We start from the raw sequence: 55,094 nt of genomic DNA, 5'->3' as shown, positions 1-55,094 counted from the left end.
ATCCGGCCCGGGCGCCGACCCGGAGGGGTGTTTCATGAATCAGTCCGTGATGGGTTCGGGATAGTCGACGCTGAGGATTTCCAGCTCGTCCGTGCCTTGCGGCGTCTGCAGGGTCACGACCTCGCCCTCGCGCGCCTTGGTGAGCGCGCGCGCCACCGGCGAGACCCAGCTGATCCGGCCCTTCAGCGGATCGAGCTCGTCGATGCCGACGATGGTGACGGTGTGCTCCTCGCCCGCCTTGTTCAGATAGCAGACGGTGGCGCCGAAGAAGACCTGGTCGTTGCCGTGGTGGACCGAGGGGTCGACCACGAAGGCCGAGTCGAGGCGCTTGGTGAGGAAGCGGATGCGGCGGTCGATCTCGCGCAGGCGCCGCTTGCCGTAGATGTAGTCGCCGTTCTCGGAACGGTCGCCGTTCGAGGCGGCCCAGTGCACCACGCGCACGACTTCCGGCCGGTCGACGTCGATCAGCTGCAGCAGCTCGTCCTTGATGGCCTTGTGCCCGGCCGGGGTGATGTAGTTCTTGGAGCCGGCCGGGATCTGCTGGGCCAGCGCCAGGGCTTCGTCATCGTCGTCGTTGTCGGACTCTTTTACAAATGCCTTGTTCATGCGTCTTATTGTAGCCGCAAGCGCACGAATGCGATGTGCGCGCGGCACGGCCATGACGGCGGGCACCGCCATTTACCGTATCATTCGGACATGATACGAGCCACGACGAATGCGCGTACCCGGCTGTTCGCACCGCTGGTGTACCTGGCCGCCCTCCTCCTGCTGTTCGAGGAATGGTGCTGGGACGCCGGCGCGCGGCTGGCCGCCGGCCTGGCGCGCTGGCCGCTGCTGGCGGCGCTCGAAGCGCGCGTGCGCCTGCTGCCGCCCTGGGGCGCGCTGTGCCTGTTCGTGCTGCCCGGCCTGCTGCTGCTGCCGGTCAAGCTGCTTGCCGTGGTGGCGATCGCGCACGGCCATGCGGTGTCCGGCATCGCCACCATCGTGCTCGCCAAGCTGGGCGGCGCGGCGGTGGTGGCGCGGCTGTACGCGCTGACCCTGCCGACCCTGCTCGCGGTCGGCTGGTTCGCGCGCTGCCACGGCTGGTTCATGACGCTGAAAAACCACTGGGTCGGCCGGCTGCGCGCCAGCCGCGCCTTCGTGCAGGCCGGACGRCTGCTGCGGCTCATGCGGCGCGCGCTGCGCCGCTGGCGCAACCGGGGCGGCGCCCGCTTCGGCAGCCGCCACGCGAGCCGCGCCTCGCGGGTGCTGCGGCGCTTCGTCGTCCAATGGCGCGCACGGCGCCGCTGATCGAACAACAAGACGAAAACAAGAAGATGAATAACGAGACGAAACTGGCCCCGGCGATGCAGGCCGCCACCACCGAGATCTACCTGATCGATGCCGACACCCTGCTGCTGGTCGACGTCAACCAGGCGGCGCGCCAGAACCTCGGCCACGACCTGGCGCGACTGAACACGATGACGCCGCTCGACCTCGCGCCCGCGCTGGACCGGGACGAGTTCGAAGGACTGCTGGCCTCGCTGGGTCCGGAAGTCGGCGCCCAGGTCAGCCTGGCCACCCGTTTCCTGCGCGCCGACGGCAGCCGCTATCCGATCAAGCTGTGCTTCCTGCGCATCGTGCGCGACGGCCGCTCGCTGTTCCTGGCAACCGGCGACGACCAGTCGCTCGCCCACGCCGCCAGCGCCGCCCTGCAGCAATACCGGGCCCGGTTCAACGCCGTGATCGACCATACGCCGGGCCTGGTCTACCAGTTCGTGCTGCACCCGGACGGCAGCACCGCCTTCCCCTATCTCAGCGAAGGCTGCGGCGCCCTGCTCGGATTGTCGGTGAGCGAACTGCAGCAGGATCCCGGGCGCTTTACGGAACTGATCCTGCCCCAGGACCGCAAGAGCTACCAGGACGCGATGCTGGCCTCGCAGGCGAACGGTAACGCCTGGAACTGGGAAGGCAGGATCCGCATCGAGGATACCTGGAACGACGTCAAGTGGATCAACCTGCGCGCCACCCCGTCCCCGCTCGACGGCGGCGGCATGCAGTGGGACGGCATCATGACCAACATCACGGCCAGCAAGCTGGAGCAGGAAGAGACGCGCCGTTCGCGCGCCCGCCTGGCCGAGCTGACCGAGCACATCGAGCAGGTCAAGGAACAGGAGCGCACCCGCATCGCGCGCGAGATCCACGACGATCTCGGCGGCAACCTCACGGCGATCAAGATGGCGCTGGCCATGCTGGCGGCGCGCCTGCCGCAGGAAAAGGTGCTACAGGAAAAAGCCGACTACCTGGACAGCCTGGTCGACCGCACCATCGAGGCCGTGCACCGGATCTCGCTCGACCTGCGGCCGTCGACGCTGGACCTGGGCATCGTCGCCGCGCTGGAATGGCAGGCGCGCGAGTTCGAGAAGCAGACCGGCATCGCCTGCATCATGCGCACCGACGGCGAGGACATCGAGGGAGAACTCGACCCGGACCGCGCCAGCGCCCTGTTCCGCATCTTCCAGGAAGCGCTGACGAATATCGCCAAGCATGCCCACGCCACCCGGGTCACGCTGAGCCTGCGCCGCCAGCGCCAGCACCTGACCCTCTCCATCTGCGATAATGGCCGCGGCATCACCCCGGCCGACCGCCTCAAGCCGCACTCCTTCGGGCTGCGCGGCATGAGCGAACGGGCCCGTGCGCTGGGCGGCACCCTGAACCTGTCGCCCGCACCCGGCGGCGGCACGATGGTGGTCGTCAAGATCAGGCTGCAATCCGAACTAACCCGAGCATGACAGAAAAAGCCAGCATCCGCGTTTTTATCGCCGACGACCACGCCATCGTGCGTGCCGGCCTGAAACAGATCCTCGCCGAGGAACGCGACATCTCCGTCGTCGGCGAAGCCGAGACCGGCCTGGACGCCGTCAAGCTGTTCCGCAAATCGCGCTGCAACGTGCTGCTGCTCGACATCTCCCTGCCCGACCGCAACGGCATCGAGGTGCTCAAGCAGATCAAGGACGACAAGCCGGAGCTGGCCGTCCTGATGCTGTCGATGCACAGGGAAGACCAGTACGCGATCCGCTCGCTGAAGGCGGGCGCCTCGGGCTACCTGACCAAGCAGAGTGCGCCGCGCGAGCTGGTCAATGCGATCCGCCAGGTGGCCGCCGGCCAGCGCTACGTGAGCGCGCAGCTGGCCCAGGTGCTCGCGGCCCAGCTCGGCGAAGACCACGAGAAACCGGTCCACGACACCCTGTCGGACCGCGAATACCAGACGCTCACGATGATCGCCTCCGGCAAGACGGTCAGCGAGATCGCCAGGGAATTGTCGCTGTCGGTCAAGACGGTCAGCGAATACCGCTCGCGCCTGTTGTCGAAAATGAAGCTCAAGACCAGCGCGGAGCTGACCCATTACGCCATCCGCAACCAGTTGATTGACTAAAAATACAGGAATTGTCGCGCCGTCAATACATTCCGCATAACTGAGCGGTATTCCAGCGTTTTTTCGAGCGATCGAAATCAGGAAACAGGACTACGATGGCGATAATAACTATTCCAAGTAGCAACGTCCTACATGTCCAGCTCTTCCCAGAACCCGGCCGAGATCGCCCGGGAAGCCTTTCGCCGCCTGGCGGCGCGGCGCATTGCGCCCACGCCCGACGCCTACCGCGAGATCTATGACGAGATCGCCGGCCTGGCCGTTCCCCCGCCGCCCGCCGCCGCCGCGCCCGAGCCGGACCCGGGCGCGGAAAACGTGCTGTCCGGCTTCGCCTACCGTCTCGCCGACACGCCCGGCGAGCTGGCCGAGTTCGGCACCCGCCTGAACCGCGCGGTCAAGCAGCGCGACTGGGACGGCTATGCGCGCACCCTGTCGCAGCTGGCCGAGAAGCACCTGCGCCGCCACACCCATCCGGTGATGGCGCTGGGCGTCGAAGACCTTGAGGCGAAGCTGATGCGCGACCTGCTCAGCCGCACCCTGACCTTCGCCGTGGCCGCCCTGCTGCCGGCGGCGTCGCCGCTGGCCGGCGAGGCCGAATCGCTGGGCGCCGCCGTCAGGACCGCGCATGACGAGGCGGCCCTGCACGAAATCGGCGCGCGCCTGAAGGAACTCTGCTACCAGATCGAACTGAAGAGCGGCGACAGCGGCGAACAGCAGGAGCTGCTGTTGCGCCTGTTCAAGCTGCTGCTGGAAAACGTCAGCGGATTGCTGGACGACGACAGCTGGATGCGCGGCCAGATCGCCGCGGTCCAGGACTTGATTGCCGGTCCGCTCGACACGCGCGCGCTGGAAGACGCGACGCGCAGCCTGAAGGACGTCATCTACAAGCAGGGCCAGCTGAAGACCGGCATCGCCGACGTCAAGGCGACCATGAAGAACATGATGATGACCTTCATCGACCGGCTCGGCTCGGTGGCGGCCTCGACCGGCAGTTACCAGGAAAAGATCGGTGGCTTCTCGGAACGCATCCGCGCCGCCGCCAACATCGAGGAACTCAACCTGGTGCTGGAAGAAGTGCTGCGCGAGACCCGCTCGGTGCAGGCCGAGGCGCTGGCCTCGCGCGACCGCATGCTGGCCGCCCACCAGGAGGTACAGGAAGCGGAAGCGCGCATCAAGGACCTGGAAGCGAAGCTGCAGCACATGAGCGAACTGGTGCGCGAAGACCAGCTGACCGGCAGCCTGAACCGTCGCGGCCTGGACGATGTGTTCGAGCGCGAAAGCGCACGCGCCGACCGCCGCGGCACGCCGCTGTGCGTCGCCCTGCTCGACCTCGACAATTTCAAGAAACTCAACGATACCTACGGCCACCTGGCCGGCGACAGGGCCCTGCGCCACCTGGTGAAAGTGGTCAAGGACACCTTGCGCTCGATGGACGTGATCGCCCGCTTCGGCGGCGAGGAGTTCCTGATCCTGCTGCCGGAGACGGATGTGGAAGCCGCCAGCGCGGCGATGGTGCGGGTGCAGCGCGAGCTGACCAGGCACTTCTTCCTGCACGAGAACGAGAAGATGCTGATCACCTTCTCCTGCGGCGTGGCCCTGCGCCACCAGAACGAGGACCAGGCCGCGCTGATGGCGCGCGCCGACAACGCGATGTACAAGGCCAAGACCAGCGGCAAGAACCGCGTGGTGATCGCGGATAGTTAGTACGAGGAAGACAGCGAGGCCAGCTGCGTGGCCAGGTAATTGCTGGTGCTCTTCATATTGGCCATCGAGGTGTCGAGCGCGTTGAACTGCTTGCGGTAGCGTGCTTCGGTCTGCGTCAGGCGGTCCTGGATCGTGCTTTCCTGGTCGCTCATGCGCTTGAGCGTGTCATTGATGCCGTCGGTGCGGGTCTGGATCACCCCTTTCGAGCCCAGCATGTCGGTCGTCAGGGCGGTCAGGCGTGTGCCAACGCCGCTGGTCGACGAGAACAGCTTGCTCAGGTTGTCGAAGTTGGTGTCGATCGCCTTCTGCAGCTTGTCCGGTTTCTCCAGCATCAGCGTGCCGTCGCGCTGGAACACGATGCCGATGTCGGACAGGTTCTTCAGGTCGCCCGCATCCGAGGTCGCCTTGCCCAGTTCGCTGCGCAGCTGGGTCAGGATGCCGCGCGCCGACGAGTCGCCGTTGAGCACGGCGCCGGTCTTGGTCGAAGTGTTGTACGAGGTCAGGTTGTTGACCGTGCTCGCGATCTTGTTGTAGGCGTCGATCAGACCCTGGACATTCTTCTTGATCGTGTCCGAGTCCTTGGCGATCGTCACATTGACCGCGGCGCCGACATTGGTCTTGGCCAGGTTCAGGGTCACGCCCTTGATCGCGTCGGTCACCGTATTCGAAGGCTTGACCACTTTCATGCCGTCGACCGTGAATTCGGCATCGCCGGCCTTCTGCTGCCAGCTCATCGTGGTCGTCTTCGGATCGGTATTGTCGAACTGGGCCACGTCGCCGGTAGCCGCGATCTTCACGGTGTTGGCCGAACCGGTGTCCTTGGCCGCGACCACCAGGTGGTTCATGGTGCCGTCGTTGATGACGGTGGCGGTCACGCCGGCATCGGCGCCATTGATCGCGCTGGCCAGGCCGGACAGGGAGAAATCGTCGAGGGGAATGTTGACGGGTTTGCCGCTGCCGACGGTAATCGTCATCGAGCTGTTCGCCGGGCTGAAGATCTTGGTGGGATCGATGCCGGCCGAACTCAGCTTGTCATTGGTGGCCAGCTTGCTGACTTCGATCGCATAGCTGCCGGCCGTGGCGCCGCCGCCTGCGGGCGTACTGGCCTTCATGATGGTTTCGTCGCTGGAAGCGGCAGTCAGCGCTGCCAGCGAGGTGCCGGTGACCGACTTGACGGCCGTCTGGAACGAGGAAATCGCGCTTTTCAGCGTACCGAAGGCCGACAGCTTCGACTTGTAGCTGCTTTCCTTGGCCTGGAGCTGGGTCAGCGGCGTGCTCTCGGCCTGCATCAGCTGGGTGACCAGCGATTCGATGTTGAGGCCCGATCCGATACCGGTCGAAACGATTGCCATCGTGTGTCCTTATCAAAGAAAAAGGGCGCCAGGCGCCCGTTATGCTTTCTCCCGCAACAGCAGGCCCTGCATCTTGTCGATCGAGTGCGCCAGCGCCAGCGCCTCCGCGCTCGGGAACTGGCGCAGTACTTCCTGGGTCGAGGTGTCGACGATCTTGACCACCGTCTTGCCGCTTTCCTCGTCGATCGAGAAACGCAAGCCCTGGGCGGTGAACTGCGGATTCTCGTTCAGCTTGCCGACCGCGTTTTCTACCGCATCGCGCGCCGGCGACGGTCCCTGGCTGACGGCGTTGACGCCCGGTGCCGGCGCGCCCTTGGATGGCGAATTGGACGCCGGCGCCGCTGCGTTCCCGGGCGCAGCCTGTACGCTACCAGATAAGGGATTCAGCATCACGACACTCCTTTCCAAAACGACGCTGGGCGAGGTGTTTCCGCAACACCCCGCTCAGCTTTGCTATCCGAATTATAACGTTCGATCAGCGCAGCAGGCTCATCACGCCGTTCGGTACCTGGTTCGCCTGGGCCAGCATCGCGGTACCAGCCTGTTGCAGGATCTGGGCGCGGGTCAGCTTGGCGGTTTCAGCAGCGAAGTCGGTATCCATGATGCGGCTCTTGGCGGCCGACTGGTTCTCGATCGAGCTGTTCAGGTTGTTGATCGCGTAGCCCATGCGGTTCTGCGCGGTACCCAGCGAAGCGCGCTCGGTGTTCAGTGCGCTCAGGGCGCTGTCGACCTGGGCCAGGGCGGCCGTCGCGGAAGCGACGTCGCTGATGCCATTGATCGTCATGCCGGCATAATTGGTATCGGAGCCGAAGCTGATCGTGATCTTCTGGCCGGTATCGGCGCCGACCTGGATGTCCTTGGTGGTGGCGGTGCCGCTCAGCACTGCCGCACCGTTGAACTTGGTGTCGGTCGAGATACGGCCGATTTCAGTGTTCAGCGACTGGATTTCGGTGTTGATGTTGCTCCATTCGGCCGTGCCGTTGGTGCCGTTCGAACCCTGCACCGCCAGTTCACGGATACGCTGCAGCGCGTCGGAGATGTTCGACAGTGCGCCGTCAGCGGTCTGGATCAGCGAGATGCCGTCGTTGGCGTTACGCGCTGCCACGGTCATGCCGCGGATCTGCGAATCCATCTTGGTGGCGATCGACAGGCCGGCCGCGTCGTCCTTGGCGCTGTTCACACGCAGACCCGAGGACAGGCGCTGCAGCGAGGTCGACAGGTCGTTGGCGGAGGTGCTGAGGTTGCGTTGTGCGTTCAGCGAGGCCAGGTTGGTGTTAATGACGGGCATGGTAGTTCTCCTGTTATCAGAGTACGGCTTGGTTAGTTCGTTTGTTCGTTCGTCGCTTGTTCAGCGGGGTTGATTTCTTTAACGGAAGGCTTCGAAAAAGCTTGAGGGTTTTTTTAAAAAAAGTTGGGTATGACCAACTTTTCATGATTTCCCTGCTTCGCTCCCCATCATGCAAACCCTTGAAATAAGGGCGCTTTCACGATCACGACGGGCAATGCATCTTCGCTGCCTCTCGCTACAATGCTGGCTGTCAAAACTCGCCCGCGCTGCTGTTGCCGTTTTCGTCAGCGCCGGCGTTTTCTTTAACAGGACATCCCGCGCATGCACACCATCGACCAAGCAGCACCGAGCCAAGCCGACGAATTCTTCGCCCAGGGACTGGACGCGCACCGCCGCGGCGACCTGGGAACGGCCGTCCACTTGTATGAACAGGTACTGCAACGCGAGCCGGATCATTTCGACGCCCTGCACCACATCGGCATCGCGGCCTATCACACGGGCAAGCACGACATCGCCCTGCAGTTCATCGGCGCCGCCATCGAGCGCAACGCCGGGGTGTCGACCGCTTATGGCAACCTGGGCAATGTGTACCAGGCCCTCGGCCAGCACGAGGCGGCGCTGGCCTGCTACGACGAAGCGCTGCGGCTGGACGATGCGAATGCGGATGCCCACTACAACCGCGGCAACGTGCTGCGGCGCCTCGACCGGCTCGAGGACGCACTACAAAGTTACGAGCGCACGCTGGCGCTGCTGCCGGGCGACGTTTCGGCCTGGAACAACCGCGCGGTCGTGTTGCAAGATCTGAAACGCTACGACGCGGCGCTCGCGAGCGTCGACCAAGCCCTGGCCCTGGCGCCCGGCCTGGCCGCTGCCCACAATAACCGCGGCAACATCCTGGTCTACCTGCACCGCCGCGACGAGGCGATGCGCAGTTTCGAGGCCGCCATCGAAATCCAGCCCGATTACGCCGACGGCTGGTCGAACCTCGCTTCCAACCAGGCCGCGCTGGGTCTTTACGAGCAGGCGACGGCAAGCTACGCGCGCTCGCTGGCGCTGGGCCCCGACGTGCCCGAAACCCACAAGCGCAAGGCCGACCTGCTGCGCGCGCGCGGCGACCACGATGGCGCTCTGGCTGCCTACGAACGCGCGGCCACGCTCAGGCCCGCCTATGCCGAGGCCCAGCTGGAGCGCGGAAGGCTACTGATGGAATGCGACCGCCACGACGAGGCGCTGGAATGCCTGCAGGCGGCGATCGCGGCCGATCCCGACAACCGCCTGGCCCACCTCCACCGCGGCCTGCTGCTGCATCGCCGGAAAGCGTATCAGGCGGCGCTGGCCAGCTTCGACAGGGCGATCGCCCTGAAGGAAGACGATGACGCCGATTCCCAGGTCGTGCGCGGTAATACGCTGCGCGAACTGGACCGCTTCGAAGAGGCCGTGGAAGCCTACGAGCGCGCGATCGCGCTCGCGCCGGCGCACTACAACGCGCTGATCGGGCATGGCATCGCCCTGCAAAGGCTGCGCCGCCACGACGCCGCCCGCGCAAGCCTGACCCGCGCGATCGCGCTCGCGCCGAAGGAAATCAGCGGCCACCTCAATCTCGGCAACCTGCTGCAGGACATGGACGACATCGAAGGCGCGCTGGCCAGTTATGACGCCGCAATCGCGCTGAACCCGAACGAGCCGATGATCTACAACAACCGCGGCAACCTGTACGAGGGCATCGGCCAGTTCGATGCGGCGCTGCGCGAATTCGACAAGGCGATCGAGCTCAAGCCCGACTTCGTCGCCGCCCACTGGAACAAATCGCTGGTGTGCATGCGGATGGGCGAATTCGGCGAGGGCCTGAGCGGCTACGAATGGCGCTGGAAAGCCGAGCACCTGGCGGTGTTCCGCGAAAACCGCGACTTCTCCCAGCCGCTGTGGCTCGGCCAGCAGGACCTGGCGGGCAAGACCATCCTGCTGTATGCCGAGCAGGGACTGGGCGACACGCTGCAGTTCTGCCGCTACGTGCCGATGGTGGCGGCGCGCGGCGCGCGCGTCATCGTCGAAGTCCAGCGGCCGCTGGTGAGGCTGATGCAGCCCCTGCCAGGCGCCGCCGAGGTGATCGCCAAGGGCGACGCGCTGCCGGCCTTCGATTTCCATTGCCCGATCCTGAGCCTGCCGCTGGCATTCAAGACCACGCTGGCCACGATTCCGGCCCCGGACGCCTACCTGTCCAGCGACCCAGCACGCGAACGTGACTGGCACGAGCTGCTGGGCCCCGCCCGCGGCCCGCGCGTGGGCCTGGCGTGGAGCGGCAATCCCGCCCACAAGAACGACCACAACCGCAGCATCCCCTTCGAGGAATTCGCTCGGGTGCTCACGCCGGCCTGCGAGTTCGTCTCGCTGCAGAAGGAACATCGCGAAGCCGACCTGCCGCTGCTGGCGGACAGCGCGGTGCGCGACCTCAGCGCACGGCTGCACGACTTCACCGACACCGCCGCCCTGTGCGCCGCCCTGGATGTGGTGGTGGCGGTCGACACCAGCATCGCCCACCTGGCCGGCGCGCTCGGCAGGCCGGTCTGGATCCTGCTGCCGTATGCGGCCGATTGGCGCTGGCTGGTGGAGCGCAGCGACAGTCCGTGGTATCCGAGTGCGCGCCTGTACCGCCAGCAGCACGGCGAGGACTGGGGCGCCGTGCTGGCGCGCGTGCGCGCCGACCTCGACGCCCTGGCGGGAAACCAGCCATGAGCGGCTCGATCGCCCCCCGGGCCGAGCGGCTGTTTGCCGAGGGGCTCGAGTGGCACCGCCAGGGCGCGCTGGGCGAGGCGCTGGCGGCGTACGAACAGGCGCTGCAACTGCGGCCGGGCTATGCCGCGGTGCTGCACCACATCGGCATCCTCGCCCACCAGACCGGCGACTACGCCACCGCGGAACGATTCCAGTACGCCGCCCTCGAGATCGACGGCGGCGCGGTGGCGGTATGGAACGCGCTCGGCAACGTCCTGAAGGCCTCCGGCCGCCATGAGGCGGCGCTGGCCGCCTACGCGCAGGCGCTCGCAATCGCCCCCGAATACACGGACGCCCATTACAACCGCGGCAACGCCCTGCTGGCGCTGGGCCGTCACGAGGAAGCGCTGGCCGGCTACGACAGCGCGCTCGCGCTCGATCCCGGCCTGGTGCAAGCCTGGAACAACCGCGCCGTGGCGCTGCAGAAGCTCGGACTGCTGGCGGAAGCGCTGGCCAGCCTCGACGCCGTGCTCGGGCTGCAGCCGGGACATGCCGAAGCCCACAACAACCGCGGCAACGTGCTGATGCGCCAGCGGCGCAAGGAAGCGGCGCTGGAGAGCTTCGAGCGCGCACTGGCCTGCCGCCCGGACTATGCCGACGCCCATGTCAACCGCGCGCGGGCGCTGAATGACATGGACCGCCTGGACGCCGCCCTGGCGAGTCTGGATGCCGCGCTGAAGCTGCAACCGGAGCACGCCGAAGCCCACAACAACCGCGGCAACCTGCTGCTGCGGCTGCGCCGGCACGAGGCCGCGCTGGACAGCTTCGCGCGCGCGCTGGCCTGCCGCCCGGACTATGCCGACGCCTTGGTCAACCGGGCCAAGCTGTTCAAGGACCTGGGACGCTTCGATGCGGCCCAGGCCGACCTCGAGCACGCCATCGAACTCGACCCGGAACTCGCCGCCGCCCACTGGAACCTCGGCTTGCTGGCGCTGCTGCGCGGACGCCTGGCGCAAGGCTGGCAAGGTTTCGAATGGCGCTGGAAGGTCGACCAGCTGATGCAGGCCGGCGAACTGCAGCGCTTCGAGCAGCCGCCGTGGCTGGGCAAGCAGCCCCTTGCCGGCAAGACCATCCTGCTGTGGGCCGAACAGGGCCTGGGCGACACCATCCAGATGGCCCGCTACGCCGGCCTGCTGGCGGCGCGCGGCGCCAGCGTGATCCTGGAGGTGCAGCCGCCGCTGGCGCGGCTACTGTCCGGCCTCGCACCCCGCGTGGTCGCGCGTGGCGAGGCGCTGCCGGACTTCGACTTCCACTGCCCGATGATGAGCCTGCCGCTGGCGTTCGGCACCGAACTCGCCACCATCCCGGCCGCGCCAGCCTATCTGCGCGCCGCACCGGAGCGGGTCGCGCAATGGCGTACGCTGCTGGGCCCGGCCACCAGGCTGCGCGTCGGCCTGGCCTGGAGCGGCAATCCGGGCCACACGAACGACCATCACCGCAGCATCGCCTTCGCCGAATTCGCGCAGGCACTTACGCCGGCCTGCGAATTCGTCTCGCTGCAGAAGGAAGTCCGCGCGAGCGACGCGGCGGCCCTGGCCGCCGCCGGCGCGGTACGCGACCTCGGCGCACAGCTGCACGACTTCAGCGACACTGCCGCCCTGTGCGCCGCCATGGACGTGGTGGTGACGGTCGACACCAGCATCGCCCACCTGGCAGGCGCCCTCGGCAAACCGGTCTGGATCCTGCTGCCGTATGCGCCGGACTGGCGCTGGCTGCTGGAGCGCAGCGACAGCCCCTGGTATCCGGGCGCGCGCCTGGTCCGCCAGGGATACGGCGAGGACTGGAGCGCCGTGCTGGCCCGGGTGCGCGCCGACCTCGATGCGCTGGCGGGGAGCGCCAGATGAGCGGCTTCATCGATCCTCGGGCCGCGCATCTGTTCGACCAGGGACTCGAACTGCACCGCCAAGGCGCGCTGCGTGAGGCCCTGGCCGCCTATGAACAGGCCCTGCTGCTGCAGCCCGGCCAGTTCGACCTGCTGCACCACGTCGGCATCCTCGCCTGGCAGGCCGGCGACCTCGCCACGGCGGAGCAATTCCTGCTGGCCGCCCGCGAAACCGGCGACGGTGTCTCGGCCCTGCACGGCAACCTGGGCAATGTGTTCAAGGCGGGCGGCCGCCTCGAGGAGGCGCTGGCCAGCTATGCGCGGGCGCTGGACCTGGACCGCGCCAATGTGGACGCCTGGTACAACTATGGTAACACCTGGCAGGCACTGCGCCGCTTCGATGAGGCGCTGGCCTGCTACGACCAGGCGCTGGCGCTGCAGCCGGACGATGGCCAGGCCTGGAACAACCGCGCCGCCGTCCTGCAGGAACTCGGGCGCCACGACGACGCCCTGCACAGCTTCGACGCCGCGCTGCGGCTGCAGCCCGGCAATGCCGAGGCCCACTGGAACCGGGCCCTGCTCCATCTCCGCCACGGCCGCTTCGCCGAAGGCTGGCGCGGCTACGAGTGGCGCTGGCGGGTCGCCCACCTGTCGGTGTCGCGCCAGCGGCGTGAGTTTGGACAGCCGCTGTGGCTGGGGCAACAGGACCTGGCCGGCAAGGCCATCCTCCTGCACGCAGAACAAGGCCTCGGCGACACCCTGCAGTTCTGCCGCTACGCCACGCTGGCGGCGGCGCGCGGCGCCCGCGTCATCCTCGAGGTGCCGCCCACGCTGGTGGGTTTGATGCGCACCCTGGCCGGACCGGCCATGGTCCTGGCGCGCGGCGAGGCACTGCCGCCGTTCGACTACCACTGCCCGCTGATGTCGCTGCCGCTGGCTTTCGGCAGCACCCTCGATACCATCCCCGCACCGCCGGCCTACGTGCGGGCCGATGCCGCCAGGGTCGCCGCCTGGACCGCCCTGCTCGGACCGGCGGACAAACCGCGCGTGGGCCTGGCCTGGCGCGGCAGCCAGGAACACAGGGACGACCAGCGGCGCAGCATCGATTTCGCCACGCTTGCGGGCCTCTTGAGCCCGGCCTGCGATTTCGTCTCGCTGCAGGACCGCCACCGTCCCGAGGATGCCGCCCTGCTCGCCGCCAGCCCGGTGCGCGCCTTCGGCGAGCGCCTGGCCGACTTCGGCGACACGGCGGCGCTGTGCGCGGCGATGGATCTCGTCATCACCGTCGACACCAGCATCGCCCACCTGGCCGGCGCCCTCGGCAAGCCGGTCTGGATCCTGCTGCCGGCCACCACGGACTGGCGCTGGCTGCTGGATCGCAGCGACAGCCCGTGGTATCCGCGCGCCCGCCTGATCCGCCAGCAGCGCGGCGAGCCATGGAGCACGGTCCTGGGGCGGGTGCGCGCCGAGCTTGACACTATGACAAAGCCGGCCAAGCAGTGAAATAGCATGGATTCATTGCTCTTAAGTTCGGATGAATCCGGCCGTTAACTAGGTACATTACAGTCCGTTCAAATCGAAAAGTTTCACACGGAGGTTCAAGATGTTTGGAATGACGCCACGCGGCGTGCAAGCTTACGCCAAGGTAGGGTTGGAGACCTCGGTGGTCGCCGCGTCGCCCCATGAGCTGATCGTCCTGCTGTTCGACGGCGCACTCGCCGCGATCCACTCCGCACGCCTGCATATGAAGGCTGGCAAGATCCAGGAAAAAGGCGCATCGATTTCGCGCGCCATCGAGATCGTCAACGACGGCCTGCGCGCCAGCCTGGACAAGAAGGCCGGCGGCGACATCGCCAACAGCCTGGATGGTCTTTACGGCTACATGACCGACCGCCTGCTGCAGGCCAACCTGAAGAACTCGGTGGACATGCTGGACGAAGTGCAGGTCCTGCTGGTCGACCTGCGCGACGCCTGGGCCTCGATCGGCAAGAAGCCGGCGGCGCCCGCGGCGGCAGTCCCGAGCGCGGCAGCCATCCTGGCGAGCGCATGATGATGACCGGCGACGAAATGCTGTCGACCTACGAGACGCTCGAGCGCATCACCGGCGAAATGCTGAATGCGGCCCGCAGCGCCGAATGGGACCGCCTGGTCGAGCTCGAGCAGTCGTGCACCCTCCACGTGGCGCGCCTGCGCGACAGCGGCGAGGTGGCGCTCGCCCCTGAAGGACGCCAGCGCAAGGTCGAGCTGATCAAGAAGATCCTCGATGCCGACCGCCACATCCGCGACCTCACCATGCCGTGGATGGAAAAGCTGTCGGCAATGATCAACAGCACCACCACCCAGCGCAGGCTGGTCAACGCCTACGGAGGCGTCTGAGGCGGAAATGGCCACGCGCCTCACTTCCACCGGCGCGAATCCGGTCGGCCAGACCGTGCCGGTCGCCGGCATCGAGGCGACCGCCCATACCCGCCAGCAGGCGGGCCAGCCCACGCTGGCCAGCCTGCTGGGCAAATCCTTGCAGGCCCAGGTGCTGGCGCGCCTGGCCGACGGCAGCTTCGTCGTGCGCATGAACGACCTGGCCGCACGCCTTTCCCTGCCGTCCGGCACCCAGGTCGGCAGCCAGTTGCCGCTGACCCTGGTGGCGCTGACCCCACGTCCCACCTTCCAGCTCCAGACCGGCCAGGGCAGCGCCTTCGCCGAAACCCGGCCGGCGCCGCCGGAGGGCGACTTCCGCCAGGCGCTGCCGCTGTCATGGATCGGCGGCGGCGCCGCGGCGCCGGTCCGCGCCGCCGCCATGCTGGCCACCAGCCTGGCGGCGGCCGGGCTGCCCGAGGCGGGCGCCGACACCGAACATGCGTCGATCAGCGCCGCCGGCAAGCTGCTGGGCGAGGTGATCGCCGCGGCCCAGAAGGATGGCGCGGCGGCGGCTGTCGCCGGCCGCACGCCGCTGCTGGCGGCGCCGAGCGCGGACGCCGCCCGGGTCGCGGCGGCGTTGCAGGAGGGGCTGGCGAAGAGCGGCCTGTTCTACGAGGCCCACGTCGCCGAGTGGGCGCAGGGTGCGCGTCCGCTGGCCGACCTGGCCGCCGAACCGCAGGCGCGCGGCATGCCGCCGCCCTCGGACCCGGCCACCGCCCAGCTCATCAACCAGCAGTTGAACGCCCACGAACAGGCGCGCGTGGCCTGGCAGGGCCAATTGTGGCCGGGCCAGGAGCTGCGCTGGGAGATCGAACGCGACACGCCCGAACGCGAGCCGGGCCGGCATGACGGCGACGGCGATGGCGCCCGCGGCAGCTGGCAAAGCAGCCTGCGGCTGCGCTTCGGGCAGCTGGGCGAGGTCAAGGCGCAGGTCGTGTTGACCGGCGACCAGCTGCACATCCGCCTCGACGCGCCGGAATCGGCACGCGTCCTGCTGGAAGCCGGCAGCGGCCGCCTGGCCGACGCCCTGGCCGCCGCCGGCACGCCGCTGAACACCCTGGCGATCCATGGCGATGACGAGCGACGATAACGGCCGCCGCCAGCATGCGGTGGCACTGGCCTATGGCGCCGGCGATCCGGCGCCGAAAGTGGTGGCCAAGGGCCAGGGCCTGGTCGCCGAACAGATCATCGAACGCGCGCGCGACGCCGGCGTGTTCGTGCACGAGTCGAAGGAACTGGTGGCGCTGCTCATGGAAGTCGACCTCGACCGGCAGATTCCACCCGCCCTGTATCGCGCCATTGCCGAACTGTTGGCATGGCTTTATTATATTGAGTCAGCGCAAACTACCGGCCAGGCCTTAGCTCCGCCCACGGACACGACGCGACTCCTGCAACCAGAAGAATCACCGGTTGGAATAGATGCAAGCAATTACTGAAGCCGAACTTGAAGCCTGGCACGACTATGAAGTCCAGTCGCGCAGGGAAATCGTCGCGCTGCTGCGCCAGATCGCCGAAAAGAACCAGCTCGTCCGCGTGCTGATCCGGGGCGAGGCCGACGTCTGCGTCACCTCGATCCTCGACGTCGATCCGGACACCAATACCATGGTGCTCGACCGCCCGGTCAGCCGCGAGCAGATCGAACGCATGGTCGTCGCCGGCACGGTGCGCTGCGAGACTTCGCTCGACAAGATCCGCATCCTGTTCGGCGCCGATGGCCTGCGCGAGATCAGCTACGACGGCGGCACCGCGGTGCGCGCCAACATCCCCGCCAGCCTGATCCGCCTGCAGCGCCGCGAGTTCTACCGGATGGCGACGCCGGTCAGCAATCCGGTGCGCGTGACCATCCCCCTGGCCGCGGAACTGGGCGGCAAGCTCGAGACCTTCCCGCTGGCGGATATCAGCTGCGGCGGCATCGCCATCCTCGACAACAAACAGGTGCTCGGCACCACCATCGGCGAAACCTACATCGGCTGCCGCCTGGAGCTGCCGGAAATCGGCCCGGTCATGACCTCGCTGCAGGTCCGCAACTCGCTGGACCTGACCCTGCTGAACAACAAGACCAACCGCCGCCTCGGCTGCCAGTTCGTCGACATCTCACGCGGCAACCTCGCCGCCGTGCAGCGCTACATCACCAAGCTCGAGCGCGAACGCAACGCCCGCCTGGCCGGCCTGGTCTGATGCCTGCCAGCGCGCACGTGCTGGCAGGCAAATCCGATTACTGCTGCCAGCCGCTGTGCGCACTTAAGCTTCTGCCAAGGACTCTGGCGGTCAATCCTGCGCCGCGCAAAATTGGGCGCAAGATCCGCCGCTGTTCAAGGCATTCACCGACGACTTTCCATAGTAAGATGATGCCGTGAGGCAACTACACGAGGACGACTTCGCAGAGAATCGTTTCCCGTTGATCAACATGGAACAGGCATTGCACTTAAAGCATTTAGAGAAAGCAGATGAAAATCAACATCTTCCAGATTTATTACGACAGCAACAGCAGGCAGCAGGTCGACCCAAATTTCATCCCTCTGGAAAACGCGGGCAACCCGCGTCCCGATTGGCGGGAATATTGGCCTATACGGAACTTTTTTCTCGAGAATGATGTCAAAGACGACGAGTTGTATGGCTTCTTCTCACCGAACTTTCGCAACAAGACCAATTTGACCGGGCAACAGGTTTACGAGTTTATCGAAACCAATCCCGACCATGATGTCTATACGTTCTCCCCTTTTATCCAGGAAGCTGCTTGCTACCTGAATACGTTTGAGCAGGGAAATCGACATCACCCTGGCTTGATTCCCACCACCGAGCGATTCTTGAAGACCATCGACCTCAAAGTCGCCTTCGATTCCCTCGTGATGGACTTCACCAGCAGCATTTACTGCAATTACGTCGTCGCGAAACCTTCTTTCTGGAAAAAATGGTTTGCCATTACGGAAAAGTTGTTTGATATCGCGGAAAGCAGGGACAGCGAACTGGCCGGCCTCCTGAACAGTGGCGCCCCGTACTCCAAAGGGCCGGTCCACATGAAGGTCTTTATCATGGAGCGGATCTGCTCCCTGATTCTCGCGCTGGACGGCGGACCGCGCGTGGCAAATTACGACATATCGAAAATGCCATGGTCGCACGTATTGTATTTCCCTTACAGAGAGGAACTGTTCACGCTGAACGCACTCAAACTGGCGTTCGCCCTAACCGATGAGAAAGTTTACCTGCGCCAGTTCTTTGAATTGAGACACCGGGTACTCAGCAAATGCGATCCGCATTATCTGGAGAGGCCTGAAATCCACTTTTTCTGATCCGGTCGATGCGAATATGGCGGCCGAACTGACGGCCGCCCTCGAGGCCCGCCTCAGCAGGCAGCGGCCCTACCCGGGCTACACCTGCATGTTCATGATCTCGTGATAGGCCGACACCAGCTTGTTGCGCACCTGCACGGTCGCCTGGAAGGTAATGCTGGCCTTCTGCATTGCGATCATCGTATCGGACAGGCTGACCGAATCGTCGCCGGCGGCGAACTTCTTGCCCATGTCGTCGGCCTGGTCCTGGGCCTTGCTGACATTGTCCAGCTGGGCTTTCAGCGCATCCGAGAAGCTGACCTTCGACGACGACTCGACGCCTTCCGCGCCGCCCGTCTTGCCCAGGCCGCCGATCCCGCCGATGCCGCCGGAAGCCAGCGCCGATGACGCCGAGCCGGCCGAGGGCGTGGCCGGCCTGGTGGCCGCCGCCTTCAGTTGCGCCATCATCGCTTCGATGCGGCTGCTGTCGATTCCGCCGATATTCATGTCCGCCTCTTGAAAACAGGTTCATTCAGGCTGTCAGAATATCAGCGCCTCGGCAATGCCTGCCTTCGAGCAGCACCGTAAACACCCTCCTTTTCCCGGGTTTGGATGTTGCCGTACGGCTTCATAATGGCGTTCAACTACCCTACATCCCCGACCACCAACCATGGCAACAGCAGCGGAAACCCTCCTCGACGACGATCCCGGCGCCCAGGCCGAACCCAAGCCGAAGTATTGGGAAACCCCGATGGGCAAGAGAGTCGTCATCGGCGGCGCGATCGCGGCCACTATGGCCGTCATCGCCGCGATCTGGCTGTGGAGTTCGGCCCCCGACTACAAGGTGCTGTTCTCGAACTTCAGCGACCGCGACGGCGGCGCGATCACCGCTTCGCTCGACCAGATGGGGGTCAAGTACAAGTTTTCCGAAGGCGGTACCGCGATCCTGATCCCGGCCGAGCAGGTGCACAATGTGCGCCTCAAGCTGGCCGCCCAGGGCCTGCCGCGCGCCGGCAATGTCGGCTTCGAACTGCTCGAGAACCAGAAGCTGGGCACCTCGCAGTTCGTCGAGCAGGTCAACTACCAGCGCTCGCTGGAAGGCGAGCTGGCGAATTCGATCCAGTCGGTGTCGGCGGTATCGTCGGCGCGCGTGCACCTGGCCCTGCCGAAGCCGTCCGTGTTCGTGCGCGACCAGCAGAAGCCCACCGCCTCGGTGCTGCTCAACCTGCAGCCGGGCCGCACCCTCGACCAGGCCCAGGTCAGCGCCATCGTGCACCTGGTGGCATCGTCGGTGCCGGAACTGACCCCGTCCAACGTAACGGTGGTCGACCAGAACGGCACCCTGCTCTCGGACACCAGCGCCAAGAACGGCAAGCAGCTCGATCCGAACCAGCTGAAGTACGTCGAAGCCCTGCAGCAGAACATCGTCAAGCAGGTCGAGTCGATCATCGCCCCGATCGTCGGCCAGAACAATGTACGCGCCGAGGCGACCGCCGAAGTGGACTTCGCCCAGGTCGACACCGCCGCCGAGCTGTACAAGCCGAATTCGCCGCCGGAACCGCAGGCGATCCGCAGCCAGCAGACCTCGGAGTCGACCGGTCCGGGCAGCCAGAACCCGTCCGGCATCCCGGGCGCGCTGTCGAACCAGCCGCCGGGCGTGGCCACCGCCCCGATCGACGGCACCGGCCCGCAGGCCAGCCCCGCGGCAGCGGCCGCCGGCCCGACCAGCAAGAACGCCACCACCAATTACGAAGTCGACAAGACCCTGCGCTTCGAGCAGAAGCCGATGGGCGGCATCAAGCGCCTGACCGTGGGCGTGGTGGTCAACTACCGCCGCAGCGTCGATCCGAAGACCGGCAAGGTCGCGATCAAGCCGCTCACCGCCGCCGAAGTCGCCCAGATCAACGAACTGGTCAAGCAGGCGATGGGCTACAACCAGGCGCGCGGCGACACCCTGAACGTGGCCAACGCCCCGTTCGACGGCGTCGACAAGCCGGCCGACGTGGTCCCGGACTGGTGGAAGGACCCGAACAACCTGCCGATGGCGAAGGACGTCGCGAAGTGGGTGTTCATCGCGCTGGTGCTGCTGTTCCTCTGGTACCGTATCCTGCGTCCGATCATGAAGCCGGTGATGAAGAAATTCGACCAGGCGGTCGAGATGCCGCCGGAGCCGGAACCGGAAGAGCCGGAGCCGGAACCGGAACCGGACCACGAGGAAATCGCACGCATTGCGCGCGAAGCGGAAGAACAGAAGCAGGTCATCGTCTACAAGAGCAACCTGGAGATGGCCAAGACCCTTGCGCAGAACGACCCGCGCATCGTGGCGAACGTGATCAAGGAATGGCTGGGTGCCGAATAAGACATGAGCGACAAAGACAAAGACAACGTCAACAAGGCGGCCATCCTGATGCTGGCCCTGGGCGAATCCGAAGCGGCCGAGGTCATGAAATTCCTCGGCCCCCGCGAAGTGCTCAAGCTGGGCGCGGCGATGGCGCAGATGAAGGCGGTGCAGCACGAGGAGGTGACCACCGTGCTGGGCGAATTCCGCGAGCGCGTCGACCTGCAGTCGACCGTCGGCCTGGACTCGGACGAGTACATCCGCCAGGTGCTGACCAAGGCGCTGGGCGACGACAAGGCCGCCGTGCTGCTGAACCGCATCCTGGGCGGCAAGGACGCTTCCGGCATCGAGAGCCTGAAGTGGATGGACTCGCCCTCGGTGGCGGAACTGATCCGCAACGAACACCCGCAGATCATCGCCACCATCCTGGTCCACCTCGAGCGCGACCAGGCCTGCGAGATCCTGGCCTACTTCACCGACCGCCTGCGCAACGACGTGGTGCTGCGTATCGCGACCCTGGACGGTGTCCAGCCGGCCGCCCTGCGCGAACTGAACGACGTGCTGACCAAGCTCCTGTCGGGCAACGAGAACATCAAGAAATCCTCGCTGGGCGGCGTGCGCACCGCGGCCGAGATCCTGAACTTCATGAGCGGCGAGCAGGAAAGCTCGGTCATGGAGAACATCAAGAACTACGACAACGACATGGCCCAGAAGATCATGGACGAGATGTTCGTGTTCGATAACATCATCGACATCGACGACCGCGGCATCCAGCTGCTGCTGCGCGAAGTGCAGTCCGAGATGCTGATCATCGCATTGAAGGGCGCCTCGCAGGACCTGCGCGAAAAGGTCTTCAAGAACATGTCGCAGCGCGCCGCCGAGATGATGCGCGAAGACCTCGAATCGAAGGGACCGGTGCGCCTGTCCGAAGTGGAATCCCAGCAGAAGCAGATCCTGCAGATCGTCCGCCGCCTGGCCGACGAAGGCCAGATCGTCCTGGGCGGCAAAGGTGAGGACTCGTTCGTCTGATGGTGAACTCGAAAGACTTCCAGCCCATGTTCAAGCGCTGGGAAATGACCTCCTTCGGCGACGAGCGCGAAAGCAGAGTCGCCGAACGCCAGGCGGCCGAAGCCGCCGCGCAAGCCCAGGCCCAGGCACTGGCGGCCCAGCGCGCGCTCGAAGCCGCCCCGCCCCCCATCGCACCGCCGATCGGCGAAGAAGAACTCGAGGCGATCCGCGAAGCGGCGCGCCAGCAGGGTTATGCCGAAGGCCATGAAGCCGGCCTCGCCGCCGGCCACGCCAGCGGCTACGAAGACGGCCTGGCCGAAGGCCGCGCCGAAGCCGCCGCCGAATTGAGCCATCTGCAGGGCATCGCCGCCGATTTCGGCAACGCTGTTACCCAGGCCGACGAAGCGATCGCCGCCGACGTGCTCGAACTGGCCCTGCACCTGGCGAAGAACATGGTGCGCACTGCCTTCGAAGTACGCCCCGAACTGATCCTGCCGGTGGTGCGCGAAGCGGTCGACTACCTGCCGACCCTGCAGCAGCCTGCCTTGCTGGTCCTGCATCCGGAAGACGCCCTGATCGTCCGCGGCGGCATCGGCCACGAACTCGAAAAGACCGGCTGGCGCATCGTCGAAGACGCCCATGTCGCACGCGGCGGCTGCCGCATCGACACCGCCAGCAACCAGATCGACGCCCAGATCGGATCGCGCTGGCAGCGCCTGGCGCATGCCCTGGGCCGCGACGTGCAGTGGCTGGTATGAGTGGCTCGAAATGCGCTGACCGCCACACCGCGCGCTGGAAGTCCTACCTGAAGGACTGCGGCAACCTGCTCGATTTCGTCGAGCCGATGCAGGTCTCGGGCCGCGTCACGCGCGTGGCCGGCCTGGTGATGGAATGCGTCGGCCTGAAGCTGGCGGTGGGCAGCGCCTGCACGATTCCGGTTGCCTCGTCCGGCAACCCATCGGGTGCGCGCATCGAGGCCGAAGTGGTCGGCTTCGAGGGCGAACGGCTGTTCCTGATGCCGCAATCCGACGTCGAAGGCGTGGTGCCCGGCTCGCGCGTGTTCCCGGTCGAGCCGAGCGTGCCGAAGCCCGGCAGCGTCGATCATCCGCGCCGCCGCCCGATGGACCGCGCACGCCACCTGCCGGTTGGCTGGGGCCTGCTGGGCCGCGTGGTCGACGGCGCCGGCCGCCCGCTGGACGGCAAGGGGCCGCTCGACAGCACGGATATGGGCCCGCTGAACGCGCGCCCGATCAACCCGCTGGAACGCGCGCCGATCACGGACACCCTGGACGTCGGCATCCGCGCCATCAACTCGATGCTCACCGTCGGCCGCGGCCAGCGTCTCGGCCTGTTCGCCGGTACCGGCGTCGGTAAATCGGTGCTGCTGGGGATGATCGCGCGCTACACCACGGCCGACGTGATCGTGGTCGGCCTGATCGGCGAACGGGGACGCGAGGTGAAGGAATTTATCGAGCAGATCCTGGGCGAGGAAGGCCTGGCCCGCTCCGTCGTGGTGGCGGCACCGGCCGACTCGCCGCCGCTGCTGCGCATGCAGGGCGCATCCTATGCCACCGCCATCGCCGAGCACTTCCGCGACGAAGGCAAGAATGTCATGCTGATCATGGATTCGCTGACCCGCTACGCGCAGGCGCAGCGCGAGATCGCGCTGGCGATCGGCGAGCCGCCGGCCACCAAGGGCTATCCGCCTTCGGTGTTCGCCAAGCTGCCGGTGCTGGTCGAACGCGCCGGCAACGGCCCGGAAGGCGGCGGCTCGATCACCGCCTTCTACACCGTGCTGTCCGAGGGCGACGACCAGCAGGACCCGATCGCCGACGCCGCGCGCGGCATCCTGGACGGCCACATCGTCCTGAACCGCAGCCTGGCCGAAGCCGGCCACTACCCGGCGATCGACATCGAACAGTCGATCTCGCGTGCGATGCACAACATCACCTCGCGCGAGCACCAGCAGGCGGCGCGCACGCTCAAGCAGCTGTACTCGCGCTATGAACGCTCGCGCGACCTGATCAGCGTGGGCGCCTACGTGGCCGGCACCGATCCGGTGCTGGACAAGGCGATCGTCCTGCACGAGCGCATCGAGGCCTTCCTGTGCCAGGAAATCCACGACAACGCCAATATGCTGGAGAGCTTGGGGGAATTGACCTCTCTGTTCGGCTGATTGAGCGAAGGCCGCGGCCGATATACTTGACCTACCATGGCCAATACCTCCGCACTCCAGACCCTCGTCGACCTCGCACAGCGCGAGTCGGACAACCGCGCCAGGCGGCTGGGAGTGGCACTGAAGGCGGTCGAGGAAGCCGAACAGAAGCTGCAGATGCTGCTGGGTTACCGCCAGGATTACGCGGACCGCCTGGACCAGGCCCAGATGAACGGGATCACGCCCTTCGCCTACGCGAATTTCGTGGCCTTCCTGGGCAAGCTGGACAACGCGATCAACGGCCAGCGCGAAGTGATCAAGCATGCCGAATACAAGGCCGACACCGAACGCAAGGCCTTCCAGGAGAGCGAGCGCAAACGCCTTTCCTACCGCACCCTGAACGAACGCGCGGCGGCCCAGGCGCTGGCGATCGAGACCAGGCGCGACCAGAAGATGATGGACGACTTCGCGGCCCGCACCGCACGCATGAAACGCTGAACGAGACAACGATGCAGACCAATTCCCTTCCGATCCAGCTGAACACCAACGCCCAGGCGCCGGCCCAGCGCAATGGCGCTGCCGCCAACAGCGACGGCGCCCAGTTCAGCTCCATGCTGTCGAACGAGATGGAACTGCGCCAGCCGGCGCCGAACCCCGCGCCCGCGCCGAAGACGGCTGCGCCGAAGCCGAATGCCGCCGACAAGCCGGCCCAGCCCGACGGCGGCGCCGGCGCGCAGGAAGCCGCGAAACCGGAAGAAGCCGCGAAGCCGGCCGACGCCGGCAAGACCACCGAAGCCAGGGATGGCGACGATGCGGACAGCCAGGACGGCAAGGACGATGCGCAATCCGGCCAGGGCGGCGATCCGGCCAGCGCCATGCTGGCCCTGATGGCAAGCCTGCAGCAGCCGAAGGATGCGAAAGCCCTGCCCGCCGCCGACGCCGCGGCCCAGGCCTACGACGCCCTGGGAGGTGCCGCCGGCAAGGGCAAGCGCGGCGACGCCGCCCAGCTGGCCGCATTGCAGGCGTCGATGAAGTCGGTGTCGAAGGACGGCGCCGGCATTGCCACCACCGCCGGCAAAGCCTTCTCCGACACCGCGGCCCTGCGCAACCCGGCCCTGGCCGCCGCCGGCGCCGCCCTCGGTGCCGACGACAAGAGCGCGGCCGCGGATGCGGGCGGCAAGCTGGGCGCCGACCTGCGCGCGGCCCTTGCGGCCGCTTCCGGCAAGGGCCAGGCCGAGCCGCAGCTCGCTTCCGCTGAACCGGGCACGGCACTCAGCCTGCTGCAGGCGCGCGAAACCGCCGCCGCCCGCGAACCGGCGGCCGCCGTCGCCGCGCTGGCCCAGGCCCAGCCGGCCGTGATGGAAGCCGTGCAGGCCGCTGCCGGCACCTTTGACGCCCTTGGCGCACGGGTCGGCACCGATGCCTGGGAACACCAGGTCGGCCAGAAAGTCGTCTACATGGTCGGCAGCGAAGAGCAGACCGCTTCGCTGACCCTGAACCCGCCGGACCTCGGTCCGCTGCAGGTGGTGCTGTCGGTGACCAACGACCAGGCCAGCGTGACCTTTTCCGCCAACCAGGAAGAAGTGCGCCAGGCCCTCGAGAATGCCCTGCCCCGCTTGCGCGAGATGATGAGCGAGAGCGGTATCGCGCTGGGCAACGCCACCGTCAACGCCGGCATGCCCGACAGCGGCCAGGCCCAGCAGCAGGCGGCGCGCAATGGCGGCGGCTTCGGCGGCAATGGCCGCGACCGCGGCGACGGCAGCAGCGGGACCGAGGATGCGAACGCCCGCCCGGTCACCCGCACGGCAACGCTCGGCAATCGCGGCATGGTCGATACTTTCGCCTAAGAAACAACGAGATAGCCCCCGATCTCCCCTCTTTTCAACCATTGCTCCTGCTCACTTTTTCCCGATAATGACATAATGACGGGACGAACCACTGCGGGACCGAGGTATCTTGAAAGCGAATCCAAAAATGAAAGCTGATCCGAAAGCGGATGCAGCAGCGGCGCCGGCAGCGGGCGGCAAGAGCAAGCTCTTCATCATGATCGGCGCGGCCGTGCTCGTGCTGGGCCTGGGCGGCGGTGCCGGCTGGTACTTCCTGCACGGCAGCGGCGGCGCCGAAGCGGCCGAGACAGCCAAGAAGGATCACGGCAGCAAGAAGAAGGGCAAGAAGGAAGCGCCGCCGGAATACCTGGCGATCGAACCCTTTACCGTGAACCTGCAGCCGGAAAACGGCGACCAGTACCTGCGCGTCGCGTTCACGCTGCAGATCGACGGCGCCGAACAGACTGAGCTCATCAAGGCGAACATGGCCAAGGTGCGCAGCCGCGTGCTGTTGCTCCTGTCCGGCAAGAAGGCGTCCGAGATCAACACGGTCGAAGGCAAGCAGCAGCTGGCCGGCGAAATCCTGGCCGCGGTCAAGATACCTTTCGTGTCGCACGGCGACGAGCAGGATGTCTCGGACGTCCTGTTCACCGAGTTTATTATCCAATGAGCATTCAGTAAGACTTGACAGAGCATGGCCGATAATTTTCTCTCACAGGAAGAAGTCGATGCCCTCCTCAAGGGGGTCAACGGCGATCAGGACGATGTCGCGGCTCCTGAAGACACCTCGGGAGTCCGCACCTATAACCTGGCAACGCAGGAGCGGATCGTCCGCGGCCGCATGCCGACGCTCGAGATCATCAACGAGCGTTTCGCCAGGTATCTGCGGGTCGGCCTGTTCAACTTTTTGCGCCGTAGCGCCGAAGTGTCCGTCGGCTCGGTGCGGGTTTCGAAGTACAGCGAATTCATCCGCAACCTGGTGGTGCCGACCAACCTGAACCTGATCCACATGAAGCCCCTGCGCGGCACCGCGCTGATGGTCTTCGATCCGGGCCTGGTGTTCCTGCTGGTCGACAACCTGTTCGGCGGCGACGGCCGCTTCCACACCCGTGTGGAAGGCCGCGACTTTACCCAGACCGAGCAGCGCATCATCATGCGCATCCTCGACATCGTGTTCGAGGCGTATGCGAAGTCCTGGGAACCGGTCTACCCGATCGAATTCGAGTACATCCGCTCGGAGATGAACACGCAGTTCGCGAACATCGCCACCCCGAACGAAGTCGTGGTATCGTGCACCTTCACCATCGAGCTCGGTTCGGTGTCGGGCCAGATCCACTTCTGCATGCCGTATTCGATGGTCGAACCGATCCGCGATGCGCTGACGTCCAGCATCCAGGGCGAGGCCCTCGAAGTGGACAAGCGCTGGATCCGCCTGCTGACGCAGCAGATCCAGGTGGCGGAGGTGGACCTGGTGGCCGTCCTCGGCCACGGCAAGGCGAACTTCGACGAAATCCTGAACATGAAGGTCGGCGACGTGATCCCGATCTCGGTGCCGGAAACCATCCAGGCAACCGTCGACGGCGTGCCGGTGATGGATTGCACCTATGGCGTATCGAACGGGCAGTACGCCCTGAAAGTCGAAAGACTGATCGCCAACAGCGAAACCTTCAACAAATAACACGTAGTACGTAATACGACCGGAGAATTTCCATGTCCGACACCCAAGACGACCAGAGCAGCCTCGACGACGACTGGGGCGCCGCGATCGCCGAACAGGCGGCCGCGGAAGCCGCTGCGCTTGCCAGCCAACAGCAGGCGGCCAGCGCCGCCGTGTTCCAGGACTTTTCGAACAAGGGCCTGCGCCCGGATACGCCGAACGATATCGACTTCATTCTCGATATCCCGGTACAGTTGACGGTGGAGCTGGGACGCACCAAGATCGCCATCAAGAACCTGCTGCAGCTCGCGCAGGGTTCAGTGGTGGAACTGGACGGCCTGGCCGGCGAGCCGATGGACGTGCTCGTGAACGGCTGCCTGATCGCCCAGGGCGAGGTGGTGGTCGTGAACGACAAGTTCGGTATCCGGCTCACCGACATCATCACGCCATCGGAACGTATCCGCAAACTGAATAAATGACGACAAGCGCGCGCCTGCTGACCATCCTTTCCCTCCTGCTGCCGCTGGCCGTCTGCGCGGCCGAGCCGCCCGCTGCCACCACCCCCATGGCGCAGCCGGCGCCCCCCGCAAGTGCCCAGCCGCGCGCCGTGGACAATGCCGCGGCCCCGGCCGTGCAGCCACCGGCCGTCCCTGCCCCGGCAGCCAACGCGCCGGTCATGAACCCGTCCAGCCCGGGCGCGCCCGAGACCACCGTCGGCGGCGGCGCCGCCAACCGCAGCGCGCCCACTGTCGCCCCGGTCCAGATGCCGTCCGGCTCGGCCACCGGCAGCCTGCTGCAGACCCTGTTCGCCCTGATCGCGGTGCTGGCCGTGCTGGCCGCCCTCGCCTGGTTCCTGAAGCGCTACGGTCCGAAGGCCGGCGCCGGCGGCGCCAACCTGCGCGTGGTCGGCGCCCTCAACCTCGGCGGGCGCGAGCGCGTGCTGGTGGTCGAAGTCGGCAATCAGTGGATCGTGGTGGGCGCCTCGCCCGGCCGGATCAACGCCCTGGCGACGATGCCGAAACAGGAGGGCGCCGAGATGAGCGGAAGCGGTGCCACGCTGGCGCCGCAATCGCAAGCAGCGAACAACTTCGCCGACTGGCTGAAGCAGACCATCGACAAACGTAAGTAAATGCGTAAACAGACTTTCCTGCTGGCGGCCGGCCTGATGGCCCTGTCGCTCGCCGCAGCCGCGGCCGCCGTCGCGGCGCCCGCCATCCCCGCCTTCACCACCAGCCCCGCGCCGGGCGGCGGCACCGCCTACTCGCTGCCGGTCCAGACCCTGCTCTTGATGACGGCGCTGACCTTCATCCCGGCGGCCCTGCTGATGATGACGAGTTTTACCCGCATCATCATCGTGCTGTCGCTGCTGCGCCAGGCGCTCGGCACCCAGACCGCGCCGCCCAACCAGGTGATGGTCGGCCTGGCCCTGTTCCTGACCCTGTTCGTGATGGGCCCCACCTTCGATCGCATCTACACCGAGGCCTACGTGCCGCTGCAGGAGAACCGGATCCAGATGGGCGAGGCGATGGACAAGGCCGCCGCGCCGCTGAAGGGCTTCATGCTGAAGCAGACCCGCCAGTCGGACCTGGCGCTGTTCGTGAAGATCTCGCGCACGCCGGCGCTGCAGGGTCCCGAGGACGTGCCGCTGCGGGTCCTGATCCCGGCCTTCATCACGAGCGAGCTGAAGACGGCTTTCCAGATCGGCTTCGCGATCTTCATCCCCTTCCTCATCATCGACATGGTGGTCGCCTCGGTGCTGATGTCGATGGGTATGATGATGATGTCGCCGGCGGTGATCTCGCTGCCGTTCAAGTTGATGCTGTTCGTGCTGGTCGACGGCTGGCAGCTGCTGCTGGGTTCACTGTCCCAGAGCTTCAATTAAGGATTGCAGAGAATGACTCCGGAAAGCGTCATCGCGATGGGCCGCACGGCCATGGAGGTCACCCTGATGGTGTCGGCGCCGCTGCTGCTGGTATCCCTGATCATCGGCCTGGTGGTCAGCATCTTCCAGGCCGCGACCCAGATCAACGAGCAGACCCTGTCCTTCATCCCCAAGCTGGTCGGCGTGTTCGTCGCCCTGGTGCTGGCCGGCCCGTGGATGCTGACCGTGATGACGGACTACATGCGTACCGTGTTCACGGGTATTCCGGGCATGATCGGTTGATCTCGTTTACGACCACCGAGCTGTACGCGTGGATCGGGGGCCTGCTGTGGCCCCTGACGCGCATCCTCGGCCTGGTGGCGGCCGCGCCGGTGTTCGGCAATACCGGCGTGCCCTCGCTGGTCAAGCTGACCCTGGGCGTGCTGCTGGCGGCGATCGTCGCGCCGACCATTCCCGCCATCCCCGCCGTCGACCCGAGCTCCTGGGCCGGCATCCTGATCGCCGGCCAGGAAATGCTGATCGGCCTGGCGATGGGCTTTTCGATGCGGCTCGTCTTCGCCGCCATCGAGTTCGGCGGCGAACTCGCCAGCTCCACGATGGGATTTTCCTTCGCCAGCTTCTTCGACCCCAATTCGGCCGGACGCTCCTCGGCGGTCAGCCAGTTCATCGCGCTGGTCGCCACCATGGCCTTCCTGGCCATGAACGCTCACCTGGTGCTGGTGCAGGTGCTGGTCGAAAGCTTCTTCACGCTGCCGATCTCGGGCACCCCGATGTCGCTCGCCGCCCCGCTCGAGATGGTACGCTGGGGCGGCCGCATCTTCTCGGCGGGCCTGCAACTCACGCTGCCGATCGTGGCGGCCCTCCTGATCACCAACGTCGCGCTGGCGATCCTGACCCGCGCCGCGCCGCAGCTGAACCTGTTCGGCATCGGCTTCCCGGTCACGCTGGGCACCGGCCTGCTGGTGCTGAGCCTGACCCTTCCCTACCTGAACACGCCGCTGCAGAACCTGTTCAACCAGGGCATCGAGGCGAGCCGCCGGATCCCGCGCACCGGCGCGGAAAGGCCGGGGCAGCCGCGGCCGGCCGCGCCGCCGGCGGCGATCGTGCCGGCGTCCTGATTTTTTTACTGCCTGGCGCGCAGCAGCTCCGCAATCTCGCCCAGCTTCGCCTCGATCGAACGCAGCACGACCAGCTGGTCGTCGCCCTCGCTTTTCTGTTGCGGCGCATGGCGCAAGGCTTCGCGCGCCTGCAGGATCCTGGCACGGAAGGCCTGGGCGTCGATGATGCCGGTCAGGCGCATGTCCGAGGCCTGGCCGGCGCTGTGCCCGGCGGTTTCGAACTTCAGGGTGCTGAGGTTGAAGTGGCGCAGGATCGGTCCTTCGATGAAGGTCACGTCCTGGATGTTCTCCAGCGGGATGGTCTTTTCGGTGGTGACCAGGATGCCCTTCCGGTAGCGCAGGCTGCGCTCGCCCAGCTGGCATTCGAGCTTGTCGAAATAATGCTGGGCCCACCAGCGGCCGACGCCGAGGAACCAGACGATCGCCAGCGGAATGCCGACGATGGTCAGCATCATCGCGACGCCGATCTGCATGACCAGGAAGGGCTTGATGAGCGGGTTGAATCTTGCGCGGATGGTGATCGGTTCGATGGTCATGGCTCAAGTGTATGCCGGCGCTTGCACAACAGGTAAATTATTGCCTTCATTCCGATCCGGGAGCGCTTATGCCGACCAGATGCGCATCCTGCAGTTGCGGCGAGCTGTCCGCCCAGCAGGCCAGCTTCCTGCGCGAGCAGGTGACGGTCAGCCGCCCGCCGAAGCCGAGCATATCTTCTGACGCGCCGTGCCGCTCAGCTGATGTAGTTGAACAGCGACAGGCCCGACATCGTCTTGAACGACATCTGCGCAGCCTGCAGCGTCTGCTGCTGCTGGGTGAACAGCGAGATCGCCTTGGCCATGTCGAGGTCCTGCAGGCCACTCAGCGTGGTCTGGTACTGGATGTCCAGGTCCTGGCCGCTGCTGTCGAGGTAATCGAGTTCCTTCAGGCGCGAGCCGACCGAGGCGCGCACCGAAAGGATGTTGTCCAGCGCCTGCCCCAGGTTGGCGCCCGCCATCGTCACGCCATTGCTCATCAGGGCCTTGCCGGCCGGGGTGTCGGTCGGCGTGCGCAGCGCGCCGATCAGGTTGGTCAGGGTGGTGAACAGCGACTGCCTGGAACTCGGCTGCACGTCCATCGAATCGCCGTCGGCCGGCGCGCCGTCGATCTTCATCGACATGCCGCCGAAGGTGATCGGCTGGCCGGCCGTATAGGTCCCGGTCGACACGGCGGTGTTGGAGCTCGCGTCGGTCACGGTGTAGGTCGTCACCGCCGGCGAACCCGTCACCTGGAATTTCAGGCTGTAGTTATGCCCGGTCAGCTGCGAGCTGTCGGTCACGCTGTATGTGCTGGCCGTGGCGCTGCCTTGGTTGGCGCTGTTCGGGCTGACCTGGAAGGTGCCGTTCCCGGTCGGGATGTTCTCGAACACGTTGCTGCCGGTTTCGCTGATGGCCATGTTGCGGATCGCCCCCACCTTCAGCACGCGCTGGCCCTGGTCGCCCTGGTAGGTGGCGCCGGTCGAGGTCTGCACGAAAGGCATGGTGGTGGTCTGGTAGCCCGAGAACAGGTAGGCGCCGGTACCGTCGGCCTTGTTGGCCACGCCCAGCAGGTCGGTCATGCGCGCCTCCAGCTCGGTCGCCAGCATGCCGCGTTCGGTGTCGCTCAGCGTGCCGTTGCCGGCCTGGACCGTCAGCGTCTGCACGTCTTCCAGCAGGTTGGTGGCGTCGTCGAGGGCGTTCTCGACCAGCGACAGCGAGGTCTTGGCATTGGTGCGGTTGGTGCCGTACTGGTTGTTCATCGACTGCGACTGCGTCACCTCGAGCGCGCGCGCCGAGGCGATCGGGTCGTCCGCCGCGGTCAGGACGCGGCGGTTGCTGGACAGCTGCTGCTGTGTTTTGGCCATCTGGGCCTGCAGCGTATTGAGCTTGGTCGTTCCCGCCGCGAAGATGGCGCTCGTACTGATCCGTAAAGCCATGGTGTGCTCCGCTTATTTATTTAATGACCGATCTGCAACAGCGCGTTGAAGATGGTATCGGCCACCTGCATCACCTTGCCGCAAGCCTGGTAGGCCTGCTGGTACTTCAGCAGGTTGGCCGCTTCTTCGTCCAGGTTCACGCCCGAGACGTTGTTGGCCGCGCCCTGCGCCTGTTCCAGCTGGGTCGCGGCGGCTTCCGCGTTGACCTGGACCTCGCGGGTCTTGTTGCCGATCGCGCTGACGATGTGGGCATAGGACGACTGATAGGTCGCGGTGCCGCCGTCGAGGATGGTCTTCGACTGCAGGTCGCCCAGCAGGCTGGCGTTGCGGGTGTCGCCCGGACCGGTATTGCGCTGGATGGTGAAGGTGTCGCCGTCCTTCGGCAGCCCCGTCAACGTAAAGCTGATGCCGGCCACGGTATAGGTGGCGCCGTCCTTGAACGGGACCGGGTCGCCGGCGGCGATATCGGTCTGGGTGCCGCCGACCATCATCGTCACCTTCTGGCCCGCGGGGAGGCCGCCCAGGTTACCGCCCGAGTAAGTGACGTTCACCGGGCCGGCGAGCGGCGCTGCCAGGTAATCCTTGGTGATCGTGCCGGCGCTGATCTTGGCGGTGCCGTTGTTCGTGAGCGGAATGCTGGTCGTGATCGGGGAGCCGGCCGCGACCTGGGACTGGTCGGTCAGCGCCAGCTTGAAGTTGGCGGCGCCGTTGATGGTCGGGCGCACCAGGAAGTTGTCGCCGGCGGCGGCGCTGCCGCTGATCGAGAACGACAGGCCGTCGATGACCTGCGGGTCGCCCTTGATCTCGGTGGCCGTGTTGTCCGACAGGCGGTAGACCATGTACTTGCTGCCGTCGTACTGGACCTTATAGTCGCTGGTGGTGAGCCGGGTGGCGTCGACGACGGTGGCGCTGACCTTGGTGGTGCTGGTCTGGTTGTTGTTGACGTTCTTGGTGACCTCGGCCGGCGACACCGTGAAGAAGTCGCCGCCCGGATTGCCGTTGGCGTCCACGCCCAGGTGGTGCTGGTCGTTGAAGGTCTGGGCCAGGCTCAGGGCGATGCGGCCCAGCGAATTCTGCGCCAGGTCCAGCGACTGGCTGCGGAATTCCAGCACGCCGCCCAGCTCGCCCCCGGCCAGGGCGCTTTCCGGAATCGGCGACACCTTGGAATTGGTGACGTAGGCGACCGTCATCCGGGTCTGGTCGGTGGCGGAACCGACCGCCGCCAGCTGGAAGGCGCTCGAGCCGACCACCAGCGGCTGGCCGTTACCGATCGATACCGTCAGGCTGTTGTTATCGCCCGGGATGACGGTCGCCTTGACCTGCTTGTTCAGCTCCATCACCAGCTGGTCGCGCTGGTCCAGCAGGTCGTTCGGCAGGTTCAGGTTGTCGCCCGCCGCGAGCTTGCCGATCTGGTCGTTCAGCTTGGCGATCTGGCTGGCATAGCTGTTGATGAGGTTGACGCTCGAAGTGACCTGGGTGTTGACGCCCTTGCGGATCTCTTCCAGGCGCTGGTTCATGCTCTGGAAGCGGGCCGCCAGCGTGTCGGCGGAGCTCAGCAGCGCGCCGCGCGAGGGCACGCCGGCATGGTCGCCGGTCAGGTTCTGCACCGACGAAAAGAAATCCTGCAGCGCCGGCGACAGGCCGGCCGTGGAATCGGACAGCAGGTTGTCGATCTGGGTCACCTGCGCCTGGTAGGCTTCGAGTCCGCTGTTGGCCGCCTGCGCGGTACGCACCTGGGCGTTCAGGAACTCGTCCGAATAGCGCTTGACCTGGGCGATCTGGGTACCGGTGCCGTAAAAGCCATTGCTGCCCCCCATCGAAATCGACGTTTCCTGCACCACCACCTGGCGGCTGTAGCCTGCCACGTTGGCGTTGGTGATGTTGTGGCCGGTCGTCGTCAGCGCCGCCTGGGCAGCGTATAGACCGGACTTGCCGATGCTGAGGAGGGACATGTGCTCTTCTTCCTGTGTACTCTGTTGTTTTCGGCAAGACTCGCTAAAACTTTAAGCAAGCGAGTGCTTGATGATCCGCGACAGCTTGGCCGCGTACTGCGGATCGGTGGCGTAGCCGGCGCGCTGCAGGCCGTGGGCGAAGGTGGCGGCGTCGCCGCCGTGGGCCAGCACCTTTTCGTAGCGCGGGTTATTGCTGAGCATCCTTGCGTAATCCTTGAAGGCGTCCGCGTGCGAGGCATAGGAGCGGAATTTCTCGACGCGCGAATGCGGCTTGCCGTTCACATACTCGGTGGTGACGGCGGTGGCGACCTTGCCCTTCCAGCCCGGACCGGCCTTGATGCCGAACAGGTTGTTGCTGGAGCTGCCGTCCTGGTTGCGGATCACGCGCTTGCCCCAGCCGGTTTCCAGCGCCGCCTGCCCCATCATGAACTTGGCCGGCACGCCGGTGGCCTTTTCGGCTTCCTCGGCGGCGTCGGCCAGCTTGTCCTGGAAGGCGACCACGTGGGCCGGCTTGCCGGCATTGCTGGTGCTGCGCGCGCTGCCGGTGATGCCGGAGGCGGAAGCGGCAGCGGCGCCGTCGGTCGACATGGTGTCGGCGTCGCGCATCAGGCGCGTGGCGCTCGCGGCGCCCTGCCCGCTGCCGGCGTCGGCGCCGATCGCCAGCGCGCCCGACTGCATCTGCTTGGCCAGCGCCTGGCCCTGCTGCTGCACCGACAGCTGGCGCACCAGCACGTCGGCCAGGCCGATGCCGCGCTTGGCCAGCTTCTGGCTCATCTGCTGGTCGAGCATGGTGGTGAAGGTGCGGGTCTCCTGGCTGTCCATCGGGCCGTCCTGCGGCGTGGCCTCGCGCATGCTCTTCATCATCATGTTGACGAACATGGACTCGAACTGCGTCGCCGCGCCTTTCAAGGCTTCAGGCGAACCGGCCTTGGCGGACTGTTTCAGGTCGCCGAGGCTGTTGGTATCGAGCGCGAATTTTCCGGACAGGTCAGAGGTCGAGCCGAGCATGATTTACCTTCCTGTTTTAGATGATCTCGAGTTCCGCGCGCAGCGAACCGGCGGCCTTCAGCGACTGCAGGATCGAGAGCAGGTCTTGCGGGGTCGCGCCGATCGCATTCATCGCCTTCACGACTTCGGCCAGCGAGGCGCCGTTGTTCAGCATGATGACGCGGCCGGCGTCCTTCTTGACCGAGGCCGACGGCGTCTGGGTCACCACGGTGGCGCCGCGCGAACCGGGCTGCGGCTGGCTGACCTGGGTATCGGCGCCGATCGTCACCGTCAGGTTGCCGTGCGAGATCGCGCAGGTGTCCAGGGTCACCGCGCGGTTCATCACGACCGAGCCGGTGCGCGCATTCAGGATCACCTTGGCCGCGGCTTCCGACGGCCTGACGTCCATGTTCTCGAGGATGCCGAGGAAGGACACGCGCTGGTCGCTCGACGACGGCACGCGCACGCGGATCACGCGGCCATCCAGGGCGGTGGCGATGCCGGGGCCGAACTTGTCGTTGATCGCCTCGACCACGCGGCTGGCGGTGGAAAAGTCGGTGGTATTCAGTTCCAGCTTGACCTGGTTGTCGGCGCCGAGATTCGAGGCCACCGCGCGTTCGACGGTGGCGCCGGCCGAGATGCGGCCCACCGCCAGCTGGTTCACCTGGGTCGAGGCGCCGCCGCCGGACGCTCCCGCGCCACCGACCAGCACGTTACCCTGGGCCATGGCATACACCTGGCCGTCGGCGCCCTGCAGCGGCGTCATGAGCAGCGTGCCGCCGCGCAGGCTCTTCGCATTGCCCATCGAGGACACGGTCACGTCGATGGTCTGGCCGGGCTGGGCGAAGGCCGGCAGCGAGGTCGTGACCATCACGGCCGCCACGTTCTTCAGCTGCAGCTGGGTGCCGGCCGGCAGGCTGATGCCCTTCTGCTGCAGCATCGCCATGATCGACTGCACGGTGAACGGCGTCTGGGTGGTCTGGTCGCCGGTGCCGTCGAGGCCGACCACGATGCCGTAGCCGGACAGCTGGTTCTGGCGCACGCCGCCAAAGCTGGCGATGTCCTTCAGGCGCTCGGCCTGGGCCGGGGTCGACAGGATCGGGCCGATCAGGGCGATAGCCAGGACGAGCAGTTTGCAATTCATGGTCATTGTCTAGTCAGTTGGGGCAGAGCCGATCCGAGTGATTCGGGCTCCGACCCCAAATATTAGTCAGTTGGGGTCAGAGCCCACCCGAGTGATTCGGGCTCTGACCCCAAATATTTAAAACGGCAGCATCGATTGGAAGAAGCGCGACATCATCGAGGTCAGCTCGGCGCGGTCGATCGTGCTGTTGGTGCGGTACTCGACGCGCGCGTCGGCCACCAGGGTCGACGACACGATATTGCCGGGCTGGATGGTGTCCGGATTGACCATGCCCGAGAAGCGGATGAATTCGATCCCCTTGTTCATCGCGACCTGCTTTTCGCCGACCACGATCAGGTTGCCGTTGGCGAGCACTTCCGAGACCGTCACGCCGATCGTGCCGGTGAAGGCGTTCGAGGCGGTCTGGGTGTCGCCGTCGGCATACTTGTTGGCGGTGCTGGCGGAGACGTTCGCGCCCAGCCTGCCGGCGAGCGGACCCGGCACGCCGAAGCTGGCGCTCCCCGACTTGTTGCCGGTGCTGGCGCCGCTCTTGTTGGCCGAGGTCTTCTCGACGATGCTGACGGTCAGGATGTCGCCGATGTGGCGCGCGCGGCGGTCCTCGAACATCGGGCGGAAGGTGCTGTTATTGTAGATCGCGCCTTCGGAAGGCAGCCCGGCGTCGGCGATCATCGGGCGCACCGAGGTCGGGCCCTTGACGATCGAGGTCGGGGTGCTGGCGCAGCCGGCCAAAGCCAGCAGCACCGCAGCAATACTAAAAACGTTTTTCATAACTGAGCCAGCTTCTGCAGCATCTGGTCGGAAGTCGTGATCGCCTTCGAGTTGATCTCGTAGGCGCGCTGGGTCGTGATCATGTTGACCATCTCCTCGACCACGTTGACGTTCGAGGTTTCGACATAGCCCTGCATCAGTGCGCCGGCGCCGTTGGTGCCCGGGGTGTTGGCGTTGGCGGTGCCGGAGGCGCCGGTTTCGACGTACAGGTTCTCGCCGCGCGATTCCAGGCCGGCCGGGTTCACGAAGGTGTTCAGCTGGATCGAACCGATCTGGGTCGGCGCGGTCTGGCCCGGGGTGGTCACGGAAACGGTGCCGTCGCGGCCCACGGTCAGGGACAGCGCATTGTTCGGGACCGTGATCGGCGGCTGCAGCACGTAGCCGCTGGAAGTCACCAGCTGGCCGTTGGAATCGGTCTGGAAGGAGCCGTCACGGGTATAGGCCTGGGTGCCGTCGGGCAGCAGCACCTGGAAGTATCCGGCGCCGTTGACCATCACGTCCTTGTCGTTGCCGGTCTGCTGGGGATTGCCCTGGGTGTGGATGCGCTCGGTGGCGACGGTGCGCACACCGGTACCGATCTGCAGGCCGGACGGCAGCTGGGTCTGTTGCGAACTCTGGGCGCCGGGCTGGCGCACGTTCTGGTACAGCAGGTCCTCGAACACCGCACGCGACTTCTTGAAGCCGTTGGTGCTGACGTTGGCGAGGTTGTTGGTGATGACGTCGAGGTTGGTCTGCTGGGCTTCGAGACCGGTTTTTGCGATGAATAAGGAACGGATCATGGTGGAGTTCTCCTGACGGCGACGGAACTCCATCGCCCACCATGAAATTATGTCCCAGCAGCAATCAAGTCAAAGCGAGGATCTGGGTGGCTTTCGTCGCGTTATTCTCGGCGTTCTTCAGCAGGCTCATTTGGGTTTCGAAGGAGCGCGCCAGCGAAATCATGTTCACCATCGAGTCCACCGCCGACACATTGCTGCCCTCGAGGGCGCCGCCGGCCACCGTTACCGCGGGATCGGCCTGGGCACTGCTGCCGTCCTTGAGGCGGAACATGCCGTCGTCGCCGCGCACCAGGTCGGCTTCGTTCGGATTCACCAGCTTGAGGCGGCCCAGCACCGTCGGCGCGGCCGGCGTGGTGGTGGTCGACAGGGTCGAGATGGTGCCGTCGCTGCCCACCGCCACGGTCACATCCGGCGGAATCGTGATCGGACCGCCCTCGCCGGCGACGGTCATGCCGTTCGAGGTCTGCAGGATGCCGTTGGGGCTGATCTGCAGCGAACCGTTGCGCGTGTACGACTCGGTGCCGTCCGCATTCTGCACCGCGATCCAGCCCTTGCCCTTGACCGCGACGTCGAGGTCGCGCCCGGTCACCTGCAACGGACCGGAAGAAAAATCGGCGCCGGTGGTGTTGTCGACCACAAAAGCCCGCGTCGGCAAGCCCTCGCTCTGGACCGGCACCGCACGAAACGTATCGAACTGCGCCCGGAACCCCGTGGTGCCGAGGTTCGCCAAGTTATTCGAAGTCGTCGCCTGCTGTTCCAGGATGTGCTTGGCGCCGCTGGCTGCCGTATAAATCAACCGATCCATGTTTTTCCAGTCCCTTCAATTCGGGGTCAATTCGGGGTCAGAGCACTTTATTGTCGAAATTCGGGGTCAGAGCACTTTTTGAGGAAATAGCTTACGAACATATGCAGGCCCTGGCTCTCCAGCGCAGCGCCCGTCGGACGCGCGCCTTCTTTGCCGGCGGCACATTGCTGGAAAAAGTGCTCTGACCCCGAATTTCCAGCGAAATGTGCTCTGACCCCGAATTTTATTAGCGCATGTTCACCAGCGTCTGCAGCACCGAGTCCTGGGTCTTGATGGTCTGGGCGTTGGCCTGGTAGACGCGTTGCGCGGTGATCATGTTGACCAGCTCGGCGGTCAGGTCGACGTTCGAGGCTTCGGTGGCCGAGGATTGCAGCACGCCCAGGCTGCCGGTGTCGGGGGTGCCGACCAGCGGGGTGCCCGAGGCCGAGGTTTCGGCGAAGGCGTTGTTGCCCAGCGGTTCCAGGCCGCCCGGGTTGGTGAAGTTGGCGAGCACGATCTGGCCCAGCGGCTTGGTCTGGCCGTTGCTGTACTGGCCGAGGATGGTGCCGTCCTGGCCGGCCGAGAAGCGCTGCAGGTGGCCTGCGGTGTAGCCGTCCTGGGTGGTCTTCTTCTCGCTGGTGTCGGCGCCGTACTGGGTGGTGCCGGCGAAGTTCAGCTTGATCGGCAGGCTGTCCTTGGCGCCGGTCGGCGGGTAGATCGGCAGGTTCACGGTCAGCGGCAGGGTCTGCGGCGACATCAGTTGCGCCGACAGCGCGCCGTTCGAGTCGAAGTCCAGGTGGCCGACCCGCACCGACGGCACGGAGACGGCCGCGGCGATGTCCTTGTCGATCTGGTCCGGGCTGTAGCCGGCGGTATTGCCGGCGCTGGTGGCCGCGCTCTGGATCGCGGCGATGGTCGCCGGGCTGGCGCCGGCGGCGGTGGCGGCGGTCACGACGGCAGCCGAGGCCTTGCTCGCATAGTCGCTGAGTGCGGCCGAGATCGCGTTGGCGTCCGGCGGCACCGCCTTGGTGGCGGTCAGCCAGGTGTTGCGCGCGGCCTGCACGCCGGCGTCCTGCTGGCTGGCCCCGGCCACGCTCACGTTGGTCAGTTCGGTACCGTCGCTGCCGGCGTACACGTCCCAGGTGCCGGCGCCGGTCTTCACGTAGTACAGCGACATCACGTGCGCGTTGCCCAGGGTGTCGTAGACGTCGACCGGGGTCTGCTTGTTGTAGGTGGTCGGGTCGTCGGCATTGAACGGGAAGTTGGTCGGCGGGTTGGCGCGCGAGTCCAGGTTCAGCGAGGTGTCGACCTTCGACGTCGGCACCGGCTTCAGGTCGGCGGTGCTGATCTGCAGCGGCGACGGCGAGCCGGCCAGGATCTGGCCGCTGGGACCGACGCCGTAGCCGGTCAGGTTGGCGCCCTGCGGGGTCACCAGGTAGCCGTTCTTGTCGAGCGAGAATTGGCCGTTGCGGGTGTACTGGACCAGGCCCGAGGTCTCGGTGCGGAAGAAGCCGGAGCCGTTGATCGCGATGTCGAGCGGATTGGCCGAGGTCTCGATATTCCCTTGGGTGAACTGCTGGGCGATGCCGGCCACGGCCACGCCGATGCCGGCCTGGTTGCCGCCCGCGCCGTTCAGCGAACGCGCGTAGACGTCGGCGAACTGGGTGGTCGAGCCCTTGAAGCCGACCGTGCTGGCGTTGGCGATGTTGTTACCGATGACGTCCAGCGATTTCGCGGCGCCGTTCAAGCCGCTCAGGCCCTGTTGGAAAGACATGTTCTGCTCCTAGAATTTACAAGACTTGCTTGATGTCGGCCAGCGCAACCACGCCCTTGCCGGGCAGGTTCAGCTTGACGCCGTCGGTGCGGTTGGTGGTGACCGAAGCCACGCTGTCGAAGGAGAGCGGCTTGGCGTCGCTCAGTTTGTCCGCGCCCTTGGTCGCGGTAACCTGGAAGGTGTAATTGCCGTCGGCCACAGTGATCGGCTTGCCGTTGCTGTCGAGCTTGGTGGCATCGGGGACGCCGTCCCAGGCCAGCGGAATCACGCCGGCCTTCTGCTTGCCCAGGTCCATCGACTGCACGATCTTGCCGTTCTTGTCCATGATGTCGACCTTCACGCTGTCGGCGTCGGTGCCCAGTTCCACGCCGAGGATGCCCTTGCTGCTCGACAGGGTCACGTTGCTGCCGTCGACCAGCACGCCGTGGCCGATCAGGCTGGTCGCCTGCATCGCTTCCGAACTCTGGTAGCTGGCTTTCAGCGTGTTCAGGGTCTCGTTCAGCTTGTTCACGCCGGTGACGGTCTGCAGCTGGGCCAGCTGGCTGGTGACCTGGGCGTTGTCGAGCGGGTTCAGCGGGTCCTGGTTCTTCAGCTGGGTGACCAGCAGGGTCATGAACTTGTCGGTATCGGCCTGCACGCTGTCGCCGCTGGTGGTCGCGGGCTTGCCGTTCATGGTCGCCATCAGGTCGTTGATGGTGGTGGTCGATCCGGTATTGGTATTAACGGTGGTCATGGATAAGGGCTTTCAGTGTTACTGACCGATCGTCAGGGTCTTGAGCAGCATGGTCTTGGCCGCGTTCATGGTTTCGACGTTGGTCTGGTAGGAGCGCGATGCCGATAGCATATTGACCATCTCGTCGACCACGTTCACGTTCGGCATCGTCACATAGCCTTTGCCGTCGGCCAGCGGATTCTTCGGGTCGTACACCTGCTTCATCGGCGACGGATCGTCCACCACTTCGCGCACCTTGACGCCGGTGGCGCCGGACGCCACCGGCACCGCCTCGAACACGACCTGCTTGGCGCGGTAGGCTTCGCCGGTGGCGCTGGTGGCGCTGTCGGCATTCGCCAGGTTGCTGGCGGTGGCGTTCAGGCGCTGCGACTGGGCGCTCATCGCCGAACCGGCGACATTGAATACGTTAAATAGCGACATGATTACTGGCCTCCCTGGATGGCGGCGAGCAGGTTGCGGATCTGGTGGTTGATCATGGTGATGCCGGCTTCGTAACGCAGGCCGTTGTCGGCGAACTGGGTGCGCTCGGTGTCCATGTCGACCGTGTTGCCGTCGACCGCGCCCTGGGCCACGTTGCGGTACAGAACCGGCGTGCCGTCCGTCAGCGCCTTGCCGTCCGCCGCCACCGGGCCGTTGGCGATATGGCCCTGGGCGGTGGTGGCCAGCCCGCCCTGCTGGGCGCCACGCGACAGCGCACTCTGCAGCGCATTCGAGAAATCGATGTCGCGCGCCTTGTAATTGGGCGTATCGGCGTTCGCGATATTGGACGCCAGCAATTCCTGGCGCTGCGAGCGCAGGCTCAGTGCTGTTTCGTTAAAACGCAGGTAGTCGTCGAGTTTGCCGATCATGCCGCCTCCGGGGCCTTCACTTATTGGACAGCATCGATCATACGGGCCTGTCGAGTCTTCCAATCGGGCAATAAAGGGACCCAAACCGCGGCTATTCCAAGTTTCAGTACCGGACCGGGACGCCTAAGATGGCAGCATCGAATCTCCTCGCAAGCCCATTTCCCATGTTCCGCACCCTGTTTGTCTCCCTGTTGGCCGCTCCGCTGCTCGCCCTGCCCGGCCTTGCCGCGGCCGCGGCCGGCGTCCAGAACGTGAACGCGCTGCGCGCCGTGGTCGAGCAGTTCCTGCTGACCCAGACCGCCGGCCTGCCGGGCGAAGTGTCGGTGAAGGTGGGCGCGGTGGACGCCCGCACCGCGCTGGCCAGCTGTCCGGCGCCCGAGGCCTTCCTGCAGCCGGGCGCGCGCGCCTGGGGCAAGACCACGGTCGGGGTGCGCTGCACGGCGCCGTCGAACTGGACCATTTATGTACAGGCCCAGGTGAACGTGAAGGCGGATTACGTGGCGGCGGCGGTGCCGCTGGCCCAGGGCCAGCCGGTCGAGCAAGGCCAGCTGATGTTGGTAAAAGGCGACATCGCGGCGATGCCGAACGGAATCATTACCGATATGTCCCAGGCGATCGGGCGCACCCCAACCGTCTCGCTGGCGGCCGGCACGCCCCTGCGCCTGGATACCCTGCGCAGCAAGCCGGTGGTGCAGCAGAACCAGGCGGTGCGCCTGGTGTTGAACGGTAACGGTTTTTCGGTATCGTCCGAGGGCCGCGCGATCGGCACCGCCGGCGAAGGCCAGGTGGTGCAGGTGCGCACGGCGTCCGGCACGGTGGTCAGCGGGACGGCGAAGGCCGGCGGCCTGGTGGAAGTTGCGTTTTGAGCGTAAGAGTATCCTAAAGTTTTCGGCAGCCAGGCCGTTACAGAATGCAGATCCCGGGCTTTCTGTTCCGAACCGCAAAGGATAATGCTGTGAAAATCAACGATACCCTCAAGAACAACGCAGGCGTTCAGGCGAACAATACGCCGCCCGCCAACGCGAAAAGCGCCGACAATGCGGCAGCTGCCGTTGCCAGCGCGACCACGCCGGCGGCAACCGACACCGTGCGCCTGTCCTCGCAGGGCCAGGCGCTGGCTGCCGGCGGTACGAATCAGACGTTCGACGCCAAGAAAGTCGAGCGCATCAAGGCGGCCATCGCGGATGGCCAGTTCCAGGTAAATTCGGAGAAAGTGGCGGATGGCCTGCTGGAAACGGTACGCGACCTGCTGCACTCCCGCAAACGATAGATAAGACATGGCCATTGCATCCCCCGGCGCAACGCTGCGCGACGAACAGCAACTGATCGGCTCCATCGTGGAGCTGATGAAATCGGAACAGCAGTTCCTGGTCGATGCGGATGCCGATGGCCTCGCCACCCTCACCCCGAAGAAGCTGCAGCTGGCCCAGAAAGCAGCCGAGCTGGCGCGACTGCGCCACAAGGCGCTCGGCGCCGCCGGCTTCCCCGCCGGCGAGACCGGCATGGAGCCCTGGCTGGCGGTGAGCGGCAGCGACGAGGTGCACGCCCACTGGAACCGCCTGCTCGAGCTCACGCGCGAAGCCAAGGAACTCAACCGCGTCAACAGCATGCTGGTCAACAAGCAGCTGGCGCACACCCAGAACATGCTGAACGAACTGCGCCCGGCTTCGGCCGGCGCCGCCGCCGTGTATGGGCCGGGTGGCCAGGCGCTGGGGTCGGGGCCTTCGCGGCGGTATGTAGTAGGTTAAATCCCGTCACCGGACAGTAAGCGCCACATCGACGTTCCCAGCGCAGGAATGCCCGGCACGACGACTAGGCGCCCTGCTCCCTCAATAACGCCTCCACCCGCTCCGCCGTCACCGGCCGGCTGAAGTAGAAACCCTGCATCCGGCTGCAGCCGTGCGCGCCCAGGAAGTCCAGCTGGGCGGCGTTTTCCACGCCTTCGGCGATCACTTCCAGCTTCATCGACTGCGCCAGCGCGATCACCGCCTTGACGATGGCGGCATCGTCGCCTTCGATGGTGTCGCTGCCGGCGATGTCGGACACGAAGGAGCGGTCGATCTTCAGGCAGTGGATCGGGAAGCGCTTCAGGTTGGCCAGGCTCGAATAGCCGGTGCCGAAATCGTCGACCGCCAGGTGCACGCCCATGCTGGAGAGGTGCGCCATGGTGTCGGCGGCCGCGGCCGGATTCTCCATCAGCACGCTTTCCGTGATCTCCAGCGTCAGCCAGGACGGTTCGCAGCCGGTTTCCCGCAGCAGGCGCTCGACGTTGGCGGCGACGTCGCGCTCGCGGAACTGGCGCGCCGACATGTTCACGCTCATGCGCGGCGGCGCGCCGCCGGTCAGTTCCGCAAAGCGGGCCTGCTGGCGCAGCGCCTCCTCCAGCACCCATTCGCCGATCGGCACGATCAGGCCGGTCTCCTCGGCCAGCGGGATGAAGTCGGCCGGCGCCACCATCGGGCCGCCGTCCGGCTGCCAGCGCAGCAGCGCCTCGACGCCGACGATGCGTCCGCTGGCGGCATCGACCTGGGGCTGGTAATGCAGCACGAACTCGCCGCGCAACAGGCCGCGTTGCAAGCCGTTCTCGATGCGCAGGTGCTGCTCGGCCTTGACGGCGAGATCGGCCGCGTAGAAGGCGTAATGGTTGCCGCCGCTGGCCTTGGCGCGGTACATCGCGCTGTCGGCCGCCTTCAGCAGGGCTTCGCTGTCGCGCCCGTCGTCCGGATACATGGCGATGCCGATGCTCCCCGACGGGAACACCTCCTGGCCGCACAGCGCCAGCGGCTGGAACAGGCTCTCGAGCAGCTTGGACGCCACCAGCGCGGCGTCGTCCGGCCCTGCCAGGTCCGCCAGCACCACCACGAATTCGTCGCCGCCCTGGCGCGCCACGGTGTCGCTCTCGCGCAGCACGCCGGACAGGCGGCGCGCGATCTCGACGATCAGCTGGTCGCCGGCCTCGTGGCCGAGGCTGTCGTTGACGTGCTTGAAGCGGTCGAGGTCGATGAACATCACGCCGACCTGGCGCCGCGCGCGCTGGGCCTGGGCGATCGCCTGCGCCAGGCGGTCCTGCAGCAGCAGGCGGTTCGGCAGTCCGGTCAGGGCGTCGTGGCTGGCCATCCGCAGCAGGGCTTCCTCGGCCTGCTTGCGGCGCGAGATGTCCTCGACCGCGACGATCAGGCGCAGCTGGCCGGAGGCGGCTTCCCGCATGGTCGAGGCGCTCAGCGCCACCCAGACTTCGCGTCCGTCCTTGCACAGGTAGCGCGTCTCGCGCTGGAAGTCGCGGACTTCCCCAGCCACCAGGCGCGTCACCAGGGATTTGTCCTCATCCAGCTCGTCCGGATGGGTGATCTGGTGGAAGAAGCGCTGCAGCAGCTCGATCTCGGTATAGCCGACGATGCGCGACAGCTTGCGGTTCACGCGCAGGAAGCGCCCTTCGCGCGACAGCAGCGCGATGCCGACCGCGGCCTGGCTGAAGGTCAGGCGGAAGAACTCCTCGCTCTCCTGCAGGCGCAGCCTGGCCTGGCGGCGGAAGGTGACGTCCTGGCCGATCAGGAGCAGCAGCTCGTCGCCGGCCTGGCGGGTGCGGCGGATGTTGAACTCGAACCAGCGCACGCCGTCCGCGTGGCCGTACACCGGCACCACCACAGCATCCTGCGGTGTGCTGGCCTGCAGCGCGGCCGTCACCCGCTCGCCCAGTTCCGGCGCCGGGATCAGCGCCTCGAGTTCGGGGTGGGCGCCGAGCACGTCCTCGGGGACGCCAAGCATGGCGCTCATGGTGGCGTTGATCGAGCGGACGCGGAGTCCGGCGTCGACCACCAGCAGGCCGGCCGGCATGCCGTCGATGATCTGCTCCAGGTGGTTCTTGTACTGCAGGACGCTGCGCTGGCCGGCGTGGCCGTAGGTGTCCAGGGCCAGGCCGATGTCGAAGGCGACCACCTTCAATACCGCGTTGTAGGCGGCGCCGAAGCGCTTCGGATCGCCTTTCAAGCGCTCCCACAGCAGCGGAATCATCTCGGCCAGGTATTTGCGGTAGGCGCCGATATACCACTTCGGCTCGAGGCCGATGCTCTGGTGTACCACGCCGACGCGCAGGCGGTCGTGCACGTAGTCCGGGCCGTAGTCGCCGGCGGTCAGGCTGTGGAAATACACGCGCAGGGTATCGCGCAGGCGCGCCATGACGGCATCGTCCTTCAGCAGCACGCGCAGCTCGCCGAACTCCAGCAGGTGGTCGTAGAAGGCTTCGGAAAAGGATGCGCCGTCGGCGCCGGTGAGGGCATGCACTTCGCGCAGCAGGGCCTGGTCTTCCCCGCTCAGTTCGAGGAAGCGCTTGCGCGCCGCGATCTCGCGCTCGTCCAGCCCGATCTCGCTTGCGATCGCTGCCACTGAATTGTCTGATCCGCTCATAAAACCGATGTTCGATGAATGCGCCCGCCGATGCTTGCGCCCATTGGGCGCGCCAATGCGGCAGCCACCGCGGCAGGCGCAAGCGCGGTGGTTCGGGGTGCTGTGGGGCGCATCTCGTGAGCCTCTACGCGCGTTGTTTGGACGGCGCAAGAGCGGTCAGGACGTGGTCATTTCCGTCGTGAAACTCGTATGTTCTTCCAGCATCATTTCATTCTATCAATCGTGCACTGCACCAAGAACTCTTATCTGTGCCAAACAATCAATCCGTTGCGCTAAAGCCGCACTCAGAGTGTGGTTTCTTGCGGCACAGCAATATTCTCGGGCGTCCGGCTTGCTACAACCGGTTTTTGGAAAAGCACGAGGAGGCAGACATGGACTGGAAAAGGATCATCAGGGCGGCGCTGGCGACGGGCCTGCTGGCCGCGTCCGGCGCGACGCCGGCGGCCGCCGACGTCACGATCCGGGTCACGCCGGAACGCCAGAGCCTGGCGAAGAGCGACGACGTGGTGGTCGACGTCACCGTCACCAACGCGACCGCGGCCACCCAATACCTGCTGAAATGGCAGACGCCGTTCGGCGCCATCGAAGCCCCGCTGTTCGAGGTGACGCGCGACGGCCTGCCGGTGCGCTACCTGGGCATCCAGGTCAAGCGCGCGGCGCCGACCGCGGCCGACTACATCGCCCTCAAGCCGGGCGCTTCGCGCAGCGTGAAGGTCGAGCTGTCGGCCCTGTACGACATGGGCATCACCCGCGCCTACAGCGTGCGCTGGCGGGACGGCGCGACCCGGCTGTTCAGCCGTCCCGGCGTGGCGCGCAGCGCCGCCCTGCCCGATCCGCTGCCTGCCGCGGTGTGGATCGCCGGCCGCCTGCCGCGCGGTACGCTCGACACCGGCGCCGTCCCGGCGGAAGGCGCGGGCCCGGGCTTCAGCCGTTGTTCGAATGCCCAGCAGGAGACCATCACCGCGGCGGCGCAGGCCGCACAGGCGATGGCCCGGGACGCCGGCCTCTACCTGCAGGGCACCGAGTTGGGGCCGCGCTACACCGGCTGGTTCGGCGCCCTCGACGCCGTACGCCCGGCCACGGTGACACGCCACTTCGAGGCGATCGGCGCGGCCTTCGCGAACAAGCCGGTGACGGTCGATTGCGGCTGCAAGGAGTCCTGGTACGCCTATGTGTATCCGAACCAGCCCTACAAGATCTACGTCTGCAAGGCCTTCTGGAACGCCCCGCTGACCGGCACCGATTCGAAGGGCGGCACCCTGGTGCACGAGATGAGCCACTTCACGGTGGTGGCCGGTACCGACGACCTGGCCTATGGACAGTCGGCGGCCAGGCAGCTGGCGGCCAGCGATCCCGCCAGGGCGGTCGAGAATGCCGACTCGCACGAGTACTTCGGCGAAAACACCCCGCCACTCCCGTAGGGTGGGCACGCTGTGCCCACGCCGGTCCCACCCCACCCTACCTAGCATGAGTTTGTTAAATTTTCCTGCGCGCGATTACATGCTTTGACGCAGGTCAATCGTATAGACAATAGCGCCGAAATCCGTTTGCGCACGCTCATGAACTCCGTGAGGATGATTGCTGGGCTCAGCCCGCTAGAACAATGGCTGCGGGGCAGCCGATAACGAACCTTACGGAGAGAACCATGAGCAGGAAAATCGTGAAATGGGCTGCCGGCGCCGCCGTGCTGGCCATGTCGATGGCCGCCCAGGCCGGCAATAACGGCGTCGTCGTCTCGGTCGCGCCCGAGAAGGCCTCGCTTGGCAAGAGCGACGACGTGGTGGTCAAGGTTACCTTCACCAATACCTCGGGCAGCCCGCAGTACGTGCTGAAGTCGCACACGCCTTTCGAGGAGGCCGATGCACCGCTGTTCGAGATCACGCGCGACGGCCAGAAGGTGCGCTATCTCGGCGCGATCGCCAAGCGCGCGGCGCCCACCGCCGCCGACTATTTCCTGCTCAAGCCCGGCGCCTCGTACAGCGTCAAGGTCGAACTGTCGGCACTCTACGACATGGCCACCACCGGCGACTATGCGATCCGCTACCACGCCGTCTCGCCCGACCTGTTCTCCGGCGGCGCCGGCGGCGGCAAGGACACCGGCGAGCTGAAGTCCGATGCCGCCACCGTCTGGATCGACGGCATCCGTCCGCGCGGCTCGCGTGAGGAAACCAGGACCCTGGCCGAGATGCAGGCCCAGGCCGGCATGGTAACGGCGGCAGGCGGCGCGCTCGCCTTCAGCAAGTGCACGACCTCGCAACAGGCCGACGTCACCTCGGCCGTCTCGGCCGCGCTGTCGATGGCGAGCGACGGCGACGCCTACATGGCCAAGGGCACGATGGGTACGCGCTACACGAAATGGTTCGGCGCGGTCGACAGCAGCCGGGTCGCTACCATCAAGGCCCACTTCGCGGCGCTCAAGGATGCCTTCGCGACCAAGCCGATCACGGTGGACTGCGGCTGCAAGAAGACCTATTACGCCTACGTCTACCCGACCCAGCCCTACACCATCTACGTGTGCAAGGCCTTCTGGAGCGCGCCGATGACCGGCACCGACTCGAAAGGCGGCACCCTGGTGCACGAGATGAGCCACTTCAACGTGGTGGCGGGCACCGACGACTGGGTCTATGGCCAATCGGGTGCGGCCAGCCTGGCGATCAGCAATCCGTCGCAGGCCATCGACAATGCCGACTCGCACGAGTACTTCGGCGAGAACACGCCAGCCTTGCAATAACGCGGCAACCTTATTTCTGGGTGTGGCTGAACATGACCGCGTCGGTCTTGATATCGGCCGCCGAATCGAGCTGGCGCACGTCCGCCAGCGCACTGCCCTCGTAGCGGATCACATAGGTGTGCGTGCCCGGCCTGAAGGCGTAGGCATGGGTGATGTCGATGGTGTGCGTGTGGGCCGAGTGCGGCGCCAGCTCGACATAGTCGTCCAGGCTCAAGGGGCTGCGCTTGACCATGCGGCCCGTGTACGGCACCGGCGCCTCGCCGGGATGCTCGCGCAGGTCGAACAGGCGACGCGTCAGTTCGGTATCCGCCGCCACCTCGCGCGGCAGGCCGACCCTGCGCTCGCCGCGGTTCTCGATCCTGAAGGTCACCAGCACCTTGTCATGCCTGGCGTCGACGCTCAGGCTCGCATGCACGTTCATCAATCCTCCTTCATCGGCGCGCGCGGCGGTGGCCGTCATGAGCCACAGCGCGGCGCACAGCATCGTTCGTCGGCGCATCGACATCTCCTGTCGGGTTGAACGATTGTGCGCCGGCATGGCCGAAATGCCAAGCGTGCGCGGGTGGGATTACTCCGTGCCCGCCAGGATGGTGACCGCCACGCGCCGGTTGCGCGCGCGCCCGACCGGATCGTCGTTGGAAGCGATCGGCTGGTTGGCGCCGCGCCCGACCGCGGCCAGGCGGCGCTCCGCCACCCCGCTCTCGATGAACAGCCGCACCACGGTGGTGGCGCGCACCGCCGACAGTTCCCAGTTCGAGGGGAAGGCGGCGTTGGCGATCGGGGTGGTGTCGGTGTGGCCCTCGACCTCGATCGCATGCGGATCGTCCTTCAGCAGGCCGGCCACGGTGGCGAGGGTTTCGCGCGCATTGCCGGTAAGGCCGGCGTCGCCCTCGTCGAACAGCACGCTGGCGTTGATCTCGATGGTGATGCCGCGGGCGTTCTGGGTGACGCGCACCTTCCCGCTCTTGACCAGCGGCGCCAGCACGCTGTTGAGCTTACGCGCCAGCAGGTCGAGGCGCTCGCGCTCGCGCTTGGCCGCCTCCGCACGCTTGTGCGCGATGATGTTCGCCAGCGGCAGCGGCAAGGGGTCGGTCTCGACCGAGGTATTGATCCTGGCGGCGGCGCCGCGCCCGCCGAAGGCGTCGCCGAGGGCGTCCGACAGCACCTTGTACTTGCCGACGTTGACCACCGAGACTGCGTACATGACGACGAAGAAGGCGAACAGCAGGGTGATGAAGTCGGCGTAGGAGATCAGCCAGCGCTCGTGGTTCTCGCTGTCTTCGACGAAGTGCTTGCGGCGCGCCATGTGCCCGGCCCGGATCAGTGCTGCGCCATCAGGCAGGCGATGCGTTCCTCGAGCACCCGGGTGGTGTCGCCGGTGGCGATGTCGTGGAACACGTCGGTCAGGATTTCGTACTGCAGCACGCGCTCGGCGACGATCCCTTTCAGCTTATTGCCGACCGGGTAGAACAGCAGGTTGGCCAGGCCCACGCCGTACACCGTGGAGACGAAGGCGACCGCGATGCCGGCGCCCAGGCGCGAGGGGTCGCTCAGGTTTTCCATCACGTGGATCAGGCCCAGCACGGCGCCCAGGATGCCGACCGTCGGCGCATAGCCGGCCGCCGATTCCCAGATGCGGGCGGCCTGGCGCTCGCGCATCTCGTAGCTGTTGATCTCGGTTTCCAGCAGGCTGCGCAGCTTGTCCGGATGGACGCCGTCGACCACCAGGCGCAGGCCCTTCTGGATGAAGGGATCGGCCTTCGCCATGTACTGTTCCAGCGACAGCAGGCCGTCGCGGCGCGCCGACAGGCTCCACAGGTGGATTTCGCGCGCCAGGTGCTGGCGGCGGTCGGGCGGCGGCGCGAACACCCAGCGCAGCATGCGCAGGCCGCGGATGAAGGCGGATTTCCTGGTTTGCAGCAGCACGGCGCCGAAGGTGCCGACCACCACGATCGCGAACGCGGCCGGCTGCACCAGCGAGGAGAACTTGCCGCCGTCGAGGGTATGGCCGACGATGATGCCGGCGATCGCCAGCAGCAGCCCGAGCAGGCTGGCTATGTCCACGCGCGCTCCCGCAGGTAGGCGCGCAGGCGGGCCACGGCCTGGCTGTGCAGCTGAGAGACGCGCGACTCCGACACGCCCATCACCGCGCCGATCTCCTTGAGGTTCAGTTCTTCCTCGTAATACAGGCCCATCAGCAGTTTTTCGCGCGGCGGCAAGGCGTCGATGGCGTCGATCACGGCCTGGCGGAAGTCGGTTTCCATCAGCGCCCGCAGCGGGTCGTCCTCGTCGACGGCATAGCGGTCGAGGAAGCTGTCGCTGCCCTCGTCGCCTTCGCCGCTGTGGAAGTCTTCGTAGTAGAGCAGCTGGTGGCCGCCGGAATCGCCCAGCATCTCCTGGTAGTCGGCCAGCGGCAGCTTGAGCGATTTCGCCACTTCGGATTCGCTGGGCGGGCGGCCGAGCTGCTGCTGCAGCGCGGCCATCGCCTGCTCCACCTTGCGCATGTTCTGGCGGGTCGAACGCGGCATCCAGTCGCTGTTGCGCAGCTCGTCGAGCATGGCGCCGCGGATCCGCAGCACCGCATAGGTCTCGAACTGGGCGCCGTGGTTCTCTTCGTAGCGGCCGATCGCATCGAGCAGGCCGATCATGCCTGCCTGTACCAGGTCATCGACTTCGACGGACGGCGGCAGCTTCGCCTTCATCTGGTGGGCGAGACGCTTCACCAACGGCATATGCTCCGTCAGCAAATGATTCTTGTCCGCTTTCCCTTTAACCGTGTACATGTTTGCTTATTCGTATTCTCTTATGCAGCGTGGCTCATGCCTGTCGCAAAACGGCCGGCCAGGCGGCGGAATGCCACCGAGGCACCCGCCAGCGGGAAAGCGTCGACCACGGCACGCCCGAGGCGTGCGGCGCGGTGCAGGTACTCGTCGGCCGGTACGGAGCCCATGGAGCTCAGAGTTACCGCCAAGTAACGTGTTGCCGCAGATGACATATTATCGTATACCACCTTCGCCTCGGCTTCGGTAGCGCCCGTGACAAGGATACCGAAGGGACGGCGGCCCAGATGCTGGGACAGGCGCTTGATCAAGGCATAGGCATTCGTGATGGATGTCGCGCCGGTCGAGACCTGGACCACGATCTCCGACGAGGCCATGATCGGCACCGGAAAGCCGCCCTCCTCGCTGAATTCGCCGTCGACGATGACGATGCTGCCGGCCGCCTGCTTGACCAGCACGTCGAAGGTCTTGGCCAGGCGGCGGGTTTCATCCGCGCCCCCCGCCTGCGCGGGGGTGACGGAAGAATGGCCCATCTTCACCACCGAAAAGCCCTGCGGCGCCGGATGGATCACCTGGTTCAGCGCACACTCCTGGCGCGCCACCTGCAGCAGGCCGGGGCCGCGGTCCACGCCCAGGCGCCGGGCCACGCCGTAGCCGCGCTCGCAGGCGTCGACGATCAGCACGTCATTGCCGCTCTGCGCCAGCGAGGCGCCGAGATTGATCAGCATGGCGCCCTTGTCGTCCTGCGCGGTCGCCGAGAGGAAGGTCACGATCCGCGGCTTGGGGCCGGCCAGCATCCGGCGCAGGCCTTCGGCCTGGTCGAAGTCGAAGCTAGCCAACATACACCTCGCGCAGCGAACGGTCGCTGTTCAGGTTGCCGAGGCCGGCCATCATCAGCGGCAGGTCGGCGTCGGAAAACTGGGCCGCGGCCTCCTTCTTGTTGCGGAAGGCGCGGTCGACCAGCATGGCGCGGTCGGCCAGGTGCAGGTCTTCCGGCACGCGCTGGCCGGTCGACACGTAATACAGGTTCAGCTTCTGGCGGATCATCACGTCCAGCACGCCGCCGATCGAAGCGGCTTCGTCCAGCTTGGTCATGATGCAGCCGGCCAGGCCGGTGCCCTGGTAGGCGCGCACCACTTCGTTCAGGGTTTCGTTGGTCGAGGTCGCGTTCAGGCACAGCAGGCGCTGCACGTTGGCGCCGCTCTCCGTCAGCATGGCCACCTGTTCGGTCACCATCTGGTCGCGCTGCGACATGCCGATGGTGTCGATCAGCACCGTGTGCTTGTTGCGCAGCTCTTTCAAGGCGATCCGCAGGTCGGCTTCATCCTTCACCGAGTGCACCATCACGCCGAGGATCTTGCCGTAGATGCGCAGCTGCTCGTGGCCGCCGATACGGTAGGCGTCGGTGGTGATCAGGGCCAGCTTTTCCGGGCCGTGGCGCATCACGCAGCGCGCCGCCAGCTTGGCGGTGGTGGTGGTCTTGCCGACGCCGGTCGGGCCGACCAGCGCGAACACGCCGCCGCGGTCGAGGATCGCGTCCTCATCGGCCATGGTGGTGATGTTGCGCGCCAGGACAGTCTTGATCCAGCGGAGCGATTCGGCGGCATCCTTGCCGGCCGGGAGCTTGTCTACGAGATAGCGCGACAGGCTGGCCGAAAAGCCGGCGCCCAGCATCTCGCGCAGCACGGCGGCCTTCTGCGGCTCGCGCTGCTGGGTGCTGCCCCAGGACAGCTCGGACAGCTGCGATTCCATCATGCCCCGCATCGCGCGCAGCTCGCTCATCATGCCCTGCATCTCGGCGGCGGCGGCGCTTGCTGCCGATTCCTTGGCCTGGGCGATCGCGGCGGACATCATGGCCGTCATCGCCGCCATGTCGAAGCTGGGTGCTTCCGGCTGCGGAGCGCGGCGGTTGGCGTAGGTTTGCGGGGCCGGCTCGTCCATGTCATGGAAGGACGGCATGGCCGGGCGGGCCATCGGCGCACGTGGCGCTGCTGCTGCCGGCTCGGCCGGGACTTCGAAGGACGGCGCGCTGTAGGGGCGCGGGGCCGGTCCGTCGATACGGCCGGCTGCGTGCAGCGTGCGGGCCGCCGGTGCCGCCGGCGCATCGTCCAGATGGTGCAGCTGGGGGCGCGGGGCCGCCATTTCCGACTCCGGCGCCGGCGAAGCCAGCGAAGCGACGTCGTCGTTGTCCAGCGCCAGGATCTCGACCACGCCGTCCACCGGGCGGTTCGACAGGATGACCGCGTCCGGCCCCAGGGCATCACGCACTTTGCGCAGGGCCTCACGGGAAGTCGGGGCTGTAAATTTCTTCACGTTCATCGTTGGTCTCCGCTCTTGCAGGCAGGTGTTACGTCAGTCGGTCGCTATTCGTTGGTGGGCGCAGTGGCCCATTCATGGATAGGATTATTGACGATGCCGCAGGGAAACCATCAAAGGAGAAGGAAGGGGAAAAAGCCTTATTTCTTCAAGGCAGAGTTCAGGCATTTGCGGTGGTTTCGATGCCTGATGACGTCTGAGTTCGATTAGACCATGACAGATTTCCTCTGTCATGGTGCCGAAGCGGATCCGATTATTCAGCTCACATATCCTAGAGGTTGTTGCTTTTGTTCGAGTTCAGTTAGCCATTCAATTGCATGCTCAACATTCGAGCTAGGAATATTCCCCTCTTCCAGTGCTGCTCGGATATCCCATTCAGCTTGCCTCTCAAGAATTGCACGGAACGCTTCACGGCTGTAAACAGGAGTGATTGGCTTAAGGGTTTGAAACAAGCCAAAGGCATGGCTATCCTTGATGTTTTGCAACGATTGCACCATTGTTGTCTCCTCGCAAAGGGATAACTAATCCTAACACTTTGTAACGGGAGCACAAGGTTCGTTAGCGCACGAACTTTAAATTGGCAATTAAATATCAAATTTCTAAGTTACTCTCTACACTAGCCCACAACTCGTAATCTAAGTGGTTTCGGCTCCAGAATGTCGGAATGCGACACCACCTTCAACTGCGGCAGCGACTGGTGCAATATGTAGGACTGAAACATACGTATTGCCCACAGCGCCAGCGCACCACGTCAGGACCATCGCTTCCTGCTGCCGTGTTGCGTTGCTGGTCTGCTGGACAACGCTATACGCAGATTGCACTCAACCACGCAGCACGCGCAGATCGCGCAGATCGCCCTATACTGCAACTACCATACTGAATCGCCCCGGTTTTCGTGGAGGCCGGTTTATGTGAGTCAGGCCGGGATGGCTTGACAGCTCAACTGCGCGTAATAGTTTGCCTCAGCTTCCGCCGGCGGTATATAGCCAAGTGGTTCCAGCAGGCGGTGATGATTGAACCAGGCCACCCATTCCAAGGTCGCCAGCTCGACGGCCTCGCGTGTCTTGCAGGGAGCGCGGCGATGGATCAGCTCAGCCTTGTACAAACCGTTGATGGTCTCGGCCA

The 55,094-nt window shown here is 65.9% G+C and carries 59 protein-coding genes (1 of these 59 running past the window's edge); 31 read left to right on the top strand and 28 right to left on the bottom strand.

What is annotated here, in order from left to right; genetic code table 11:
* Positions 1 to 36 carry the 5' portion of a biliverdin-producing heme oxygenase gene (locus AC1DOQ_RS08540; RefSeq protein ID WP_477362152.1) on the bottom strand. Its footprint begins 579 nt before the window's first position, so only the first 36 of its 615 coding nucleotides appear in the window; the start codon lies at positions 34 to 36; its stop codon lies beyond the left edge, outside the window.
* 3 nt (positions 37 to 39) lie between these two features.
* The gene (gene greB / locus AC1DOQ_RS08535; protein ID WP_477362150.1) at positions 40 to 606 is read right to left on the bottom strand and encodes a transcription elongation factor GreB; all 567 of its coding nucleotides are present in this window, start codon (positions 604 to 606) and stop codon (positions 40 to 42) included.
* 90 nt (positions 607 to 696) lie between these two features.
* On the opposite strand from greB, the gene AC1DOQ_RS08530 reads away from it, so the two are divergent.
* The 4 genes from AC1DOQ_RS08530 to AC1DOQ_RS08515 all read left to right on the top strand — a co-directional run bounded on the left by AC1DOQ_RS08530 (position 697) and on the right by AC1DOQ_RS08515 (position 5,116).
* Positions 697 to 1,290 carry a hypothetical protein gene (locus tag AC1DOQ_RS08530; protein ID WP_477362148.1) on the top strand — a complete coding sequence of 198 codons (594 nt, stop codon included), beginning with the start codon at positions 697 to 699 and terminating at the stop codon, positions 1,288 to 1,290.
* A gap of 26 nt (positions 1,291 to 1,316) precedes the next feature.
* Positions 1,317 to 2,771, top strand: coding sequence for a sensor histidine kinase (locus tag AC1DOQ_RS08525; RefSeq protein ID WP_477362146.1), 1,455 nt, complete (start codon positions 1,317 to 1,319; stop codon positions 2,769 to 2,771).
* Positions 2,768 to 3,415, top strand: coding sequence for a response regulator (locus AC1DOQ_RS08520; RefSeq protein WP_477362144.1), 648 nt, complete (start codon positions 2,768 to 2,770; stop codon positions 3,413 to 3,415). Before AC1DOQ_RS08525 ends, AC1DOQ_RS08520 begins: the two co-directional genes overlap by 4 nt.
* A 132-nt stretch (positions 3,416 to 3,547) precedes the next feature.
* The gene (locus AC1DOQ_RS08515; protein ID WP_477362142.1) at positions 3,548 to 5,116 is read left to right on the top strand and encodes a GGDEF domain-containing protein; all 1,569 of its coding nucleotides are present in this window, start codon (positions 3,548 to 3,550) and stop codon (positions 5,114 to 5,116) included.
* Here the strand turns inward: AC1DOQ_RS08515 and fliD are convergent.
* The 3 genes from fliD to AC1DOQ_RS08500 form a co-directional block, all read right to left on the bottom strand.
* On the bottom strand, positions 5,113 to 6,468 hold the full coding sequence (fliD, locus tag AC1DOQ_RS08510; RefSeq protein WP_477362140.1) for a flagellar filament capping protein FliD: 1,356 nt from the start codon (positions 6,466 to 6,468) through the stop codon (positions 5,113 to 5,115). The genes AC1DOQ_RS08515 and fliD overlap by 4 nt on opposite strands.
* Before the next feature lie 39 nt (positions 6,469 to 6,507).
* A complete protein-coding gene (locus AC1DOQ_RS08505) occupies positions 6,508 to 6,858 on the bottom strand; it encodes a flagellar protein FlaG (protein ID WP_477362138.1) in 351 nt (116 codons plus the stop codon).
* A gap of 85 nt (positions 6,859 to 6,943) precedes the next feature.
* Positions 6,944 to 7,756 (bottom strand): flagellin N-terminal helical domain-containing protein, encoded by an 813-nt coding sequence (locus tag AC1DOQ_RS08500; RefSeq protein ID WP_477362137.1) that lies wholly within the window; start codon positions 7,754 to 7,756, stop codon positions 6,944 to 6,946.
* 321 nt (positions 7,757 to 8,077) lie between these two features.
* On the opposite strand from AC1DOQ_RS08500, the gene AC1DOQ_RS08495 reads away from it, so the two are divergent.
* The 9 genes from AC1DOQ_RS08495 (at position 8,078) to AC1DOQ_RS08455 (ending at position 18,055) form a co-directional block, all read left to right on the top strand.
* Complete coding sequence (locus AC1DOQ_RS08495) at positions 8,078 to 10,489, top strand: tetratricopeptide repeat protein (protein ID WP_477362135.1); 2,412 nt, start codon at positions 8,078 to 8,080, stop codon at positions 10,487 to 10,489.
* A complete protein-coding gene (locus AC1DOQ_RS08490) occupies positions 10,486 to 12,372 on the top strand; it encodes a tetratricopeptide repeat protein (protein ID WP_477362133.1) in 1,887 nt (628 codons plus the stop codon). Before AC1DOQ_RS08495 ends, AC1DOQ_RS08490 begins: the two co-directional genes overlap by 4 nt.
* Entirely contained in the window at positions 12,369 to 13,853 is a 1,485-nt protein-coding gene (locus AC1DOQ_RS08485) for a glycosyltransferase family 9 protein (RefSeq protein WP_477362131.1), read from the top strand. The genes AC1DOQ_RS08490 and AC1DOQ_RS08485 overlap by 4 nt, the downstream gene beginning before the upstream one ends.
* Before the next feature lie 109 nt (positions 13,854 to 13,962).
* A complete protein-coding gene (fliS, locus tag AC1DOQ_RS08480) occupies positions 13,963 to 14,400 on the top strand; it encodes a flagellar export chaperone FliS (RefSeq protein ID WP_477362129.1) in 438 nt (145 codons plus the stop codon).
* Positions 14,397 to 14,726, top strand: a complete 330-nt coding sequence (locus tag AC1DOQ_RS08475) for a flagellar protein FliT (RefSeq protein ID WP_477362127.1) — start codon at positions 14,397 to 14,399, stop codon at positions 14,724 to 14,726. The genes fliS and AC1DOQ_RS08475 overlap by 4 nt, the downstream gene beginning before the upstream one ends.
* Positions 14,727 to 14,733: 7 nt before the next feature.
* Positions 14,734 to 15,855 carry a flagellar hook-length control protein FliK gene (gene fliK / locus AC1DOQ_RS08470; protein ID WP_477362125.1) on the top strand — a complete coding sequence of 374 codons (1,122 nt, stop codon included), beginning with the start codon at positions 14,734 to 14,736 and terminating at the stop codon, positions 15,853 to 15,855.
* Entirely contained in the window at positions 15,839 to 16,201 is a 363-nt protein-coding gene (locus AC1DOQ_RS08465) for an EscU/YscU/HrcU family type III secretion system export apparatus switch protein (RefSeq protein ID WP_477362528.1), read from the top strand. The genes fliK and AC1DOQ_RS08465 overlap by 17 nt, the downstream gene beginning before the upstream one ends.
* Positions 16,185 to 16,943 (top strand): flagellar brake protein, encoded by a 759-nt coding sequence (locus AC1DOQ_RS08460; RefSeq protein ID WP_477362124.1) that lies wholly within the window; start codon positions 16,185 to 16,187, stop codon positions 16,941 to 16,943. Before AC1DOQ_RS08465 ends, AC1DOQ_RS08460 begins: the two co-directional genes overlap by 17 nt.
* Positions 16,944 to 17,212: 269 nt before the next feature.
* Positions 17,213 to 18,055 carry a hypothetical protein gene (locus AC1DOQ_RS08455; RefSeq protein WP_477362122.1) on the top strand — a complete coding sequence of 281 codons (843 nt, stop codon included), beginning with the start codon at positions 17,213 to 17,215 and terminating at the stop codon, positions 18,053 to 18,055.
* 78 nt (positions 18,056 to 18,133) lie between these two features.
* Here AC1DOQ_RS08455 and fliE read toward each other — a convergent pair whose 3' ends face one another.
* A complete protein-coding gene (fliE, locus tag AC1DOQ_RS08450; RefSeq protein WP_477362120.1) occupies positions 18,134 to 18,541 on the bottom strand; it encodes a flagellar hook-basal body complex protein FliE in 408 nt (135 codons plus the stop codon).
* 163 nt (positions 18,542 to 18,704) lie between these two features.
* Here fliE and fliF point away from each other — a divergent pair, with 163 nt between their 5' ends.
* The 13 genes from fliF (at position 18,705) to fliR (ending at position 30,018) form a co-directional block, all read left to right on the top strand.
* Positions 18,705 to 20,393, top strand: a complete 1,689-nt coding sequence (fliF, locus tag AC1DOQ_RS08445) for a flagellar basal-body MS-ring/collar protein FliF (protein ID WP_477362118.1) — start codon at positions 18,705 to 18,707, stop codon at positions 20,391 to 20,393.
* 3 nt (positions 20,394 to 20,396) lie between these two features.
* A complete protein-coding gene (gene fliG, locus AC1DOQ_RS08440) occupies positions 20,397 to 21,401 on the top strand; it encodes a flagellar motor switch protein FliG (RefSeq protein ID WP_477362116.1) in 1,005 nt (334 codons plus the stop codon).
* A complete protein-coding gene (gene fliH, locus AC1DOQ_RS08435) occupies positions 21,401 to 22,138 on the top strand; it encodes a flagellar assembly protein FliH (RefSeq protein WP_477362115.1) in 738 nt (245 codons plus the stop codon). The genes fliG and fliH overlap by 1 nt, the downstream gene beginning before the upstream one ends.
* Positions 22,135 to 23,556, top strand: a complete 1,422-nt coding sequence (gene fliI / locus AC1DOQ_RS08430) for a flagellar protein export ATPase FliI (protein WP_477362113.1) — start codon at positions 22,135 to 22,137, stop codon at positions 23,554 to 23,556. Before fliH ends, fliI begins: the two co-directional genes overlap by 4 nt.
* 36 nt (positions 23,557 to 23,592) lie before the next feature.
* Positions 23,593 to 24,033, top strand: a complete 441-nt coding sequence (gene fliJ / locus AC1DOQ_RS08425; protein WP_477362111.1) for a flagellar export protein FliJ — start codon at positions 23,593 to 23,595, stop codon at positions 24,031 to 24,033.
* An 11-nt stretch (positions 24,034 to 24,044) separates the two neighbouring features.
* Positions 24,045 to 25,382, top strand: coding sequence for a flagellar hook-length control protein FliK (locus AC1DOQ_RS08420; protein WP_477362109.1), 1,338 nt, complete (start codon positions 24,045 to 24,047; stop codon positions 25,380 to 25,382).
* Positions 25,383 to 25,509: 127 nt separating this feature from the next.
* Entirely contained in the window at positions 25,510 to 26,031 is a 522-nt protein-coding gene (gene fliL / locus AC1DOQ_RS08415) for a flagellar basal body-associated protein FliL (protein WP_477362107.1), read from the top strand.
* A 24-nt stretch (positions 26,032 to 26,055) separates the two neighbouring features.
* A complete protein-coding gene (gene fliM / locus AC1DOQ_RS08410) occupies positions 26,056 to 27,039 on the top strand; it encodes a flagellar motor switch protein FliM (protein WP_442122358.1) in 984 nt (327 codons plus the stop codon).
* Positions 27,040 to 27,071: 32 nt separating this feature from the next.
* The gene (gene fliN / locus AC1DOQ_RS08405; protein WP_477323147.1) at positions 27,072 to 27,497 is read left to right on the top strand and encodes a flagellar motor switch protein FliN; all 426 of its coding nucleotides are present in this window, start codon (positions 27,072 to 27,074) and stop codon (positions 27,495 to 27,497) included.
* Positions 27,494 to 28,147, top strand: coding sequence for a flagellar biosynthetic protein FliO (gene fliO / locus AC1DOQ_RS08400; RefSeq protein ID WP_477362105.1), 654 nt, complete (start codon positions 27,494 to 27,496; stop codon positions 28,145 to 28,147). Before fliN ends, fliO begins: the two co-directional genes overlap by 4 nt.
* Positions 28,148 to 28,900: a flagellar type III secretion system pore protein FliP gene (fliP, locus tag AC1DOQ_RS08395; RefSeq protein WP_477362103.1), complete on the top strand. Its 753-nt coding sequence runs from the start codon at positions 28,148 to 28,150 to the stop codon at positions 28,898 to 28,900.
* A 12-nt stretch (positions 28,901 to 28,912) separates the two neighbouring features.
* Positions 28,913 to 29,182, top strand: a complete 270-nt coding sequence (gene fliQ / locus AC1DOQ_RS08390) for a flagellar biosynthesis protein FliQ (RefSeq protein ID WP_442122354.1) — start codon at positions 28,913 to 28,915, stop codon at positions 29,180 to 29,182.
* The gene (gene fliR / locus AC1DOQ_RS08385) at positions 29,179 to 30,018 is read left to right on the top strand and encodes a flagellar biosynthetic protein FliR (RefSeq protein WP_477362101.1); all 840 of its coding nucleotides are present in this window, start codon (positions 29,179 to 29,181) and stop codon (positions 30,016 to 30,018) included. Before fliQ ends, fliR begins: the two co-directional genes overlap by 4 nt.
* Before the next feature lie 5 nt (positions 30,019 to 30,023).
* Here the strand turns inward: fliR and AC1DOQ_RS08380 are convergent, their stop codons facing one another.
* The 13 genes from AC1DOQ_RS08380 to flgB form a co-directional block, all read right to left on the bottom strand.
* Positions 30,024 to 30,554, bottom strand: a complete 531-nt coding sequence (locus AC1DOQ_RS08380; protein WP_477362099.1) for a PH domain-containing protein — start codon at positions 30,552 to 30,554, stop codon at positions 30,024 to 30,026.
* A 46-nt stretch (positions 30,555 to 30,600) separates the two neighbouring features.
* A complete protein-coding gene (locus AC1DOQ_RS08375) occupies positions 30,601 to 30,726 on the bottom strand; it encodes a hypothetical protein (protein ID WP_477362097.1) in 126 nt (41 codons plus the stop codon).
* Between the two features lie 22 nt (positions 30,727 to 30,748).
* A complete protein-coding gene (gene flgL / locus AC1DOQ_RS08370; protein WP_477362095.1) occupies positions 30,749 to 31,969 on the bottom strand; it encodes a flagellar hook-associated protein FlgL in 1,221 nt (406 codons plus the stop codon).
* A gap of 20 nt (positions 31,970 to 31,989) precedes the next feature.
* Positions 31,990 to 33,921, bottom strand: coding sequence for a flagellar hook-associated protein FlgK (flgK, locus tag AC1DOQ_RS08365; RefSeq protein ID WP_477362093.1), 1,932 nt, complete (start codon positions 33,919 to 33,921; stop codon positions 31,990 to 31,992).
* A gap of 51 nt (positions 33,922 to 33,972) precedes the next feature.
* Positions 33,973 to 34,929 carry a flagellar assembly peptidoglycan hydrolase FlgJ gene (flgJ, locus tag AC1DOQ_RS08360; protein WP_477362091.1) on the bottom strand — a complete coding sequence of 319 codons (957 nt, stop codon included), beginning with the start codon at positions 34,927 to 34,929 and terminating at the stop codon, positions 33,973 to 33,975.
* A 16-nt stretch (positions 34,930 to 34,945) separates the two neighbouring features.
* The gene (locus tag AC1DOQ_RS08355; RefSeq protein WP_477362089.1) at positions 34,946 to 36,052 is read right to left on the bottom strand and encodes a flagellar basal body P-ring protein FlgI; all 1,107 of its coding nucleotides are present in this window, start codon (positions 36,050 to 36,052) and stop codon (positions 34,946 to 34,948) included.
* A 117-nt stretch (positions 36,053 to 36,169) separates the two neighbouring features.
* A complete protein-coding gene (locus AC1DOQ_RS08350; protein ID WP_477362087.1) occupies positions 36,170 to 36,820 on the bottom strand; it encodes a flagellar basal body L-ring protein FlgH in 651 nt (216 codons plus the stop codon).
* Positions 36,817 to 37,599, bottom strand: a complete 783-nt coding sequence (gene flgG / locus AC1DOQ_RS08345; protein WP_442122346.1) for a flagellar basal-body rod protein FlgG — start codon at positions 37,597 to 37,599, stop codon at positions 36,817 to 36,819. The genes AC1DOQ_RS08350 and flgG overlap by 4 nt, the downstream gene beginning before the upstream one ends.
* 64 nt (positions 37,600 to 37,663) lie before the next feature.
* A complete protein-coding gene (flgF, locus tag AC1DOQ_RS08340) occupies positions 37,664 to 38,404 on the bottom strand; it encodes a flagellar basal-body rod protein FlgF (protein ID WP_477362085.1) in 741 nt (246 codons plus the stop codon).
* 226 nt (positions 38,405 to 38,630) lie between these two features.
* Positions 38,631 to 40,157: a flagellar hook protein FlgE gene (locus AC1DOQ_RS08335; RefSeq protein ID WP_477362083.1), complete on the bottom strand. Its 1,527-nt coding sequence runs from the start codon at positions 40,155 to 40,157 to the stop codon at positions 38,631 to 38,633.
* Positions 40,158 to 40,173: 16 nt separating this feature from the next.
* The gene (locus tag AC1DOQ_RS08330; RefSeq protein WP_477362081.1) at positions 40,174 to 40,890 is read right to left on the bottom strand and encodes a flagellar hook assembly protein FlgD; all 717 of its coding nucleotides are present in this window, start codon (positions 40,888 to 40,890) and stop codon (positions 40,174 to 40,176) included.
* Positions 40,891 to 40,908: 18 nt separating this feature from the next.
* Positions 40,909 to 41,310, bottom strand: coding sequence for a flagellar basal body rod protein FlgC (gene flgC, locus AC1DOQ_RS08325; protein WP_477362079.1), 402 nt, complete (start codon positions 41,308 to 41,310; stop codon positions 40,909 to 40,911).
* A gap of 2 nt (positions 41,311 to 41,312) precedes the next feature.
* Positions 41,313 to 41,738 (bottom strand): flagellar basal body rod protein FlgB, encoded by a 426-nt coding sequence (gene flgB, locus AC1DOQ_RS08320; RefSeq protein ID WP_477362077.1) that lies wholly within the window; start codon positions 41,736 to 41,738, stop codon positions 41,313 to 41,315.
* A gap of 164 nt (positions 41,739 to 41,902) precedes the next feature.
* Between flgB and flgA the strand changes: the two genes are divergently transcribed.
* From flgA to AC1DOQ_RS08305, 3 genes are all read left to right on the top strand, one after another.
* Positions 41,903 to 42,604: a flagellar basal body P-ring formation chaperone FlgA gene (flgA, locus tag AC1DOQ_RS08315; protein WP_477362075.1), complete on the top strand. Its 702-nt coding sequence runs from the start codon at positions 41,903 to 41,905 to the stop codon at positions 42,602 to 42,604.
* Positions 42,605 to 42,693: 89 nt separating this feature from the next.
* Complete coding sequence (flgM, locus tag AC1DOQ_RS08310; RefSeq protein ID WP_477362526.1) at positions 42,694 to 43,008, top strand: flagellar biosynthesis anti-sigma factor FlgM; 315 nt, start codon at positions 42,694 to 42,696, stop codon at positions 43,006 to 43,008.
* Positions 43,009 to 43,015: 7 nt separating this feature from the next.
* Positions 43,016 to 43,486, top strand: a complete 471-nt coding sequence (locus tag AC1DOQ_RS08305; protein WP_477362073.1) for a flagella synthesis protein FlgN — start codon at positions 43,016 to 43,018, stop codon at positions 43,484 to 43,486.
* A 64-nt stretch (positions 43,487 to 43,550) separates the two neighbouring features.
* Here AC1DOQ_RS08305 and AC1DOQ_RS08300 read toward each other — a convergent pair whose 3' ends face one another.
* On the bottom strand, positions 43,551 to 46,121 hold the full coding sequence (locus tag AC1DOQ_RS08300) for an EAL domain-containing protein (RefSeq protein WP_477362071.1): 2,571 nt from the start codon (positions 46,119 to 46,121) through the stop codon (positions 43,551 to 43,553).
* 392 nt (positions 46,122 to 46,513) lie between these two features.
* Between AC1DOQ_RS08300 and AC1DOQ_RS08295 the strand changes: the two genes are divergently transcribed.
* Positions 46,514 to 47,563: a M35 family metalloendopeptidase gene (locus AC1DOQ_RS08295; protein WP_477362069.1), complete on the top strand. Its 1,050-nt coding sequence runs from the start codon at positions 46,514 to 46,516 to the stop codon at positions 47,561 to 47,563.
* A gap of 224 nt (positions 47,564 to 47,787) precedes the next feature.
* Positions 47,788 to 48,873: a M35 family metalloendopeptidase gene (locus AC1DOQ_RS08290; RefSeq protein WP_477362067.1), complete on the top strand. Its 1,086-nt coding sequence runs from the start codon at positions 47,788 to 47,790 to the stop codon at positions 48,871 to 48,873.
* A 10-nt stretch (positions 48,874 to 48,883) separates the two neighbouring features.
* Here the strand turns inward: AC1DOQ_RS08290 and AC1DOQ_RS08285 are convergent, their stop codons facing one another.
* From AC1DOQ_RS08285 to AC1DOQ_RS08250, 8 genes are all read right to left on the bottom strand, one after another.
* Positions 48,884 to 49,372 carry a hypothetical protein gene (locus AC1DOQ_RS08285; RefSeq protein WP_477362065.1) on the bottom strand — a complete coding sequence of 163 codons (489 nt, stop codon included), beginning with the start codon at positions 49,370 to 49,372 and terminating at the stop codon, positions 48,884 to 48,886.
* A gap of 69 nt (positions 49,373 to 49,441) precedes the next feature.
* On the bottom strand, positions 49,442 to 50,179 hold the full coding sequence (gene motD / locus AC1DOQ_RS08280) for a flagellar motor protein MotD (RefSeq protein ID WP_477362063.1): 738 nt from the start codon (positions 50,177 to 50,179) through the stop codon (positions 49,442 to 49,444).
* A gap of 14 nt (positions 50,180 to 50,193) precedes the next feature.
* Complete coding sequence (locus tag AC1DOQ_RS08275) at positions 50,194 to 50,937, bottom strand: flagellar motor protein (RefSeq protein ID WP_477362061.1); 744 nt, start codon at positions 50,935 to 50,937, stop codon at positions 50,194 to 50,196.
* A complete protein-coding gene (locus AC1DOQ_RS08270) occupies positions 50,928 to 51,656 on the bottom strand; it encodes an RNA polymerase sigma factor FliA (RefSeq protein WP_477362059.1) in 729 nt (242 codons plus the stop codon). Before AC1DOQ_RS08270 ends, AC1DOQ_RS08275 begins: the two co-directional genes overlap by 10 nt.
* Positions 51,657 to 51,676: 20 nt before the next feature.
* A complete protein-coding gene (locus AC1DOQ_RS08265) occupies positions 51,677 to 52,492 on the bottom strand; it encodes a MinD/ParA family ATP-binding protein (RefSeq protein ID WP_477362524.1) in 816 nt (271 codons plus the stop codon).
* Complete coding sequence (gene flhF / locus AC1DOQ_RS08260; protein ID WP_477362057.1) at positions 52,485 to 53,972, bottom strand: flagellar biosynthesis protein FlhF; 1,488 nt, start codon at positions 53,970 to 53,972, stop codon at positions 52,485 to 52,487. Before flhF ends, AC1DOQ_RS08265 begins: the two co-directional genes overlap by 8 nt.
* 254 nt (positions 53,973 to 54,226) lie before the next feature.
* Entirely contained in the window at positions 54,227 to 54,466 is a 240-nt protein-coding gene (locus AC1DOQ_RS08255) for a hypothetical protein (RefSeq protein WP_477362056.1), read from the bottom strand.
* Positions 54,467 to 54,885: 419 nt separating this feature from the next.
* A partial coding sequence (locus AC1DOQ_RS08250; RefSeq protein WP_477362054.1) for an IS3 family transposase occupies positions 54,886 to 55,094 on the bottom strand: 209 nt, incomplete at its 5' end.

The sequence above is a fragment of the Massilia sp. 01N417 genome (assembly GCF_056399645.1).
This window is presented reverse-complemented; position numbering and strand designations above follow the sequence as displayed.

Bases quoted from the DNA above. Each gene is read 5' to 3' on its own strand.
- greB (WP_477362150.1), bottom strand. From the start codon at position 606: ATGAACAAGGCATTTGTAAAAGAGTCCGACAACGACGACGATGACGAA.
- AC1DOQ_RS08525 (WP_477362146.1), top strand. From the start codon at position 1,317: ATGAATAACGAGACGAAACTGGCCCCGGCGATGCAGGCCGCCACCACC.
- AC1DOQ_RS08520 (WP_477362144.1), top strand. From the start codon at position 2,768: ATGACAGAAAAAGCCAGCATCCGCGTTTTTATCGCCGACGACCACGCC.
- AC1DOQ_RS08515 (WP_477362142.1), top strand. From the start codon at position 3,548: ATGTCCAGCTCTTCCCAGAACCCGGCCGAGATCGCCCGGGAAGCCTTT.
- fliD (WP_477362140.1), bottom strand. From the start codon at position 6,468: ATGGCAATCGTTTCGACCGGTATCGGATCGGGCCTCAACATCGAATCG.
- AC1DOQ_RS08505 (WP_477362138.1), bottom strand. From the start codon at position 6,858: ATGCTGAATCCCTTATCTGGTAGCGTACAGGCTGCGCCCGGGAACGCA.
- AC1DOQ_RS08500 (WP_477362137.1), bottom strand. From the start codon at position 7,756: ATGCCCGTCATTAACACCAACCTGGCCTCGCTGAACGCACAACGCAAC.
- AC1DOQ_RS08495 (WP_477362135.1), top strand. From the start codon at position 8,078: ATGCACACCATCGACCAAGCAGCACCGAGCCAAGCCGACGAATTCTTC.
- AC1DOQ_RS08490 (WP_477362133.1), top strand. From the start codon at position 10,486: ATGAGCGGCTCGATCGCCCCCCGGGCCGAGCGGCTGTTTGCCGAGGGG.
- AC1DOQ_RS08485 (WP_477362131.1), top strand. From the start codon at position 12,369: ATGAGCGGCTTCATCGATCCTCGGGCCGCGCATCTGTTCGACCAGGGA.
- fliS (WP_477362129.1), top strand. From the start codon at position 13,963: ATGACGCCACGCGGCGTGCAAGCTTACGCCAAGGTAGGGTTGGAGACC.
- AC1DOQ_RS08475 (WP_477362127.1), top strand. From the start codon at position 14,397: ATGATGATGACCGGCGACGAAATGCTGTCGACCTACGAGACGCTCGAG.
- fliK (WP_477362125.1), top strand. From the start codon at position 14,734: ATGGCCACGCGCCTCACTTCCACCGGCGCGAATCCGGTCGGCCAGACC.
- AC1DOQ_RS08465 (WP_477362528.1), top strand. From the start codon at position 15,839: ATGACGAGCGACGATAACGGCCGCCGCCAGCATGCGGTGGCACTGGCC.
- AC1DOQ_RS08460 (WP_477362124.1), top strand. From the start codon at position 16,185: ATGCAAGCAATTACTGAAGCCGAACTTGAAGCCTGGCACGACTATGAA.
- AC1DOQ_RS08455 (WP_477362122.1), top strand. From the start codon at position 17,213: ATGAAAATCAACATCTTCCAGATTTATTACGACAGCAACAGCAGGCAG.
- fliE (WP_477362120.1), bottom strand. From the start codon at position 18,541: ATGAATATCGGCGGAATCGACAGCAGCCGCATCGAAGCGATGATGGCG.
- fliF (WP_477362118.1), top strand. From the start codon at position 18,705: ATGGCAACAGCAGCGGAAACCCTCCTCGACGACGATCCCGGCGCCCAG.
- fliG (WP_477362116.1), top strand. From the start codon at position 20,397: ATGAGCGACAAAGACAAAGACAACGTCAACAAGGCGGCCATCCTGATG.
- fliH (WP_477362115.1), top strand. From the start codon at position 21,401: ATGGTGAACTCGAAAGACTTCCAGCCCATGTTCAAGCGCTGGGAAATG.
- fliI (WP_477362113.1), top strand. From the start codon at position 22,135: ATGAGTGGCTCGAAATGCGCTGACCGCCACACCGCGCGCTGGAAGTCC.
- fliJ (WP_477362111.1), top strand. From the start codon at position 23,593: ATGGCCAATACCTCCGCACTCCAGACCCTCGTCGACCTCGCACAGCGC.
- AC1DOQ_RS08420 (WP_477362109.1), top strand. From the start codon at position 24,045: ATGCAGACCAATTCCCTTCCGATCCAGCTGAACACCAACGCCCAGGCG.
- fliL (WP_477362107.1), top strand. From the start codon at position 25,510: ATGAAAGCTGATCCGAAAGCGGATGCAGCAGCGGCGCCGGCAGCGGGC.
- fliM (WP_442122358.1), top strand. From the start codon at position 26,056: ATGGCCGATAATTTTCTCTCACAGGAAGAAGTCGATGCCCTCCTCAAG.
- fliN (WP_477323147.1), top strand. From the start codon at position 27,072: ATGTCCGACACCCAAGACGACCAGAGCAGCCTCGACGACGACTGGGGC.
- fliO (WP_477362105.1), top strand. From the start codon at position 27,494: ATGACGACAAGCGCGCGCCTGCTGACCATCCTTTCCCTCCTGCTGCCG.
- fliP (WP_477362103.1), top strand. From the start codon at position 28,148: ATGCGTAAACAGACTTTCCTGCTGGCGGCCGGCCTGATGGCCCTGTCG.
- fliQ (WP_442122354.1), top strand. From the start codon at position 28,913: ATGACTCCGGAAAGCGTCATCGCGATGGGCCGCACGGCCATGGAGGTC.
- AC1DOQ_RS08380 (WP_477362099.1), bottom strand. From the start codon at position 30,554: ATGACCATCGAACCGATCACCATCCGCGCAAGATTCAACCCGCTCATC.
- AC1DOQ_RS08375 (WP_477362097.1), bottom strand. From the start codon at position 30,726: ATGCTCGGCTTCGGCGGGCGGCTGACCGTCACCTGCTCGCGCAGGAAG.
- flgL (WP_477362095.1), bottom strand. From the start codon at position 31,969: ATGGCTTTACGGATCAGTACGAGCGCCATCTTCGCGGCGGGAACGACC.
- flgK (WP_477362093.1), bottom strand. From the start codon at position 33,921: ATGTCCCTCCTCAGCATCGGCAAGTCCGGTCTATACGCTGCCCAGGCG.
- flgJ (WP_477362091.1), bottom strand. From the start codon at position 34,929: ATGCTCGGCTCGACCTCTGACCTGTCCGGAAAATTCGCGCTCGATACC.
- AC1DOQ_RS08355 (WP_477362089.1), bottom strand. From the start codon at position 36,052: ATGAATTGCAAACTGCTCGTCCTGGCTATCGCCCTGATCGGCCCGATC.
- AC1DOQ_RS08350 (WP_477362087.1), bottom strand. From the start codon at position 36,820: ATGAAAAACGTTTTTAGTATTGCTGCGGTGCTGCTGGCTTTGGCCGGC.
- flgG (WP_442122346.1), bottom strand. From the start codon at position 37,599: ATGATCCGTTCCTTATTCATCGCAAAAACCGGTCTCGAAGCCCAGCAG.
- flgF (WP_477362085.1), bottom strand. From the start codon at position 38,404: ATGGATCGGTTGATTTATACGGCAGCCAGCGGCGCCAAGCACATCCTG.
- AC1DOQ_RS08335 (WP_477362083.1), bottom strand. From the start codon at position 40,157: ATGTCTTTCCAACAGGGCCTGAGCGGCTTGAACGGCGCCGCGAAATCG.
- AC1DOQ_RS08330 (WP_477362081.1), bottom strand. From the start codon at position 40,890: ATGACCACCGTTAATACCAATACCGGATCGACCACCACCATCAACGAC.
- flgC (WP_477362079.1), bottom strand. From the start codon at position 41,310: ATGTCGCTATTTAACGTATTCAATGTCGCCGGTTCGGCGATGAGCGCC.
- flgB (WP_477362077.1), bottom strand. From the start codon at position 41,738: ATGATCGGCAAACTCGACGACTACCTGCGTTTTAACGAAACAGCACTG.
- flgA (WP_477362075.1), top strand. From the start codon at position 41,903: ATGTTCCGCACCCTGTTTGTCTCCCTGTTGGCCGCTCCGCTGCTCGCC.
- AC1DOQ_RS08305 (WP_477362073.1), top strand. From the start codon at position 43,016: ATGGCCATTGCATCCCCCGGCGCAACGCTGCGCGACGAACAGCAACTG.
- AC1DOQ_RS08295 (WP_477362069.1), top strand. From the start codon at position 46,514: ATGGACTGGAAAAGGATCATCAGGGCGGCGCTGGCGACGGGCCTGCTG.
- AC1DOQ_RS08290 (WP_477362067.1), top strand. From the start codon at position 47,788: ATGAGCAGGAAAATCGTGAAATGGGCTGCCGGCGCCGCCGTGCTGGCC.
- AC1DOQ_RS08285 (WP_477362065.1), bottom strand. From the start codon at position 49,372: ATGCGCCGACGAACGATGCTGTGCGCCGCGCTGTGGCTCATGACGGCC.
- motD (WP_477362063.1), bottom strand. From the start codon at position 50,179: ATGGCGCGCCGCAAGCACTTCGTCGAAGACAGCGAGAACCACGAGCGC.
- AC1DOQ_RS08270 (WP_477362059.1), bottom strand. From the start codon at position 51,656: ATGTACACGGTTAAAGGGAAAGCGGACAAGAATCATTTGCTGACGGAG.
- flhF (WP_477362057.1), bottom strand. From the start codon at position 53,972: ATGAACGTGAAGAAATTTACAGCCCCGACTTCCCGTGAGGCCCTGCGC.
- AC1DOQ_RS08255 (WP_477362056.1), bottom strand. From the start codon at position 54,466: ATGGTGCAATCGTTGCAAAACATCAAGGATAGCCATGCCTTTGGCTTG.